The sequence below is a fragment of the Halopseudomonas salegens genome (genome assembly GCF_900105655.1).
GTDB lineage: Bacteria > Pseudomonadota > Gammaproteobacteria > Pseudomonadales > Pseudomonadaceae > Halopseudomonas > Halopseudomonas salegens.
Window position 1 is genome coordinate 115343 of sequence record NZ_LT629787.1, and the last position, 56777, is coordinate 172119.

Annotated in this window: 52 protein-coding genes, 1 rRNA gene and 1 riboswitch (2 of these 54 running past the window's edge); of the genes, 31 read left to right on the top strand and 22 right to left on the bottom strand. The window is 57.9% G+C overall.

The features are described 5' to 3' along the window. The 3 genes from BLU07_RS00505 to BLU07_RS00515 form a co-directional block, all read left to right on the top strand. Positions 1-385: the 3' end of a GGDEF domain-containing protein gene (locus tag BLU07_RS00505; protein ID WP_092383105.1), read on the top strand. Its footprint begins 680 nt before the window's first position; only the last 385 of its 1065 coding nucleotides appear in the window; its start codon lies off the left edge, out of view; the stop codon is at positions 383-385. 114 nt (positions 386-499) lie between these two features. Next, positions 500-1621, top strand: coding sequence for an alanine dehydrogenase (gene ald / locus BLU07_RS00510; RefSeq protein WP_092383107.1), 1122 nt, complete (start codon positions 500-502; stop codon positions 1619-1621). Positions 1622-1710: 89 nt separating this feature from the next. After that, positions 1711-2034, top strand: coding sequence for a TraR/DksA family transcriptional regulator (locus BLU07_RS00515; protein WP_092383109.1), 324 nt, complete (start codon positions 1711-1713; stop codon positions 2032-2034). Here the strand turns inward: BLU07_RS00515 and BLU07_RS00520 are convergent. Beyond that, positions 2019-2909: an acyltransferase gene (locus BLU07_RS00520; RefSeq protein ID WP_092383111.1), complete on the bottom strand. Its 891-nt coding sequence runs from the start codon at positions 2907-2909 to the stop codon at positions 2019-2021. The two genes, BLU07_RS00515 and BLU07_RS00520, sit on opposite strands and share 16 nt — an antisense overlap. A 190-nt stretch (positions 2910-3099) precedes the next feature. Here BLU07_RS00520 and lnt point away from each other — a divergent pair, with 190 nt between their 5' ends. Then, on the top strand, positions 3100-4740 hold the full coding sequence (lnt, locus tag BLU07_RS00525; RefSeq protein ID WP_157719026.1) for an apolipoprotein N-acyltransferase: 1641 nt from the start codon (positions 3100-3102) through the stop codon (positions 4738-4740). Between the two features lie 71 nt (positions 4741-4811). On the opposite strand, the gene BLU07_RS00530 is transcribed toward lnt, so the two are convergent. Both BLU07_RS00530 and dxs read right to left on the bottom strand, forming a co-directional pair. Then, a complete protein-coding gene (locus tag BLU07_RS00530; RefSeq protein ID WP_092383115.1) occupies positions 4812-6674 on the bottom strand; it encodes a TonB-dependent receptor domain-containing protein in 1863 nt (620 codons plus the stop codon). A 144-nt stretch (positions 6675-6818) separates the two neighbouring features. After that, positions 6819-7025, bottom strand: a riboswitch (cobalamin riboswitch). A gap of 44 nt (positions 7026-7069) precedes the next feature. Further along, positions 7070-8953: a 1-deoxy-D-xylulose-5-phosphate synthase gene (gene dxs, locus BLU07_RS00535; protein ID WP_092383118.1), complete on the bottom strand. Its 1884-nt coding sequence runs from the start codon at positions 8951-8953 to the stop codon at positions 7070-7072. A 326-nt stretch (positions 8954-9279) separates the two neighbouring features. Here dxs and BLU07_RS00540 point away from each other — a divergent pair, with 326 nt between their 5' ends. Continuing rightward, positions 9280-9507, top strand: a complete 228-nt coding sequence (locus tag BLU07_RS00540) for a hypothetical protein (RefSeq protein ID WP_092389474.1) — start codon at positions 9280-9282, stop codon at positions 9505-9507. Further along, complete coding sequence (locus BLU07_RS00545) at positions 9507-12011, top strand: heavy metal translocating P-type ATPase (RefSeq protein ID WP_092383120.1); 2505 nt, start codon at positions 9507-9509, stop codon at positions 12009-12011. The genes BLU07_RS00540 and BLU07_RS00545 overlap by 1 nt, the downstream gene beginning before the upstream one ends. Before the next feature lie 71 nt (positions 12012-12082). On the opposite strand, the gene BLU07_RS00550 is transcribed toward BLU07_RS00545, so the two are convergent. From BLU07_RS00550 to BLU07_RS00560, 3 genes are all read right to left on the bottom strand, one after another. Beyond that, a complete protein-coding gene (locus BLU07_RS00550) occupies positions 12083-13381 on the bottom strand; it encodes an ATP-grasp domain-containing protein (protein WP_092383122.1) in 1299 nt (432 codons plus the stop codon). An 83-nt stretch (positions 13382-13464) separates the two neighbouring features. Next, a complete protein-coding gene (locus BLU07_RS00555) occupies positions 13465-14853 on the bottom strand; it encodes a heavy metal sensor histidine kinase (RefSeq protein WP_092383124.1) in 1389 nt (462 codons plus the stop codon). Further along, positions 14841-15524: a heavy metal response regulator transcription factor gene (locus BLU07_RS00560; protein ID WP_092383126.1), complete on the bottom strand. Its 684-nt coding sequence runs from the start codon at positions 15522-15524 to the stop codon at positions 14841-14843. The genes BLU07_RS00555 and BLU07_RS00560 overlap by 13 nt, the downstream gene beginning before the upstream one ends. 184 nt (positions 15525-15708) lie before the next feature. Here BLU07_RS00560 and BLU07_RS00565 point away from each other — a divergent pair, with 184 nt between their 5' ends. The 9 genes from BLU07_RS00565 (at position 15709) to BLU07_RS00605 (ending at position 25940) form a co-directional block, all read left to right on the top strand. After that, on the top strand, positions 15709-16011 hold the full coding sequence (locus tag BLU07_RS00565) for a hypothetical protein (protein ID WP_231701663.1): 303 nt from the start codon (positions 15709-15711) through the stop codon (positions 16009-16011). Positions 16012-16023: 12 nt separating this feature from the next. Then, on the top strand, positions 16024-17433 hold the full coding sequence (locus BLU07_RS00570) for a TolC family protein (RefSeq protein WP_231701664.1): 1410 nt from the start codon (positions 16024-16026) through the stop codon (positions 17431-17433). Between the two features lie 2 nt (positions 17434-17435). Continuing rightward, complete coding sequence (locus tag BLU07_RS00575; RefSeq protein WP_092383128.1) at positions 17436-18824, top strand: multicopper oxidase family protein; 1389 nt, start codon at positions 17436-17438, stop codon at positions 18822-18824. 18 nt (positions 18825-18842) lie between these two features. Beyond that, positions 18843-19367: a cupredoxin domain-containing protein gene (locus tag BLU07_RS00580; protein WP_092383130.1), complete on the top strand. Its 525-nt coding sequence runs from the start codon at positions 18843-18845 to the stop codon at positions 19365-19367. Positions 19368-19378: 11 nt separating this feature from the next. Continuing rightward, entirely contained in the window at positions 19379-19675 is a 297-nt protein-coding gene (locus BLU07_RS00585) for a copper-binding protein (protein WP_092383132.1), read from the top strand. 14 nt (positions 19676-19689) lie between these two features. Next, positions 19690-20028 carry a hypothetical protein gene (locus tag BLU07_RS00590; protein WP_092383134.1) on the top strand — a complete coding sequence of 113 codons (339 nt, stop codon included), beginning with the start codon at positions 19690-19692 and terminating at the stop codon, positions 20026-20028. Between the two features lie 86 nt (positions 20029-20114). After that, positions 20115-21362, top strand: coding sequence for a TolC family protein (locus BLU07_RS00595; protein ID WP_092383136.1), 1248 nt, complete (start codon positions 20115-20117; stop codon positions 21360-21362). Position 21363: 1 nt separating this feature from the next. After that, a complete protein-coding gene (locus BLU07_RS00600) occupies positions 21364-22794 on the top strand; it encodes an efflux RND transporter periplasmic adaptor subunit (protein ID WP_092383138.1) in 1431 nt (476 codons plus the stop codon). Further along, positions 22791-25940 carry an efflux RND transporter permease subunit gene (locus BLU07_RS00605; RefSeq protein ID WP_092383140.1) on the top strand — a complete coding sequence of 1050 codons (3150 nt, stop codon included), beginning with the start codon at positions 22791-22793 and terminating at the stop codon, positions 25938-25940. The genes BLU07_RS00600 and BLU07_RS00605 overlap by 4 nt, the downstream gene beginning before the upstream one ends. On the opposite strand, the gene ispA is transcribed toward BLU07_RS00605, so the two are convergent. The 5 genes from ispA to BLU07_RS00630 are packed head-to-tail and all read right to left on the bottom strand — an operon-like array spanning position 25937 to position 29420. Then, complete coding sequence (gene ispA, locus BLU07_RS00610) at positions 25937-26824, bottom strand: (2E,6E)-farnesyl diphosphate synthase (protein WP_092383142.1); 888 nt, start codon at positions 26822-26824, stop codon at positions 25937-25939. The two genes, BLU07_RS00605 and ispA, sit on opposite strands and share 4 nt — an antisense overlap. Further along, positions 26817-27059 carry an exodeoxyribonuclease VII small subunit gene (locus tag BLU07_RS00615; RefSeq protein ID WP_092383144.1) on the bottom strand — a complete coding sequence of 81 codons (243 nt, stop codon included), beginning with the start codon at positions 27057-27059 and terminating at the stop codon, positions 26817-26819. Before BLU07_RS00615 ends, ispA begins: the two co-directional genes overlap by 8 nt. 59 nt (positions 27060-27118) lie before the next feature. After that, positions 27119-27904 (bottom strand): sulfite exporter TauE/SafE family protein, encoded by a 786-nt coding sequence (locus BLU07_RS00620; RefSeq protein WP_092383146.1) that lies wholly within the window; start codon positions 27902-27904, stop codon positions 27119-27121. Further along, positions 27901-28389: an arsenate reductase ArsC gene (locus tag BLU07_RS00625; RefSeq protein WP_092383148.1), complete on the bottom strand. Its 489-nt coding sequence runs from the start codon at positions 28387-28389 to the stop codon at positions 27901-27903. Before BLU07_RS00625 ends, BLU07_RS00620 begins: the two co-directional genes overlap by 4 nt. Continuing rightward, the gene (locus tag BLU07_RS00630; protein ID WP_092383150.1) at positions 28380-29420 is read right to left on the bottom strand and encodes a methyltransferase domain-containing protein; all 1041 of its coding nucleotides are present in this window, start codon (positions 29418-29420) and stop codon (positions 28380-28382) included. Before BLU07_RS00630 ends, BLU07_RS00625 begins: the two co-directional genes overlap by 10 nt. A gap of 180 nt (positions 29421-29600) precedes the next feature. Here BLU07_RS00630 and BLU07_RS00635 point away from each other — a divergent pair, with 180 nt between their 5' ends. Together BLU07_RS00635 and BLU07_RS00640 are read left to right on the top strand one after the other, a co-directional pair. Next, positions 29601-30161 carry a carboxymuconolactone decarboxylase family protein gene (locus BLU07_RS00635; protein ID WP_092383152.1) on the top strand — a complete coding sequence of 187 codons (561 nt, stop codon included), beginning with the start codon at positions 29601-29603 and terminating at the stop codon, positions 30159-30161. A 142-nt stretch (positions 30162-30303) separates the two neighbouring features. After that, entirely contained in the window at positions 30304-31941 is a 1638-nt protein-coding gene (locus BLU07_RS00640) for an acetolactate synthase large subunit (RefSeq protein WP_092383154.1), read from the top strand. A gap of 270 nt (positions 31942-32211) precedes the next feature. Here the strand turns inward: BLU07_RS00640 and BLU07_RS00645 are convergent, their stop codons facing one another. The 3 genes from BLU07_RS00645 to BLU07_RS17695 all read right to left on the bottom strand — a co-directional run bounded on the left by BLU07_RS00645 (position 32212) and on the right by BLU07_RS17695 (position 33869). After that, complete coding sequence (locus BLU07_RS00645; RefSeq protein WP_092383156.1) at positions 32212-32625, bottom strand: DoxX family membrane protein; 414 nt, start codon at positions 32623-32625, stop codon at positions 32212-32214. 20 nt (positions 32626-32645) lie between these two features. Continuing rightward, positions 32646-33245 (bottom strand): DUF6969 family protein, encoded by a 600-nt coding sequence (locus BLU07_RS00650; protein WP_157719027.1) that lies wholly within the window; start codon positions 33243-33245, stop codon positions 32646-32648. A gap of 159 nt (positions 33246-33404) precedes the next feature. After that, positions 33405-33869 carry a DUF1924 domain-containing protein gene (locus BLU07_RS17695; RefSeq protein ID WP_197675041.1) on the bottom strand — a complete coding sequence of 155 codons (465 nt, stop codon included), beginning with the start codon at positions 33867-33869 and terminating at the stop codon, positions 33405-33407. Positions 33870-34355: 486 nt separating this feature from the next. Here BLU07_RS17695 and BLU07_RS00660 point away from each other — a divergent pair, with 486 nt between their 5' ends. The 6 genes from BLU07_RS00660 to BLU07_RS00685 all read left to right on the top strand — a co-directional run bounded on the left by BLU07_RS00660 (position 34356) and on the right by BLU07_RS00685 (position 42218). Further along, the gene (locus BLU07_RS00660) at positions 34356-34961 is read left to right on the top strand and encodes an RNA polymerase sigma factor (RefSeq protein ID WP_157719028.1); all 606 of its coding nucleotides are present in this window, start codon (positions 34356-34358) and stop codon (positions 34959-34961) included. Next, complete coding sequence (locus BLU07_RS00665) at positions 34955-35173, top strand: hypothetical protein (protein WP_092383162.1); 219 nt, start codon at positions 34955-34957, stop codon at positions 35171-35173. Before BLU07_RS00660 ends, BLU07_RS00665 begins: the two co-directional genes overlap by 7 nt. A 234-nt stretch (positions 35174-35407) precedes the next feature. Next, the gene (locus tag BLU07_RS00670; RefSeq protein WP_157719030.1) at positions 35408-35701 is read left to right on the top strand and encodes a hypothetical protein; all 294 of its coding nucleotides are present in this window, start codon (positions 35408-35410) and stop codon (positions 35699-35701) included. Positions 35702-35912: 211 nt separating this feature from the next. Then, positions 35913-38123, top strand: a complete 2211-nt coding sequence (locus BLU07_RS00675; protein ID WP_092383166.1) for an EAL domain-containing protein — start codon at positions 35913-35915, stop codon at positions 38121-38123. A 240-nt stretch (positions 38124-38363) separates the two neighbouring features. Further along, positions 38364-40625: an EAL domain-containing protein gene (locus tag BLU07_RS00680; RefSeq protein WP_092383168.1), complete on the top strand. Its 2262-nt coding sequence runs from the start codon at positions 38364-38366 to the stop codon at positions 40623-40625. After that, complete coding sequence (locus BLU07_RS00685) at positions 40626-42218, top strand: methyl-accepting chemotaxis protein (protein WP_092383170.1); 1593 nt, start codon at positions 40626-40628, stop codon at positions 42216-42218. It begins immediately after the preceding gene. On the opposite strand, the gene BLU07_RS00690 is transcribed toward BLU07_RS00685, so the two are convergent. The 3 genes from BLU07_RS00690 to crp form a co-directional block, all read right to left on the bottom strand. Beyond that, the gene (locus BLU07_RS00690) at positions 42215-42937 is read right to left on the bottom strand and encodes a 16S rRNA (uracil(1498)-N(3))-methyltransferase (RefSeq protein ID WP_092383172.1); all 723 of its coding nucleotides are present in this window, start codon (positions 42935-42937) and stop codon (positions 42215-42217) included. The two genes, BLU07_RS00685 and BLU07_RS00690, sit on opposite strands and share 4 nt — an antisense overlap. 2 nt (positions 42938-42939) lie before the next feature. Then, positions 42940-44292, bottom strand: coding sequence for an adenosylmethionine--8-amino-7-oxononanoate transaminase (locus tag BLU07_RS00695; protein WP_092389480.1), 1353 nt, complete (start codon positions 44290-44292; stop codon positions 42940-42942). A gap of 63 nt (positions 44293-44355) precedes the next feature. Beyond that, positions 44356-45000: a cAMP-activated global transcriptional regulator CRP gene (gene crp, locus BLU07_RS00700; RefSeq protein ID WP_092383174.1), complete on the bottom strand. Its 645-nt coding sequence runs from the start codon at positions 44998-45000 to the stop codon at positions 44356-44358. Positions 45001-45176: 176 nt separating this feature from the next. Between crp and BLU07_RS00705 the strand changes: the two genes are divergently transcribed. Further along, entirely contained in the window at positions 45177-45599 is a 423-nt protein-coding gene (locus BLU07_RS00705; RefSeq protein WP_092383176.1) for an OsmC family protein, read from the top strand. A 43-nt stretch (positions 45600-45642) separates the two neighbouring features. On the opposite strand, the gene coq7 is transcribed toward BLU07_RS00705, so the two are convergent. After that, positions 45643-46290, bottom strand: coding sequence for a 2-polyprenyl-3-methyl-6-methoxy-1,4-benzoquinone monooxygenase (gene coq7, locus BLU07_RS00710; RefSeq protein ID WP_092383178.1), 648 nt, complete (start codon positions 46288-46290; stop codon positions 45643-45645). Positions 46291-46310: 20 nt separating this feature from the next. Next, positions 46311-46649, bottom strand: coding sequence for a histidine triad nucleotide-binding protein (locus tag BLU07_RS00715; RefSeq protein WP_092383180.1), 339 nt, complete (start codon positions 46647-46649; stop codon positions 46311-46313). An 87-nt stretch (positions 46650-46736) separates the two neighbouring features. On the opposite strand from BLU07_RS00715, the gene BLU07_RS00720 reads away from it, so the two are divergent. Next, a complete protein-coding gene (locus BLU07_RS00720; RefSeq protein WP_092383182.1) occupies positions 46737-48215 on the top strand; it encodes an AAA family ATPase in 1479 nt (492 codons plus the stop codon). A gap of 20 nt (positions 48216-48235) precedes the next feature. Here the strand turns inward: BLU07_RS00720 and hemJ are convergent, their stop codons facing one another. Then, complete coding sequence (gene hemJ, locus BLU07_RS00725; protein WP_092383184.1) at positions 48236-48658, bottom strand: protoporphyrinogen oxidase HemJ; 423 nt, start codon at positions 48656-48658, stop codon at positions 48236-48238. A 134-nt stretch (positions 48659-48792) separates the two neighbouring features. Here hemJ and argC point away from each other — a divergent pair, with 134 nt between their 5' ends. The 4 genes from argC to erpA all read left to right on the top strand — a co-directional run bounded on the left by argC (position 48793) and on the right by erpA (position 51425). Beyond that, a complete protein-coding gene (gene argC / locus BLU07_RS00730; protein ID WP_092383186.1) occupies positions 48793-49827 on the top strand; it encodes an N-acetyl-gamma-glutamyl-phosphate reductase in 1035 nt (344 codons plus the stop codon). Then, positions 49827-50585, top strand: a complete 759-nt coding sequence (locus tag BLU07_RS00735; RefSeq protein WP_092383188.1) for a DUF6776 family protein — start codon at positions 49827-49829, stop codon at positions 50583-50585. Before argC ends, BLU07_RS00735 begins: the two co-directional genes overlap by 1 nt. Beyond that, positions 50585-51004, top strand: coding sequence for a bactofilin family protein (locus tag BLU07_RS00740; RefSeq protein WP_092383190.1), 420 nt, complete (start codon positions 50585-50587; stop codon positions 51002-51004). The genes BLU07_RS00735 and BLU07_RS00740 overlap by 1 nt, the downstream gene beginning before the upstream one ends. Before the next feature lie 67 nt (positions 51005-51071). After that, positions 51072-51425, top strand: a complete 354-nt coding sequence (gene erpA, locus BLU07_RS00745; RefSeq protein ID WP_092383191.1) for an iron-sulfur cluster insertion protein ErpA — start codon at positions 51072-51074, stop codon at positions 51423-51425. A gap of 6 nt (positions 51426-51431) precedes the next feature. Here erpA and BLU07_RS00750 read toward each other — a convergent pair whose 3' ends face one another. Together BLU07_RS00750 and BLU07_RS00755 are read right to left on the bottom strand one after the other, a co-directional pair. Then, on the bottom strand, positions 51432-52511 hold the full coding sequence (locus BLU07_RS00750) for an anhydro-N-acetylmuramic acid kinase (protein ID WP_092389482.1): 1080 nt from the start codon (positions 52509-52511) through the stop codon (positions 51432-51434). A gap of 27 nt (positions 52512-52538) precedes the next feature. Further along, positions 52539-54014, bottom strand: a complete 1476-nt coding sequence (locus BLU07_RS00755; RefSeq protein WP_092383193.1) for a peptidoglycan DD-metalloendopeptidase family protein — start codon at positions 54012-54014, stop codon at positions 52539-52541. Positions 54015-54225: 211 nt separating this feature from the next. On the opposite strand from BLU07_RS00755, the gene tyrS reads away from it, so the two are divergent. Next, positions 54226-55425: a tyrosine--tRNA ligase gene (gene tyrS / locus BLU07_RS00760; protein WP_092383195.1), complete on the top strand. Its 1200-nt coding sequence runs from the start codon at positions 54226-54228 to the stop codon at positions 55423-55425. 563 nt (positions 55426-55988) lie between these two features. Next, positions 55989-56777 (top strand): 16S ribosomal RNA (locus tag BLU07_RS00765) (it continues 748 nt past the right edge of the window).

Genomic DNA, 56777 nt, shown 5'->3' on the forward strand with positions numbered 1-56777 from the left:
TGGTCATGCCGGCGGCGATCTTGCGCTATGCCATCTGGCGGACAACCTGCGTGAGCGGCTGCGTGACAGTGACCTGATTTGCCGACTGGGGGGTGAGGAATTCGCCCTGCTGTTACCGGACACCAATCTGGAACAGGCCGCGCGCCTGACCGACAAGCTGCGCCAGTGGCTGGCCGAGCGGCCGGTTCCGTTGCCGGGCGAAGAATACGTATTGACCTTCAGCGCCGGGGTCGCAACCCTGGGAGAGGATGCCGCTGATCTGGATAGCCTGTTGCTGGTTGCTGACCGGCGAATGTATGAAGCCAAGGCTGGAGGCCGCAATCAGGTCGTGGCGGCGGGGCAGCATTACCGGTTGTCGGCGGAGCCGCCAGCAGGCAGGTCATGAAGGCCACAGGCAAGGTGTATCTGTTTTTTATTTCGAACGGTGTGTGTGTTTATTTGAAATTCTTCTTCCGGCATCTACACTCAGTTCAGACAGTCTGTTCAGGAGTCCAGCAGCATGCTGATCGGGGTACCGCGAGAGATAAAAAACCATGAATACCGGGTTGGCCTGACACCGCAAGCGGTCGCGGAGCTGGTGCAGCACGGGCATTCGGTGTGGGTCGAAACTGCGGCCGGGGAAGCCATCGGTTTTGCTGACCAGGCTTACCGCGCCGCCGGGGCACAATTGACCGACGCGGGCTCGATTTTCGAGCAAGCGGACCTGATCATCAAGGTCAAGGAACCACAGGCTGGCGAGCGTAAACAACTACGGAGCGGGCAAACACTGTTTACCTATCTGCACCTGGCGCCGGACCCGGAGCAGACGACGGACTTGCTTGCCTCCAGGGCGACTTGTATTGCCTATGAAACCGTTACCGATGCCCAGGGAAGGCTACCGCTGCTGGCACCGATGTCGGAAGTGGCCGGGCGAATGGCGATTCAGGCCGGAGCCAGCTGTCTGGAAAAAGCCAGGGGTGGTCGCGGTGTTTTGCTGGGCGGAGTACCCGGTGTGCCGCGCGGCAGGGTGGTGATTCTCGGCGGTGGTGTGGTGGGCGCCAATGCGTTGGCCATGGCGGTCGGTATGGGAGCTGATGTGGTCGTACTGGACAAGAATCCACATGTGCTGCGGCAACTGGACGAACGCTATGGCAACCGCATTCAGACGCTGTTTTCTACCCAGGCTGAAGTTGCCACCCAGCTGCAGCAGGCTGACCTGGTCATCGGGGCAGTATTGATTCCCGGGGCGGCGGCACCCCGACTGATCAGCCGGAAGCTGCTTGCCGATATGCTCCCTGGCGCGGTGCTGGTGGATGTGGCCATTGACCAGGGTGGCTGTGCGGAAACGTCCCGTCCGACCACCCATGCCGACCCGACTTATGTGGTCGATGATGTCATCCATTACTGTGTAGCCAATATGCCAGGTGCTGTGGCGCGCACCTCGACCCAGGCGTTGAATAATGCCACCTTGCCCTTTGTTCTCGCCCTGGCCAACAAGGGCATAAAGAAGGCTCTGGCAGAAGACCGATATCTGTTGACCGGGCTTAACGTCGCCGCTGGTCAGTTGACCAATGCCGAGGTGGCCGATGCCTTGCAACGGGAGTGGATTCCCCCTCAGCAGGCCCTTGAGCAATTGACTTGACTGACATCAACTCAATTGCCTGGCCAATGGGCCATGCTTGCGCCAGATAACCGGGTGCACGTTGCACCAATCCGAACCGGGAGAGCCGTATGAGTAAAGTGACTCTGCAGCGATTGCAGGAACTGCATGATGAATATGCCAACCGCTGCGACAAATTGCAGCGTGATCTCAGCCAGGCTTACCCGAGTGACTCCGTCGAGCAGGCCCAGGCCCGAGAAAATGATGAGGTAATGGAAGCACTGCTGGCTGAAGCCAGTACATTGCTGACACAGGTGGATGCCGCGATTGAGCGACATCAGGAAGGTCGCTACGGGCTATGCACGCAATGCGGTGACGTCATCGATGATGCCCGCCTGCAGGCCTTGCCCACCGCGCAGGCCTGTATTGACTGTGCCGATCAGCTCAGCTCCTGACGAAGACTGGCGATCCGTTCATCCTTGGTCTGCCAGAGTACCTGTACCCAGGCCTGGAACTGCTGCCGGAAAGCCGGATCGTTGGCGTAATCGCCATGAAACAGCTCAAGCGGGACATCCCGGCCTCGAATGTCGACAATCACTTCGCTGACCTGACCGCTGACCCATTGCCAGAATCCCGGTGGCTGGTTGCCCGGGTAGACGATGGTGACATCCAGCAGTGATTTCATCTGCTCACCAAGAGCCGCCATGGCAAAGGCCATGCCGCCTGATTTCGGTTTCAGCAAATAGCGATAGGGTGAGGCCTGGGCGGCCTGTTTGGCGGGGGTAAAGCGGGTACCTTCAAGATAGTTGACTACGGTAACTGGAATACCATGGAATTTCTCGCAGGCACGGCGGGTAATGTCGAGGTCTTTGCCTTTGTCTTCGGGGTGCTTTTCCAGATGAGCCTTGCTGTAACGCTTCATGAACGGGTAATCCAGAGCCCAGAATGCGAGGCCTAGAAAGGGCACCCAGATCAGCTCCTTTTTCAGGAAAAACTTGTAATAGGGTACTTTGTAGTTCAACGCCTGCACCAACGCCGGAATATCCACCCAACTCTGATGGTTGCAGATGACCAGATAGGAGTGATCGCGGTATAAGGGTATGTCACAGCGGATATCCCAGCGAGTCGGCGTGAGCAGGGCAAAAATGCTTTTATTGAGTTCTGCCCATGTGTTGGCGATCCACATGATGGCGCGGGAGGTTTCGCGCCGCACCCAGGGGTGCGGAATCAAGGCTTTGATGATGCCGAGCAGCAGCATTGGCCCGATGCCGATCAGGGTATTGATCAGCACCAACAGACAAGTCAGGATTCCGGTTAGCCAATTGGGCATAGCAAGCATCTCATGGTCGTTTTGTTGCCAAGGATACCGATTTTTGCCGCTGACAGCCTAGTGTTCACCCGTTCAGGCGATGGGGGCAGGCAGAAGGCCAGTGCTAGGGTTGATGTCCAATAATCAAAAATATGGCTATCTGATTGCCTGCCAAACTGGCTGGTCGCTATCAGGTTTACAGGGGTAGATGATGTCCCGATTCAATCCGCTGCTCAGTCGACGAGACAGCTTTTCTCTGTTGGCAGCGGATGCCAGACCCGAACGCAGCTTCTTGTCTGCCGGCATCCTGGCGATAGTCAGCGGTATTCTCTGGTTCATTCCCTGGTTGGCCCCGGCTCTTTTTGTGACCGCGTGGCTGGCCCCCGTTCCTCTCCTGATGGCACTGCAGCGTGCCAATGCATTGCGTGCATTCCTGCTTGGCTGGTTAGCCGGTAGTGTCTGTTTTGCCGGCGCCGGATACTGGATGATTGATTTCGCCATCAACCTGCGTGGGGTCAGTTGGCCGACGAGTCTGGCTTTGGCGTCTCTGTTCTGGATCTATGCCGGATTGGCTCTGGGTGTTGGCTGTTTATTGGCCCAGTTTCTGCGCCGGGCGTTTCCTGCCTGGCAATTTGTCACTTTCCCCTTGGCCCTGGTCGTCAGCATGGGGGTATTCCCATTGCTGTTCGAGACCCGTTTTGCCGAAGCTCAGACCGGATTTTTGCTCGCCTTGCAGGGCGTTGATCTGGTCGGCGCTCAGGGTCTTGACTTCCTTATGCTGATGTTTGCCGTGCTGATCTTTCAATGCTTGAGCTGGCGTCACGATGCCGGGCGCTGGTTGCGCCACCCCAGCCTGCTGGGATGGGGGTTGCTGGTGGTCTGGTTTGCCTACAGCGGCAGCAGCTGGCTGTATTGGGAGCGTGAGGTGGCGGGGTGGTCGACCAAGCGGATTGGCCTGGTGCAACCCAATGATGCGCCGAGCATCGAAGTGCCGCCGCCGCCGCCCGGCTTTTCTCGCGAGAATCCACCGGAAATGCAGGCCAGCCAGCGGCTGGTGGATGCGGGAGCCGAATTGATTATCTGGCCAGAGGCGCGTTACAAAGGGTATTTCGAGCGCTATTCGGTGCGTCAGGCCTACGCTCGGCAGGTCGCCGAGTGGGGCGTACCGCTGGTCTTCCATGATGCGGAATCACAGTGGGTGGGTGGTGAGCAAGTGGGGTTCAATACAGTCAGTTTGCTGGATGCCCAGGGGCACGGCGGTGGCCACTATCGAAAGATGGAGAGAATGCCTTTTGGTGAATATCTACCGGCTTTTTTCAGCATGCCGGGCATTGACTGGTTGACCCAGCGTTTTCTCGGTGAGTTTCTTCGCCCGCTGGCAGCGGGTAGTCATCATGGGGTGTTCTTCCTGGATGATCTGCTTCTGGTACCGAAAATTTGCTATGAAACTGCGTTTCCGGCTTCGGTGGCGGCAGCCATCGGTGATGATGCGGCAGGCAAGGTGCTGCTTTTTGTCTCGCAGGACAACTGGTTCGGTGAAACCAGTCAGCCATTCCAGCATCGCGACATGTCCATTGTGCGCGGGATCGAAAACCGCGTCCCCATGATTCATGTGATCAACAACGGGCCTTCCGTGGTGGCCAGTCCCAGTGGTCGGGTTGTTGCCAGTACGCGGGCTTTCAGCCAGACAGAAATGGTTGCCGAGATGCCTTTCTCGGCAACCGCGGGCGGCAGTTTTTTCAGCCGAAACCCGCTGTTATTCAACACCTTCATCAATGTGCTGATGATGATCCTGCTGGCGCTGGGGATTGTGCGCTACGTCAGACGGATGCGTCGAAACCGGAAAGGCTGACAACCCGGTTCATCACAGCCTCGCCTGGACTGTTGGGCGACGCGGGCCTGGTTGGCAGGCCCGCGCTGCCATCACAGGTGTGGTGTCCAGGTAACTGCCAGCAGGGCAGTGCGGCCCGGTTGGGCATAGGGCAAAGTGAGTGATGGTGCGGGCCAGGGGCCAGTCGGGCGTGAATAGGTACCCAGTGCGTAATCACGGTCAAACAGGTTTTGTACTTTCAGCTCCCAGCGCAGGCTCTGACTGGCTTGCCAGCTACCGCGAAGATCCAGCGTGGCATAACCGGACAGGGTGCCGTCATTGCTCGGGTTACGGAAGCGTTGGCTGAAAGCCTGCCAGGTGGCACCAATGCCGATGTCGCCGAACTGGCGGTCCAGGTCCTGACTGATGCTGCGCTTGGCGCGCAGTTGCAGGGTATGCCCGGTGTCGCGATCACGCGGGTCGATCAGGGTAATGGCAGTACGGCTGTTCCAGCCAAGCAAGGTGGTATTGATGGCTGCTTCGGCACCCTGGATGCGGGCACGATTGATATTTTCCACTTGCGACGTGCTCGGATTCCAGGCAATCAGGTCATCAATCGTATTATGGAAAAGCGCGGCTTCAATGTCGGCCTGAGCCAGTTGGCCTCGCCATTGCAGTTCCCAGTTTTTCGAGGTTTCAGCGTTCAGGTTCGGGTTGCCACCCCAGCCAGGCGGGGCGTAGAGATCATTGAAGGTTGGCGCACGGAAGCCTTCGGAGTAACTCAGAATCCACTGCTGCCAGTCGCCGACCGGAATCGCCAGCGCCGCGTTGAAGCTGCTCTCGGTACCGAAATGCTGGTTATCGTCATGGCGCACACCAACCTCGGTAGAAAACTGGTCGGTGGTCCAGCGGTGCTGGGCAAATACCGCCCAGTTTTCCCGACTGGTCTTGCTGTAGGCATTGGTTGAAGACAGACGATCCTTGTGCCAGTCGCTGCCCAGAGTCAGGTCGTGTTCAGGGCTGAGTGTGAGCTGATTCAGCCAGCTGGCTGAATGCCGGGTGGTTTCGATCGAGCCATCATTCCACGGGCTGCCGGAGCCGACGGTCTTGTTGCGATCAAAACTGCGACCCAACTCCAGCCGGCTGCTCCATACCTGGCTAAGTTGGCCCTGCAGGTGGGCCTGATAGCTACTGACGCGGAACTGGTCTTCCGGGTTGCCGGGGACGAGATCAAAGGCATCATCAAATTCGTTCTTGCCGCGCTGGTCATTCAGGCTCAGGCCCGTCTGCCAGTCAGCGTTCAGGGCGTGGGTTACATTCAGGTACAGCGCCTTGTTGCGGCTAGCATCACGGTCACTGTCGTTGCCGACCTGATCAGTAGTGCGATCAAAGCCATGGGTTTCATCCAGGCTGGCACCGAGGGCAAAGCGGGTGTCCTGATTGCCACCCATCAGGCTGACACTGTGCTCCCGGGTATGTTCGGTGGCCATGCCCAGCCGCACTGTGGGCTGCAGCCCCGGCTCGGGCTGGCGGGTAAATATCTGGATCACACCGCCAATGGCGTCGGCGCCGAACACCGAAGAGCGTGGCCCGCGAATGACTTCAACCCGTTCGACATTGTCGATGTTCAGGTAATCGATACGGGCGATGCCGGCGGTGGTAGAGGCAATGCGCTGCCCGTCAACCAGTACCAGGGTCTGGTTGGTATTGGTACCCCGCAGGAAATAGGACGGAATACCGCCATTGCGGTTTTGCTGCAGGCCGGGTACGCGGCTGAGCAGCTCGGGTACGCTGCGTGCCTGCAAGCGCTCGATGTCACTGCGGGTAAACACGGTATTGGCCGCCAGCGCGGCGCTGCGTGGTTGTTCCACGCGTGAAGCGGTTACCAGGGTATCGGGTAGTTGATCGACCGGGGTGTTGGCCTGAGCAATACTGGTGGCCAACAGGGCCGGCAGCAGTAAAAAACGGGTTTTCATTCTGATTCCTCAAAAGTGATGCTTTTGAGGAGGGCGGGGAGTCAGTGAGCAGTGTCGCAACGAAACAGAGGGAGCGGGCTGCTGCGCCGACCGGTATCGCCCTCCGCGACACCTCAGCAATGCAGGCTCTGGCCGATAGCCACAAGCTCTGCTTCACACTGGGCCGGTCTCCGGGCTCGGGATACCAATGACATCGCCTTCCCGTGCAATGCACAGTGGCGTAAATGATGTCACCGACAGGCGGAGCCTGTGATCCCTTACCGTTGCGGGGGCAGCGTCGGACTTGCACCGACTTCCCGTTTCACCCGCCGGTCATTTTACCGGTCGGGCACCCAGTGTGACTGGAAGCGGGAAGGATTCTGGGCGCTTGTGATCGGGCGGTCAAGCCCGGCGTGTCATTGACCGGTCAGGCGGGCGCGTATCTGACGCTCAATGCCGGCAGCGTCGAGACCGCATTCAGCGAGCATTTCCGCCGGTTTGGCGTGTTCGGTATAGACGTCCGGCAGGCCGAGATTGAGCACGGGCGTGCGCAGGCCCTGCGCCTGCAGCCACTCATTGACCCCGCTGCCAGCGCCACCCATCACTGCATTTTCTTCGACGGTGACCAGCAGGTCGTGCCGGGCAGCCAATGCGTTGATCAGGTCGGTATCCAGGGGTTTTACGAAGCGCATATTGGCCACGCTGGCATTCAGCTGCTCGGCGGCCTGCAGTGCCGCCGTGTGCAGGGTGCCGAAACACAGTATGGCAACCTGCTGACCCTGACGGGTTTGCACGCCGCGGCCAATGGGCAGTGGGTTCAGTGCCGGTTCAACAGCAACACCAGGTCCGGTGCCACGGGGGTAGCGCACGGCCGCAGGGCCATTGTGCAGGTAGCCGGTGGTGAGCATCTGCCGGGTTTCATTCTCGTCGGCGGGCGCCATGATCAGCATATTGGGCAGGCAGCGCAGGTAAGACAGGTCGAAACTGCCGGCATGCGTCGGGCCGTCTTCACCCACCAGGCCGGCGCGGTCAATGGCAAAGAGTACGTCCAGGTTCTGTACCGCAACATCGTGAATCAGCTGATCATAGGCACGCTGCAGGAAGGTTGAATAGATGGCGACAACCGGCTTGGCACCCTCGCAGGCCATGCCGGCAGCCAGAGTGACTGCATGTTGCTCGGCAATGGCGACATCGAAGTAACGCTCCGGGAAGCGTTCGCTGAAAGCGACCAGGTCCGACCCTTCCTTCATCGCCGGGGTAATACCGATCAGGCGCTCATCACTGCTGGCCATATCGCACAGCCATTGACCGAAAACGCGGGAAAACTTGATCTTGTTGGCCGGTCGACTGGCAACCGGACTGGGTTCCAGCTTGGTGATCGCATGGTAGCCGATCGGGTCTTCTTCGGCGGGAGCAAATCCTTTGCCCTTGCGGGTGATTATGTGCAGAAACTGTGGCCCCTTGCGCCCACGCAGATTGCGCAATGTGGTCACCAGGGTTTCCAGGTCATGGCCATCGATCGGGCCAATGTAATTCCAGCCCAGTTCCTCGAACAGGGTACCGGGCACCAGCATGCCTTTGGCGTGTTCTTCCGTCTTGCGCGCCAACTCCCAGGCCTTGGGGATTCTTGACAGTACCTTCTTGCTGCCTTCGCGCATGTGCGCATAGGTCGAGCTGGAAAGAATCTTCGCCAGGTAATTCGACATGCCGCCCACGTTGCGCGAGATCGACATGTCGTTGTCGTTGAGTACCACCAGCATGTCGGCCTCGACATCGGCAGCGTGATTGAGTGCCTCGAAGGCCATGCCGGCGGTCAGCGCACCATCACCAATAACCGCTACGCTGTGACGTTCAACACCCTGCAGTCGCGCGGCGATAGCCATGCCCAGCGCGGCACTGATCGAGGTACTGGAGTGACCGACACCAAAGGTATCGTAGGGGCTTTCCGCGCGCCGCGGGAAGGCAGCCAGCCCACCTTTCTGCCGCAGTGTGCTCATCTGCTCACGGCGCCCGGTAAGGATCTTGTGCGGATAGGCTTGATGGCCGACATCCCAGACCAGGCGGTCCTCCGGCGTCTCATAAATATAGTGCAACGCGATGGTCAGCTCGATCACGCCCAACCCGGCACCAAAATGCCCACCGGTCTGACCCACGGTCCACAGCAGGTATGCGCGCAATTCGTCCGCCAGCGCGGGCAGCAGCTCGCTATCCAGTTCGCGCAGGGTAGCGGTGTCGTCAATGCTGTCCAGCAGCGGGGTGCTGGGCCGGGTGCGCGGAATATCGTGAAAAGTCGTGGGCATCAAACAGGGCCTTGGGTGCCGGGTGGCGGGGCAAAATCAAAACGGCAGTTTAACTGATTGGCAGGCATTGCCCAACTGTGTGACAACATGGCATGAGATATCCGTTGTAGCCCGGCTGATCTGTTTCAATGCTTATCCAGGTGGCGGGTACGCAGAGCCCAGGCTGATTGCCAGTCCTTGGTTACAAAAGTGTAATGTGTGGATCAGCCTGGTGACAGGCAGACAAACGGATCATGTGTGCTATGAATCATAAAACCGCGCAAGTAACCGAAGCGGCTGAAATGATTTCGTCGGGTCAGTTCGGGTCCCCGAAGGAGGGCAGCACTATGATGAACGAATACATGATGGGCCACAGCATGGGTGCAGGGCATTTTCTGTGGATGCTGGTGATTGCCATTGCCCTGGTGATACCGGCCTGGCGTCTGTGTCAGCGTATCGGCTATCCGGGCTGGATTGGGATTCTTGTTCTGATTCCCATCCTAAACCTCGCCCTGCTGTATTTCATTGCCTTCAGTCACTGGCCGGTCAATAAAAGTGGTGAGGACAAGCCCTGATGGATAATCCGAAGCAGCAGGGTTCCAGCGCCCAGCGCGATATTGAACTGATTGTACCGGGCATGGGTTCAGACCATTGCGCCGGCATCATCAGCAAGACCATTGGCCGTTTGGACGGCATTGATAGCGTGCAAACCAACATTGCCAGGCATCGGGTGAGTGTTCGCTCTCTCTCGTCCGGGCCTGATACGCAGGCGCTCAAGCAGGCAGTGGAGGGCGCTGGATACGATGTGACCTCAGCCCGGGAACTCGGTGCCCGTACTGTCAAGGTGACTGTTCCGGGGATGGGCTCCGATCATTGTGCGGGCATTATCAAGAATACTTTGGCACGTCACAGCGGTGTGCGGTCGACGTCTGCCAACATCGCCAACCACAGTGTGACAGTGGTGCTTGGTAAGGATGGGCCAAACGACAAAGCGCTGAAGAAGCTGATCGAGGGTGCCGGATACGACGTTGCCGCCATCGCAGAGGAGGGCGCGAGCGATCAGGATGACGGTGCGGCCAGTGAAGAGACCTACCTCAAGTCGGCCTGGCGTCGGCTGTGGATCGCGGCAGTACCGACAACACTGATCATGTTGCTGATGGTGCCGCACATGTTCTGGCAACCCATCCCGGGCTATCTGGCAATCGTTGCGCTGTTGGCCTTTCCGGCGGTGTTTCTGTATGGCGGTGCGGCGACCCACAAGGCTGCCTGGCGCTCGCTGAAGAACGGCACCTTCAACATGGATGTGCTGATCTCCATGGGTAGCTTACCGCCGTTTCTGATTGGTCTGGTTGGCTTCGTTTATCCGATGACATCCTTTATCGAGATGGCAGCCACCATCATGACATTCCACCTGGTTGGCCGCTTTCTGGAGGCCAAAGCCAAGGGCAAGGCCTCGGAGGCGATCCGGCGTTTACTTACCCTGGGGGCCAAGACGGCGCACGTGGAGCGCGACGGTGAGGAAGTCGAGATTCCGGTGAAGGCGTTGGTGGCTGGTGACATCATGCTGGTTAGGCCCGGCGACAAGGTGCCGACCGATGGTGAGGTTGTGGAGGGTGAGAGCCATCTGGACGAGTCCATCGCTACCGGCGAATCGGTCCCGGTGTATAAAAGTGTGGGCGACAAGGTCATTGGCGCAACCATCAATAAGGAAGGCCGTCTGCGGGTCAAGGCTACCCGGGTTGGCGGTGATACCTTCCTGGCGCAGGTGGTCAAGCTGATCGACGAGGCGCAGGGATCCAGAGTACCGATTCAGGAGTTTGCCGACCGCATGACCGGCCGTTTCGTCCCCCTGGTACTGATTATCGCGCTGGGCAGTCTGGTTACCTGGCTATTGGCAGCGGATTCGCTGCGTCCGGTTCTTGAATGGGGTGCCGGTTTCCTGCCCTGGGTTGACCCCGCGGCGGCCACCCCGGTACTGGCCATTCTGGCGGCGGTCGCCGTGCTGGTAATCGCTTGTCCTTGCGCACTCGGGTTGGCGACACCGACGGCTCTGATGGTGGGGTCGGGTATTGGTGCCGAGCGCGGCATTCTGATTCGCTCGGGTGAGGCCATCCAGACCTTCAAGGACATCAAGGTCATGGTGCTGGATAAAACCGGCACCATTACCCGCGGCGAGCCCAAATTGACGGACGTGGTAACTGCCGCAGGTATTGAGGAAACGGACCTGCTGCAACTGGCGGCCACGGTGGAACATGCCTCTGAGCACCCCATTGCCCGGGCCATTGTCGAGGGTGCCAGGGAGCGCGATATCAAGCCGGCAGAGGTGACTGACTTCCGCTCCACGGGCGCGCGAGGCGTATCAGGCAAGGTGGATGGCAAAACAGTCTTGATTGGTAACCGACGCTTGCTTGAAGAGGAGGGCGTTAGCGGACTGGAAGCCCTGGATGAGGTTTTGCACGATCTTGAGAGTCAGGGCAGAACAGCGGTCATTGTTGCCCGTGACAGTCAGGCCTGCGGCATTGTTGCGGTGGCTGACACGCTCAAGGAGGAATCGGTTGCAGCCATTCGGGCAATGCACGACGAAGGCCTGCATGTGGTGATGATCACCGGCGACAACGAGCGCGCAGCCAATGCGGTAGCCTGGGAGGTCGGCATTGATGAGGTGCGTGCGGGTGTATTGCCTGAGGGCAAAGTCGATGCCATTCGTGAATTGCAGAAAAAGTATGGCAACCACGTCGCCATGGTGGGTGATGGCATCAACGATGCGCCGGCCCTGAAGCAGGCGAATGTAGGTATCGCCATCGGCGCCGGCGCGGATGTGGCCATCGAAGCGGCAGACGTCACCCTGGTGCGGGGCGAGCTCTCCGGCGTGGTGGATGCCATGGTGTTGTCGCGCGCCAATTTCCGCAAAATCGTCCAGAACCTGCTGTGGGCCAGTGGCTACAACATCGCGGTCATCCCGGTAGCAGCAGTGGGATTGTTGCATCCGATGATCGGGGTGGTTGCCATGACCGCCAGCTCGCTGTCGGTTATCGGGAACTCGATGTTATTGCGACGGCGGTATGACCGGGAGCGTTAAGAGGGCATGGTCAGTCAAGACGACAAACTATTTGCGAGTAAACGACGGGTCAGGCAGCTTGCCAACGCAGGTCAGACCTGGAAGATAGGGGCAAAGCCGCCTCCGGGTGTGCGGAAGTTTGTGGTTTGCCCCTGGTAAATACGCGCAGCGGTAAGCAAGGTTTTGCCTGCGTAGGTGTACAGACGAATATCGACCTTTGCCGTCGTCACAACATCGTCGATTTTGAGGCTGCGCTCGCCGGCGGGAACCAGCTCCTGGGCAATATAATCGCCGGCCAGTATGTTATCGAAGACGCGCTTGGTCAGCTTGTCACCGCGATAGACGCCTTTGCTGCCATGACCGGCAACGGGCTTGAAGAACAGGCCGCGGCGATCACGCCATAAATCCGCGGCATCATCACGGGAAACCAGCCGGGTCTTGGGCACTACGCGTTCCAGCAGCTCAGCACCCTGGCTATCCAGGCCCCATTCCTGCAGCCTCTGTGCGGCGGATAACAGCGTCAGGTTGCGCTTGTCAGCCAACACAGCATGGGTTCGTGGATTAGGCGTGACGACAACCGCATCATCGAGATAAGCCTGTCTCAAAGCGCTGTGCTGTGGATCCTCCAGAGCAAAATCAACCAGTCGGTTATAGACCATATCAATTTGCTGGCCGCCGGCATTTAACGCGCCATTGGCATAGCTGAGTTCGCCAGGATCCAGAATCACAGCCTCTACACCACGGGATGTCAGTAGCCGTTGCGCCAACTGAAATTCAGCGAACAGAAACTGGCTTTCCGGAGCAGTGTCCAGAATAGCTATACGTTCTGGCATGGCCGTTGAGCGCTGATATTGCCATTCTCGGCTAAACATGGCGAACACGGCATCATCGAACCGGTCCAGCGTCGGGCTGGTCGTCGGCAATGCTTGGGCGGATGAACAGCACCGGCGCTGGGCACGGGCGAGAATCGCGTTCAGGAAAGCACCGCCGGCATTGGTGTTGATTTCGATCAGTCGCGGACCTTCAGGTCCCAAGTGAAAATCATAGCCCATAAAGGCGCCCTGGGGACCGAGGTCAACATGCGCGATGTCTGGTGCCCAGGACAAAACCTGCTGCAGATAGGCAGGCAGCTTGCTCGCTGTTTCGATGGCCTGAACAGCGCTTTCCATGGCAAGAACGTCAGCTCCAGGGACGAATACGACGGTATTGGAAAAGAATTGACTCAGTGCTGGCGTTTCTAGCGAAGGCAGTTCGATGCCGGCGCTCGAGAACTGCCCCTGAAGGCTGGCATCAAGCGCCTCCTGGTCAAGCGTGATGCAGTGACAGTGACGATTGAGTTGGTCGGCTGTCGAGGCGGTTGTTCGTTGGGTACTTTCAGTCATCTCGGGCATCGGAACACCATAATTGGGAAAGTGCCTGGCCAGCCAGACGCTATTCGAGGTTTGATGTCTGGCTCAGGCTTTTGCTGCCGTTATCAGCTTTCATGAATGGCCGGAAACGCCAGGTGAAAACAGGTCAGCCCCGCGGCTGAAGTACACCAGATACTGCCGTTGTGGGCTTTGACAATGGCTGCAGCGATGGCCAGGCCAAGTCCGGCGTTGTTCGGAGTGCCCTCGTGGCGAGCGCTGTCAGCTCGATAAAAACGATCAAACAGGCGACTCAGGTGTTGCGGCTCAATGGTTTCACCGGGGTTGGCAATCGTCAGTTGAACGGCCTTCGGGGTCTCGCTCAGGTTGATGAGAATGGTTTTCCCTGCCGGGGTGTAGCGCAGGGCGTTGGACAGCAGGTTGCTGATGACGCGGGCAATCAGCAGGGGATCGCCCTGGATGGCGCCTGTACCTGAGCGTTCAAAGTCAATTCCGCGATCCTCCGCCAGTATTTGATAATAATCGAGCTGCTTGGCAATCAGGCTGTGTAATTCCACTTGCTGTGGGCGAACCAGAGTCAGACCATTATCGGATTTGGCCAGAAACAGCATGTCGTCAATCATGCGTGACAGGTGTTTCAATTCTTCCAGGTTGGAGTGCAGGTTGTTGGCATAGGTCGCCATATCGCGTTCGCGTGTCAGCACCACTTCGGTCTGGGTCATCATATTGCTGACCGGAGTACGCATTTCGTGGGCGATATCGGCGGAAAAGTTCGATATGCGCGCAAACGCATCTTCGAGGCGTGCCAGCATGGCATTGAACGAACTGACCATGGGTATCAATTCGCGGGGCACGCCACTGACGTCAATGCGTTCACTCAGTGAACGGGCCGACATGGAGGCAACCCGGTGGGTAATCCGGCGCAGTGGCTGCAGGCCGCTGCGGGCAACCACCCAACCAAGGGCGGCGCTGGCCACGGCACAGAGCAACAAACCGGCCCACAGCCAGTGCAACAGGGAACGAAAGAACAGGGTGTGGGTGGTAATATCCAGCGTCAATACGACGGTAAGGGTTTCATCGGCGACCTCGGCACGGGTCATGGCGCCACGGTAATAGTGGCTGCCTTCCTGCCAGGTCCAGTGCTGCCCAGGGTCCGCCGGTGGATACCCGGGGGGCAGGTCGGTTCCCTGCGGTTCGGCAAAAAGAACCCGTTCATCAGCCCCGAGGATCACGGCTTGCAAGGTTTCATGGGCGCCGAGCATGGCGTGTAATTGTGGCCGCAGGTTTTCCAGCTCGGCAGACCCCGGATAGTACTCAAGCAAGCTGTGAATCGAGTGGATCTTTTCCTGCAGAGTGTGTTGGTCGAGCTCTTCGAAGTGGTATTGGCTGAGCAGATAAAAGCCGGTAGCGGTCAGGGAAATCACCGTCGTGGCCGCCAGCATGAAGATCAGGCCAATGCGCAGCGTCAATGACATTCGCGAGATCAGTCCGCGCATGGATCATCCAGCATATAACCCATGCCGCGGGCGGTCTGGATCAGTTTGACCTCAAAGTCGTCATCCACTTTGGCCCGCAGGCGACGGATGGCTACTTCAATCACATTGGTATCGCTGTCGAAATTCATATCCCATACCTGGGAGGCAATCAATGATTTGGAGAGGATTTCGCCCGGCCGCCTGAGGAAGAGCTCCAGCAGGGCAAATTCCTTGGCCGTCAGCTCAATACGCCTGCCACCCCGGCTGGCGCGGCGTTTCAGCAGGTCAATTTCCAGATCGGCAATCTGCAAGGTCGTTTGCATCGGTACGGCATTGCCCCGTCGCAGCAGGCTGCGCACGCGAGCGAGCAACTCGGAAAAGGCAAAAGGTTTTACCAGGTAGTCATCGGCCCCCAGCTCCAGGCCCTTGACCCGATCGGCCACGCTGTCACGGGCAGTGAGAAACAGCACAGGAACCTGTTGACCCGCGGCGCGCAGGGCAGCCAGTACGTCCCAGCCGTCCAGGCCGGGCAGCATGACGTCGAGAATCAGCACGTCATAGTGTGCGGTCAGGGCGCTGTGCAGCGCATCGGTGCCGTTGGTGGCCAGATCGGTATTGAAGCCGGCTTCGACCAGCCCCTGTTGCAGGTAGGCACCGGTTTTGGCTTCGTCTTCGGCCACCAGAATTTTCATTCAACAACCCTCTGTGCAATGGAGCGCTTCTCGGATCCTAGTTTACGCCGGTACGGGCAGCCAGATGTCCGTTCCAGGTCAAGCTTACAAAAATGTAATGTTGCGATCAGCAGGATGACAGGCAAACAAGTGGATCATGTCTGCCATGATCCTCACCCCACGTAAAGTCACTGAGGCCACCGGCATGAAAACAGCAATCCGCACCGTCTGGCCTGCCATCATGCTGATGAGCACGTTGCCGGCCATTGTTCTGGCCGCCGACCCTGCGGATGCCACAGCACCTGTCGCAGGCCAGGAATATCACTCGCCACTGGCGGATTATCAGCGCTGGCAGTACCCGTCCCCGGGTGACTGGCGTGCCGCGAATGACCGGGTAGCCGAGATTGGTGGCTGGCAAGCCTATGCTGCCGAAGTCTGGGAGGCATCGCAGCAGGCAGATGCCGCTGACGATGCGCCGGAACCTGCTGATCACCATGGCCATCATTAAGGAGCGTTAAGCATGCAGGTATCAGGGATGCGGCGGATGCTGGCGTTGGGCTGTCTGTCAGTGATTCTGGCCGGCTGTGCCAGCCTGGCACCGGAGCAGTCGCTCGAGCGGGTATCTCAGGCCAGCACAGACCTGACCGCTGGACACCGCTTGACACTGGCCGAGAGCGGCTCTGCACCAGCAGCCAGGGAGCATATCAACGCACTGCTGGCTGAGCCGCTGGCATTGGAAACCGCCGTTGAAATTGCCTTGCTGAACAACCCCGGGTTGCAGGCGAATCTGTTTGATCTGGGTATTGCCGACGCCGAGCGCGTGCAGGCCAGCCGCTTGCCCAATCCGGGGTTTTCCATCGGCCGCTACACCCAGGGTAACGAAGTGGAATGGGAGCGTGGTCTGCATCTGAATCTGGCGCGCCTGATCAGTCTGCCAATGACGCGACGTATCGCCGCCGGGCATTCCGAGCAAGTGGAGCGCGAAGTCAGCCTGGCGGTTATGCGCCTGGCAACAGAAGCCCGCATCGCCTGGTACCGCGCAGTTGCTGCTGAACAGAGCCTTGCCTACAGCAAACAGGTCATGCAGGCGGCGGATGCCGCTGCGAAACTGGCGCGCCGTATGGCCGGTGCCGGCAATTTCAATGCCTTGCAGCAAGCACACCAACAGAATTTCTATGCCGAGGCAGCACTGGGCCTGCTGCAGGCCGAACGTGAACGAACCGCCAGCCGTGAGGCGCTGATACGGACCCTGGGATTATGGGGTGATCAGCTCGAGTTTGCTTTGCCCGAACGCTTGCCCGACCTGCCGGAAGAAGCGCTGGCACAGCCGGATATCGAGCGCCAGGCGATGGCCACCCGTCTGGATGTGCAGGCGGCTCAATTGAACAGCACGCGAATGGCAGACTCATTACGTTTGGGTCGGGCTACTCGCTTTATCAATGTGCTGGAGCTGGGTCTGGAGCACAACAGTTCCAATGAGGGTGCTGTCAAACGCGGTGTTGAAATAAGTGTCGAGTTGCCGTTGTTTGACTGGAGTGGTGCACGCATGGCGCGCAATGAAGCGGTCTACATGCAATCAGTACAACGCACCGCAGAAATAGCGATCAATGCCCGTTCCCAGGTCCGTGAAAGTTATCAGGCCTATCGCAGCAGCTGGGATGTGGCTGCCCATTATCGCGACGAGATCGTACCCCTGCGTAAACGTATCAGTGAAGAGCAACAACTGCGCTACAACGCCATGTTCATCGGGGTGTTTGACCTGCTGGCTGATGCCCGTGAGCAGATAACCACCGTTAACAGTTATGTGCAGGCCCAGCGTGAGTTCTGGGTAGCCCAGGCTGAACTGGACTTGGTGCGCTATGGTCCGGTCAGTCCGAGTTCGGTCAATATTGTCGCTGCGCCGGCCAGCGCTCCAGCGGAAGGACATTGAAAATGGTCTCACGTCGTGATTTTTTTCTCGGAGCAGGAGCCATCACTGCTGCCGCCGCCAGTGCCTCGGTCAGCCGCGTTGCACTGTCCGGTTTGCCTGAGCCGGTTATCCAGACCAAACCGGATACCGCACCTCCGCTGGAGCCCCTCAATGGCCGACCTTATCGTCCGGTGGTTACCTTGAATGGCTGGACTTTGCCCTGGCGCATGAATAACGGCGTCAAGGAATTCCACTTGGTCGCCGAACCCGTCGTGCGGGAAATGGCACCGGGTATGCAAGCGCATCTGTGGGGGTATAACGGGCAGTCGCCCGGACCGACCATTGAAGTGGTGGAAGGCGACCGGGTACGCATTTTCGTCACCAACAAACTTCCCGAGCATACCAGTATCCATTGGCATGGCCAGCGTCTGCCCAATGGCATGGATGGCGTTGCCGGTTTGAACCAGCGAGCCATTCCGGTTGGCAAGACTTATGTGTATGAATTCGAGGCAAAGCGTCCGGGTACTTTTATGTATCACCCGCACGCGGATGAAATGGTGCAAATGGCAATGGGCATGATGGGTTTCTGGGTCACCCATCCTCGCCAGCCAGATCCGGACATCAACGAGGTCGATCGGGATTACTGCTTCTTGCTCAACGCATACGAGATTGAACCGGGCAGCTACACCCCCAAAGTCATGGAAATGCTCGATTTCAATCTGTGGACCTTCAACAGCCGGGTATTTCCCGGTATTGATCCACTGGTGGCACGGCGCAACGATCGGGTCAGGGTGCGCATTGGCAACCTGACCATGACCAATCACCCGATCCACTTGCACGGTCATGAGTTTGAAGTAACCGGAACGGATGGCGGCCCGGTACCACGTGCCGCCCGTTGGCCAGAAGTAACCACTGATATTGCCGTGGGTCAGATGCGTCAGATCGAGTTCATTGCAGACCAACCGGGTGATTGGGCTTTCCATTGTCACAAGAGCCACCATGTGATGAACCCCATGGGACATGAAGTACCGACCATGATAGGAGTGAGTCACCGCAAAGTAGTGACTCAGATCAGTCGCCTGATTCCGGATTACATGGTTATGGGTGAGCGTGGTATGGCTGACATGACCGAAATGGAAATGCCTCTGCCGGACAACACCCTGGCGATGATGACCGGCGATGGTCCCTTTGGCTCGGTGGAAATGGGCGGCATGTTTTCCATGGTCAAGGTACGCGATGACCTGGCGGCTGATGATTACAGTGACCCTGGCTGGTATCAACAACCAGCAGGCACACAGGCTTTCGAATGGACCGGCAGTCTGCCCGAACCCGAGCGGTTCAAGGCTGAGCGAGCGGCGGAACCAGGCGTGGACGTACAAGTCCGCAAGCCATCTGGACATACGGGCCATTGAATTCCCGGGAGTTACCCTATGAGTAAACATTTTGCGCTATCGCTGATTGCTGCCGCTGTTCTGGCTACGTCCAGTCTGACTGGGCATGCCCATGGCCCCTCCAGCGATAATGACCATTCGGCCAGCCCACCGGAACAGCAAGCCTGGGGCATCCTCGGCGATGAGTCAGCAGTGGACCGCGAGGTGGACATTCGCATGGATGACACTATGCGTTTTTACCCTGACCATCTGGATGTCGAAGAAGGTGAGACTCTGCGACTGGTGATTCACAACGACGGTCAGCTGTTACATGAGTTGGTTCTGGGTACGCCGGAAGAGCTCGCCGAACATGCTGCGCTCATGGCACGGTTTCCGAACATGGAGCATGACGATCCCTGGATGGTTCACGTTGATCCGGGGCAAGCGCAGGATTTGATCTGGACCTTTAACCGCGCTGGGCGTTTTGATTTTGCTTGCCTTTTGCCCGGACATTTTGAAGCCGGTATGCAAGGCAGTGTGACCATTGCAGCCGACGATGATAGCTCCCACGCAAGTCACCACTGAGGATATTGAATATGAGAACGCTCAAAATAGCGCTATTGGGTTTGAGCCTGCTAATGACACCCTTGCTGGCTGGTGCTGAAACCAGCGACATGAGCCAGGGTGAAGTACGTCGGATCGATTTGGATGGACAGCGGGTAACTTTGCGTCACGGTCCAATCAACAACCTGAAAATGCCGCCCATGACCATGATCTTCCGGGTGGATCAAAAGGAGCAGTTGGAGCAGCTGGCCCCGGGTGACCAGGTAAATTTCCGCGCTGAAGAACGTGATGGCAACTATGTCGTCGTTGATCTACACAAGCAGGATTGAACCAGTCTGACAATATGAAAAGATCCAAAGTGCTGCACATCCTGCTCTGCCTGTTGCTGCTGGGGTTTTCCACCCTGGCGGCGGCGCTGAGCGCGGTCGAGCATTGCGTGCCGCAGCCTCTGGAGCATGCCGATTGTGCCGGAATGGCAGAACAGCCAAATGATGCTGCTTTGCTGCATATAAGCGCCGAACTGCTCTGCCAGTTGGGGGGGAGTTGCCATGTCAGTGCTGCGACCCTGCAAAATGACGTGCTTGCCGACACCCCCTTGCCGAGCCCGGCACCGCTGGTTTTGCCACCCGCAGACCCTTTTGCGCTGGCCGCGCCTCCCTTCTGGCGACCTCCCCGCCATTGATCCCCCCTCTGACCTTCGCGCCTTGCCGCTGAGCGACAAGGCAAGTGCGTACCCCGAGTACGCTGATCCACTGGGGATCTACTGTGATGAAGAATTGTATTCCGTGTCAGCTAGCGCGCATGCTGCTGGCGCTTGCCTTGCTGCCGCTAACACCCCTGTCGGCGTTGACCCTGGAGCAAGCGCTGAGCCTGGCTGAGCAACAGGCGCCTTCGCTGCAATCCTGGCGTTTGCAACAACAGGCTGCTCGCAGCGAAGTGCAGGCGGCTGGACAACTACCTGACCCGCGCTTGAGTTTCGGTCTGCAGAATGTGCCGATTGAGGGTGACAACCCTGGTCGGCTGGATGCTGACAATATGAGTATGCAGTCACTGGGCTTGACGCAAGAGGTGCCCAATCGGGACCGGCGCTCGGCTCAGCGTGACCTGGCCGAGGCAGCCGAGTTGAGTGCCGGAGCGGACTATCAGGTTGAACGCCTCGAGGTTCGTCTGGGTATTGCCGAGGTGTGGTTGCGTTTGCATGGTCTGGAGCAACAATTGGCGCTGTTCGATGCCTTTTATCAACAGAATGACTTGTTGGCGACGGCAATCGCCGCGCGCTTGTCCGGCGGGCAAGGGACGTTGGCCGAGCAGCCCGTAGCCGCGATCGAGCGGGCCCAGCTGGAATACCGCCATGATCAACTCCGGTCACAGCGAGAAGGGCTGCAAGCCGCCAGTCGGCGCTGGCTGGGTGAACAGGCCATCAGCCAGACACAGGGCAACTGGCCGCAATGGCCGCTGGATGAATCTGGCTGGCGGCAGCGCCTGGAGCAACAGCAACTCCCTCAACTTGCCCGCTACCAACCACTGCAGCAGGAGAGTGCCGCTGCGCTACGCCTGGCCCAGGCAGACCTGCGGCCGGACTGGAGCTGGGGGCTGGCTTATCAACGCCGGGGTATGGGGTTGGATGACATGGTCAGTGTGCAGCTCAGTATTGACCTGCCGGTATTTCCCGGCCGCCGTCAACAACCGAGGATCGCCGCGCGTGAGCTGCAGTTGGCCGCAGTGCAGCAAGAGCAGGAAAGCTGGCAGCGGCGGTTGGCGGCAGAGCTGGCTGCCGAACTGAGCGAATACCACCGCCTGACAGCCGCCGTAGCGCGCAGCGCCGAACAAATGCTGCCGCTGGCCGAGCAGCGGGCTGATCTGGCAATGGCTGACTATCGAAGTGGTCGCGGCTCGCTGGATGCGCTGGCGGTTGCCCGCAGTGCACGGACGGAGGCGCAGCTGGCGCATGTGCAGTGGCAGACCGAGCGCGCGCTGAGTCATGCGCGATTGCAGCTGACCTGGGGAGACAATTGAGATGACTATTCACGCACTATTGGCAGCCATCTTGCTGCTGTTGGCGTTGCCGCTGGCCGCTGACCCACACGCTGGACATGGCCAGACCGAGGCGAGCGATGACGAGCGACGGATTCTGTACTGGTATGACCCGATGTATCCCCAGCAGCACTTTGATGAGCCGGGTCGCTCGCCATTCATGGATATGGACCTGGTCCCGCGCTATGCCGATGCCGACGATGATGGCACCAGCCTGCGTATCGACCCCAACCTGACCCGCAATCTGGGCATGCGACTGACCCGCGTGGAAACGGGGCAATTGACCGAGTCCATTGAGGTCAGTGCGTTGCTGGGGTATGACCAGCGGCGCCTGAACGTACTGCAAACCCGCACCCAGGTGTGGGTCGACAGTGTTGCCGCGCTGGCGCCGGAGGATGTGCTGGAAGCCGGCACGGTGCTGGCTGAATTGCTGGTACCTGACTGGGTCGCGGCGCAGGAGGAGTATCTGGCCTTGCGACGGCTGGGTGATGCGGAGCTGACCGCAGCCGCCTGGCAGCGCCTGCGTTTGAGCGGGATGCCGGAGGAGATGATGCAGCAGCTGCGCCAGAGCCATCGGGTACAAACCCATTGGTCATTGCGTAGTCCGGTCGATGGCGTGCTGCTTGAGCTGCCCTTGCGCGCCGGCATGAGTTTGCCAGCCGGCAGCACCCTGGCACGCATCAACGGTCTGGAACAGGTATGGCTGGAGCTGGCAGTGCCGCAGTCACAGGCCAGCATGGTGCAACCCGGCCTGGCCTTCGAATTTACCCTGCCAGGCATGCACGAGCAGTCACTGTCAGCGGTCATTGAGCGCTTGCTCCCGGAAGCTGACAGCGCCAGCCGTGTGGTCCGCGCCCGAGCGATACTGGATAACCCGGAGCAGCGTTTGCGCCCGGGTATGAGTGGCCGCGCACGCCTCACGCTGGAACGTGACGATGAGCAGTTGCTGGTGGCGGCCGATGCAGTTATCCGCACCGGCCGGCAAGATCTGGTAATGCTGGCCGAAGAGGGCGGGCGCTTTCGTCCGCAACAGGTACGCGTGGGTCGAGAGGGCGCCGAGCAGGTGGAAATCCTCGAAGGCCTGGAGGCGGGCGAGTTAGTGGTGAGTGGCGCTCAGTTCCTGATTGATTCCGAAGCCAGTTTGCGCGGCATTATGGCGCGCGCAGCAGAACCGCTCGACCAGGATATGCACAGTGCTGAAGGCGTCGTGTTGTACCGGGACGAAGATGGCCTGATGCTGGACCACGGGCCCTTTGGAAGCCTCGGCATGGCTGGCATGGCGATGCAGTTCGCGCTGGACCCGGGGCTGGATATGAGTGGTATCGAAGACGGTGACGCCGTGCGTGTCTGGGTCCGCGAAGAACCTGATGGCTTGCCGATTGTGCACATCGAGAAACTGGAGGCGCAACCATGATCGCCGCCATTATCCGTTGGTCGCTGGGCAATCGGCTGCTGGTCTTGCTGGCCACGCTGTTCTGCGTGGCCTGGGGTGTCTGGTCCATGCTGCGCATGCCGGTGGATGCCTTGCCGGATCTGTCGGATACCCAGGTGATTATCCGCACCAGCTGGCCCGGCCAGGCCCCCCAGATTGTCGACAACCAGATTACCTATCCACTGGCAACCACCATGATGTCAGTCCCCGGGGCCAGCACGGTGCGGGGGTTTTCATTCTTTGGTGATAGTTACCTGTATGTGCTGTTCGAGGATGGTACCGATCTGTACTGGGCGCGTTCGCGCGTGCTGGAGTATCTGAGTCAGGTGCAGGGTCGCTTGCCGGCCGGGGTAACGCCCGCGCTTGGGCCTGATGCCACGGGGGTCGGGTGGATCTATCAATACGCCCTGGTGGATCGCAGTGGCCAGCATAATCTGGCCGAATTGCGCAGCCTGCAGGACTGGTTTCTCAAGTACGAATTGCAAGCGATACCCGAGGTGGCTGAAGTGGCCACCGTCGGCGGGATGCGCAAGCAATACCAGATCGTGCTGGATCCGGTCAGCATGGCCAATCTGGGGGTTACCCAGCAGCAAGTCAGTGCGGCCATAGGGCGGGCCAATCAGGAGACCGGTGGCAGCGTACTCGAGCTGGCCGAAGCCGAATACATGGTACGCGCTTCTGGCTATCTGGAGACCCTGGAGGACTTCCGGCAGATACCCTTGCGAGTGGATTCGGCGGGCGTGCCGGTATTGCTGGGTGATGTGGCCCGCATCCAGCTGGGGCCGGAAATGCGCCGTGGTATCGCCGAGCTGGATGGTGAGGGCGAAGTGGTCGGTGGCGTGGTCGTGCTGCGCAGTGGCGGCAACGCACGGGTCGTGATCGAGCGTGTGCGTGAGCGTCTGGATGAGCTGGCTGACAGCCTGCCGGACGGTGTTGAGGTGGTCACTACGTATGACCGCGGCGAGTTGATCGACAGTGCCATCAGCAACCTGAGTCGCAAGTTGATTGAAGAGTTTCTGGTGGTCGCCCTGGTATGCCTGGCCTTTCTCTGGCATCTGCGTTCGTCGCTGGTGGCCATTGTCGCCTTGCCGATCGGCGTGCTGGTGTCCTTTATCATCATGCAGGCGCAGGGGATCAACGCCAACATCATGTCGCTTGGGGGGATCGCCATTGCCATTGGCGCCATGGTGGATGCGGCGGTGGTGATGATTGAAAACGCCCACAAGAAACTGGAGGCCTGGCAGCAGGCCAATCCGGACCGCCGCATGCTGCCGGCCGAACACCGTCAACTGATCCAGAATGCGGCTACGGAAGTTGGGCCGGCGCTGTTCTTCAGTCTGCTGATTATCACGCTGTCGTTTATTCCGGTGTTTACGCTGCAGGCGCAGGAAGGGCGGCTGTTTGGGCCACTGGCCTGGACCAAAACCTGGGCCATGGCGGCAGCCGCAGGCTTGTCGGTGACCCTGATTCCGGTGTTGATGCTGTATGCCGTGCGCGGGCGTATCCGCTCGGAACAGAGCAATCCGCTCAATCGTGCCATGATCTGGATCTACCGTCCCGGGCTGTCGGCTGTCATGCGTTGGCCGAAAACCACCCTGCTGATCGCCTTGCTGGTGTTTTTAACCAGCCTCTGGCCGATGCAACGCCTGGGCGGGGAGTTTTTGCCGCCACTGGATGAGGGTGATCTGTTGTATATGCCCACCGCGTTGCCGGGCTTGTCGGCCCAGCGCGCGGCTGAGCTTTTGCAACAGACCGACCGCATGATCATGAGTGTGCCGGAAGTCGAGCGGGTGTTCGGCAAGGCCGGGCGAGCGGATACGGCGACGGACCCGGCCCCGCTGGAAATGTTCGAAACCAGTATTCGCTTCAAGCCGCGCGATCAATGGCGCCCCGGGATGACACCGGAGAAGTTGATCGAGGAGCTGGACCAGGCCGTGCAAGTGCCGGGCCTGGCCAATTTGTGGATTCCGCCGATACGCAATCGTATCGACATGTTGGCGACCGGCATCAAGAGCCCGATAGGTATCAAGGTCAGTGGCAATGATCTTCGGCGTATCGATGCCCTGACCCAGGAGATCGAGCAGGTTGCACGCCAGGTGCCCGGCGTCCGTTCGGCGATCGCCGAACGGCTGGTTGGTGGGCGTTATCTGGATGTCGACATTGATCGTTTCGAAGCTGCTCGTCACGGTCTGAATATCGCTGATGTGCATGATCTGGTAGGGGGGGCAGTCGGTGGTATGAACATTGGCGAGACGGTTGAAGGGTTGGCGCGTTACCCGATCAATCTGCGCTATGCCCAGGACTGGCGGCATTCGCCACAGGCCTTGCGCGCGTTGCCGATCTTTACCCCCGGGGGCGCGCAAATCACTCTGGGCAGTGTCGCCGAGGTCAGTATCAGTGACGGCCCGCCGATGCTGCGCAGTGAGAATGCACGCCCGTCAGGCTGGGTCTACATCGATGGTCAGGGGCGCGACATGGCTGGCCTGGTGCAGTCACTGCGCGAGCGCATCAATGCTGATGTGGTGCTTGATGACGGCATGAGCCTGACCTATTCCGGTCAATTCGAGTTCATGCAACGCGCCAACCAGCGCTTGATGCTGGTGGTGCCGGCGACCCTGGTGATCATTTTCGTCCTGCTCTACATGACCTTTGGCCGGGTGGGCGAAGCCCTGTTGATCATGGCGACCTTGCCCTTTGCGCTGACGGGCGGGCTGTGGTTCATGTATCTGCTCGGCTATAACCTGTCCGTTGCCTCGGCGGTGGGGTTTATCGCGCTGGCTGGAGTGGCGGCCGAGTTTGGCGTCATCATGCTGCTGTATTTGCGCAATGCCTGGGTGCATCGCCAGCAACAGGGTGAGCAGGGGAGCAATGCGCTGATGGCAGCGATTCATGAAGGGGCTTTGCAGCGGGTGCGGCCCAAGGCGATGACGGTACTGGTGCTGGTGATTGGCTTGCTGCCCATTCTGCTCGGTTCCGGCACGGGGAGCGAGATCATGAGCCGGATTGTGGCACCGATGATTGGCGGCATGGTGACCGCGCCGCTGTTGTCCATGTTGGTGTTGCCACCCGCCTGGTGGCTACTTGAGCGCAGGCGTCACAAGAAAGAAAGGTTGCAGGCGCCGGCTTAAAAGCGGCGCTGGACGATGTAGTGCGCCAGTTGCCGTAATGGGTCGGCCTGGGCGGCAAAGCCGCTCAGGCTGTCCAGCGCCTGATCACACAGGGCGTTGGCCTTGGCGCGCGCGCCATCCAGCCCGAGCAACGCCGGGTAGGTGGGTTTGTTGCGGGCCATGTCAGCGCCTTGCTGTTTGCCCAGTACACTGGTGTCGCTTTCGATATCGAGAATATCGTCCTGCACCTGGAAGGCCAGGCCAATGCAGTCGGCATAGGTGTTCAGCGCCGCCAGGTCGCTGGTGCTGGCCTGCTCGCTGGCCAGTGCACCCAGTTGCACGCTGGCCCGAATCAGGGCGCCGGTCTTGTGCCGGTGCATATGTTCCAGGCTGGCCAGATCCAGTTGATTACCCACTGACGCCAGATCAATCGCCTGCCCGCCTGCCATGCCTCGGGGGCCGGCGGCGCGGGCCAGGGACTGGGTCATTTGCAGTCGGGTTGTCGGCTGCCAGTCACCCTGGCTGCTCAGCCAGTCAAAGGCCAATGCCTGCAAGGCATCGCCAGCCAGTATCGCCGTGGCTTCATCAAAGGCGCGGTGACAGGTCGGCTGGCCGCGGCGCAGGTCGTCATTGTCCATGGCCGGCAAGTCATCGTGAATCAACGAATAGGCGTGAATCAGTTCAACTGCTGCGGCAGCAAAGTCAGCTTGGGCTGGTTCACCGCCACAGGCCTGACAACTGGCGTAGGCCAATACCGGACGTATGCGCTTGCCACCCATGGTGACGCTGTAATGCATGGCGGCGTACAGCCGGTCCAGGCGCGGCTCCGGGCTTTGCAGTTGCTGGTCGAGCAACTGGTTGATACGCGCCTGGCAATCGGATAGATAGCGGGCCAGCTCAGTCATCGGCGGGCTCGTCAAAGGGCACGCTGGTGGCCTCGCCGTTCTGGCTCAGCAGTTGTTGGACTTTCTGTTCGGCCTGGGTCAGTGCCTGCTGGCAATCGCGGGTCAGCTTGACGCCCTGCTCGAAGGCGCCGAGCGAGTCTTCCAGGCTGAGTTCGCCACTTTCCAGTCGCTCGACCAGGGCCTGCAGGTCGGCCAGGGATTGCTCGAAATCGACGGCGGTTTTTTTGCGGCTCATGGGCTGTCTCGCTGGTTGACCGGGTGAGCGCTGAACATTACCCAAGGGGCGCGGAGTGGTCAATCGACATACACCTGCCAGAAGTAAAACAGGGTCAGCAACCAGCCGACCAGAATCACCAGAACGCGCAGGGCGCGGTTGCTTATGCGCCGAGCCAGCAGGCCGCCACAATAGCCACCCAGCAGGCTGCCGGGCAGCATGCAGAGCAGTGCCAGCCAGTGCACCGCGCCAGCGAGCATAAAGGTGATGGCGGCGACGCTGTAAATCACCGAGGACAGCAGGCTCTTGATTGCATTGATCTCCTGCATGCGCGTGTGACCGCTGATGGCCAGGCTGGCGATCATCAGAATACCCATGCCGGCGCCGAAAAAACCGCCATAGACCGACACCAGCCACTGCCCCAGCCAGCCGCGGCGACTCAGACGCTGCAAATCAGGCTGGCGCTGGCTCCAGCGTTGCAGCAGGTTGGCAATCCGGCCACTGGCGGTAAACAGCAGGGTCGCCAGCAACAACAGCCAGGGGATCAATTGATAAAAGGCCTGATCACTGATCAGCAACAACAGTACGCCGCCCAATAAACCGCCGCTGGCAGCAGCCAGCAACAGCGGGCGCAGATAGCGGCGCCAGTTCAGGCTGCGCAGGTTATGTCTCAAGGCCCAGGCAGTAGACAGGCTGGCCGGCCACAACGCCACAGCGTTGGTTGCATTGGCGCTGACCGGGCCGATGCCCGCCAGCAGCAGGGCGGGAAATGACAGGAAAGTCCCACCGCCGGCCAGGGCATTGAGCAGGCCGCCGGCAACGCCGCCGAGCAGAATCAGGCCGAGTTGCCATAGTTCGAGATTCACGCTGGCGTCAGCGCACGCATATGCTCGGCGAGCTGAGAGGCATCCTGCCAGTCCTGTTCTGCCAGGGTTGAAATGCGTGCATTAAGTTCCCGGTGGCAGTCTGCAAAGGCTTGCCACCGTTGGGCGGGATCTGCCACGGCCGCCGGGTCGGGAAGCCCCCAATGCAATCTGCTGGGATTGCCGGGGAAAACCGGGCAGCGCTGGTCAGCATTGCCACATACGGTCAGCACCAGATCAATCGGGGTGGCATCGGGATGACAGAACTCATCCCAGCTTTTGCTACGCCACTGCCCCTGAATGCCGAGGCTGTCGAGTAACTTGGCTGCCATCGGGTTGACCTTGCCGGTGGGTTGGCTACCGGCACTGAATGCCCGCACCCGGCTGGGCAACAGATGATTGAGCAGGGCCTCGGCAATGACGCTGCGCGCGGAATTGCCGGTGCACAGCACCAGCACGCTGATCGGTGATGGGTTGTTCAGCAGCATGCGCCTGGGGCCTCAGACGGGGTGGTTTCGGTATAGGGCAGAGCGCCGCCGCACCCGGGGAAGATGCCATAGTGCCGATCGAAATTGCCGATAAAATCGAAGTGTTCGGCAAAGCGGGTGTCCTGCAGCATGCGCCAGGTGTTGCCGCAGACCGGGAAGATACGACCGGTCTCGATCAGGTGATGCTTGTCGAGCAGAAGCTGGTGCGGTGCATCCGCAATGCTGCCTTTGTAGATCACGGCTTGCCCGTAGTCTTCACAGGCTGGCTCCAGCGCGTCGAGTTTGAACAGCCGATAGGTGGCGGAGAAAAAGCGTGCGGTACCGAGTTTGGCGGCAATTGCCGGGTCGGTTATCTCCAGTGGCCGGTCTTCCACCAGGCGTGGATCAAGAAAGCCATGGCGCCTGGCTAGGTTCTCGAAATCGTTCCAGTAGAGTGCGCCACCCAGGCATTCGCCGTAGATCACCTCGTCATTGCGCACGGCATCAGGCAGCCGGCGGTCGGCATAGATATCGGAAAAATACAGCTCACCACCGGGCTTGAGCAAACGGTAGGCTTCGCGCAGCACCGCGTCCTTGTCCGGTGACAGGTTGATCACGCAGTTGGAGACGATGATGTCGAAGTAATTGTCCGGCAGTCCCAGCTCATCGAGCTGTTCGATATAGCCCTGTTTGAAGCTGACGTTGGCAAAGCCGAACTGCTCGGCGTGGTAGCCCAGATGCCGGTTGGCTACGTCCAGCTGTTCTGGGGTCATATCAACGCCGATCACCTCGCCCTCGGCGCCCGCCAGCTGCGCGAGCACATAACAGTCACGGCCGGAGCCGCTGCCCAGATCGAGAATGTTGCAGCCCTTCAGCAAATGAGGCGCCACCAGGCCACAGCCGTAGTATTTCTCGGTCACTTCCGGGTGAATCTTTGCCAGCAGTGGTTTGAGCCAGTCCGGCATGCTGCTGATGTCGCAACAGGCGCTGGTTTTCAGGTCGCTGGAACTTTCCAGAATTTTCCCGTAGTAGTTTTGTACCGATTCGAGCATGCCATCCCCCTTGGGTGAACTAGATTGACTGTTAGAGTCACTGGTGGGCTAATTGTTACAGCAGTGTAATGCGTAGGCGTCAGTCAGTGGTGTGTAACACGAGCGCCCTGTACGCATCATAGAGAAACTTGCAGCCGGTCGGGCTGTGAGATGTTGCATTTTTTTAACAAGGAGATGCTGATGTCCGAGTTCACACTCTACACGCTGGAAACTGCGCCGAAAGACAGCAAGCCATTGCTTGAGGACGCGAAAAAGTCCATGGGCAGCATTCCCAATCTTTTCGCGGTTATGGCCGACGCCCCGAGCGTGTTGGAGGCCTATCTGACGCTGAACCGGCTCTTCACCCAGTCCAGCTTCAACGCCAACGAGCAGACCGTGCTCTGGCAGACCATCAATGCCGAGCATGAGTGTACCTATTGCGTGGCGGCGCATACCGCCATCGCCAAGCAGATGAAGGTGAGTGACGAGATCACCCAGGCGCTGCGAGACGGCAAGCCGCTGGCGGACAAGAAATTGCAGGTCCTGCGCGACTTTGCCCTGGAGGTTGTGCGCGAGCGCGGCTTCGTCAAGCCAGCCTCACTGCAGGCTTTCCTCGATGCCGGCTATAGCCACCAGCAAGTGCAGGAAGTGGTGCTCTGCCTGTCGCAAAAGGTCCTCAGCAACTACATCAACCATATGGCCGAAACACCGCTGGATGAAGGCTTTGCGGCCTTTGAATGGTCGCCGGGCGACAAGCAGTGACCAGCCCCTTGTTGAACACGATTTAACAGTTGCCTGGAGCAGGCGGTTGTTGACCGGGGGCCAATCACAACAAGGCGATGTGCCGGATTGGTGTTCGCGTCAACAAGGAGAGGTGGCGAATCTGCCGACTATCAGGAGATTTATGAAAGCATCCGATCTGTTGGTCAGAGCTCTGGAAAGCGAGGGGGTCGAGTATATATTTGCGATTCCGGGTGAGGAAAACCTGGACCTGCTCGAATCCCTGGCTGATTCCTCTATCAGGCTGATCCTGACACGCCATGAACAGGGTGCCGGCTTTATGGCCGCCACCTATGGTCGGCTGACCGGCAAGGCGGGCGTGTGCCTGGCGACCCTGGGTCCCGGCGCTACCAACCTGGTTACCCCTACCGCCTATGCCCAGCTCGGCGGCATGCCCATGGTCATCATTACCGGGCAGAAACCGATCAAACACAGCAAACAGGGCCAGTTCCAGATCATTGATGTGGTCGACATGCTGGGGCCCATCACCAAGTACACCCGCCAGATTGTCAGCGGCAGCAGTATTCCGGCGCATGTGCGTGAGGCTTTCCGTCAGGCCGAGGAAGAACGCCCAGGGGCCACCCACCTGGAGCTGCCTGAAGACATTGCCCGAGAGGATACCGATGCCATTCCGATCACGGCCAGCCTGTCGCGTCGCCCGGTCACCGAAGCCAAGGCAGTGGACTACGCTCTCAGCTTGCTGGCTGAGGCCAGGCACCCGGTGCTGGTGATCGGCTCTGCGGCCAATCGCAAGCGGACCGCCAACATGCTGCGCGCCTTTGTCGACAAGCAGGGCATCCCTTTCATCACGACCCAGATGGGAAAGGGGGTCATCGATGAAGCGCACCCACTGTATCTTGGCAATGCGGCAATGTCCGACGGGGACTTTCCGCACCGGGCGCTGGAGGCCGCTGACCTGATCCTGAATGTCGGCCATGATGTGGTGGAAAAGCCGCCTTTCGTGATGAACGGTGCCCACAAGGTTGTGCATATCAACTTTCAGCCAGCCCGGGTCGACCCGGTGTACTTTCCGCATGCTGACATGGTGGGGGATATTGCCAACAGCATCTGGCAGTTGAATGAGGGCATTGAGTCCCAGCCTCACTGGGATTTTGAGTTCATGCTCAAGGCGCGAGAAGCGATGCATCAGCATATGGACAAAGGCGCCGAGGGCGCTGCCTTTCCCGTGCTGCCTCAGCGGCTGGTACGCGCAGTGCGCCGGGTCATGCCGGAAGACGGCATTATTGCGCTGGATAATGGCATCTACAAAATCTGGTTTGCGCGCAATTACCCGGCCTACCAGCCGAATACCGTGCTGCTGGACAACGCGCTGGCCTCGATGGGTGCCGGTCTGCCTTCAGCCATGGCCGCCCGCCTGGTCTATCCCCAGCGCAAGGTCATGGCCATCTGCGGTGATGGCGGCTTCATGATGAACTCACAGGAAATAGAAACTGCGGTGCGACTGAAGATGGACCTGGTGGTGTTGATCCTCACGGATCGCGCCTACGGCATGATCAAATGGAAGCAGGAAAACATGGGGCTGAAGGACTTCGGCCTCGACTTTGCCAACCCCTGTGTTATTACCTATGCCTGTAGCTATGGTGCCAAGGGTCACCGGCTGGAACACACCGAGGAGCTTGAAGGGCTAATGCGGGACTGTCTGGACGCTGGCGGTGTGCACCTGATTGATGTGCCGGTCGACTACAGTCACAACGTAGCGCTTCTCAATGAAGAGATTCCGCGCCTGAGCAAGGGACTCTGAGATATTAGTCATGGGGTTCAGGTCAGCGGCGAGGGGTGAATGACGGTCAGGCCAGAGTTAGACATCGATCAGCAATTCCCGGCCATTTCCTTACCCGCACTGAGCGGCAAAACCCCGGGTCTTGGCAAGTCAGTCGAGGGTCAGTGGCAACTTGCAGAAGTCTCCAGTGCCCCGTTCCGCCGTCCTGGTCCTGGATGATCCGAACTTGTATCGACTGGCAATCAGTGAGCGGATCAGGCTGCCAGCCTGCCCACCCGTATATCTACAGATTTATGCCGGCTGGCGCAGCTTATCCAGTGCCAGCCTGTCCTCGTCGCGGAATCCCATCACCAGCAGGCTGGCTGCCAGGATGATCAGTGACGGATAAAACAGTGCGTTAGTGCCGTCGATAAACCATCCCCAAGGGTCGATGATCGATGTAGCCACCGCAACCAGAGATGCAGTGTTGAGGATTAATTGCACGGGATAAACCCAGCGTCGGAACAGCCCCAGTACAACAGCGAGCCCAAGCAATATCTGCCCTGCACCGGCAATGGGCAGCAGGGTTTCTGAAGCCAGGAAGCCGAAATAGAAGGTGTTGGCAACAGCAATCCCGTGCTCGACATTGAAAATCTTGTCAGCACCCCAGATGACCAGAAGCCAGCCAAGTGATATACGCAGAAAAAGCAGAGTCCAGTTTTTCATATCGTGTCGTCCTTTAGTATTCAGGGTAGTGGCAGGTAGCCGGTGATCTCAAGCTCACGGTTTTCCAATACATTCTGGTCCGGAAATCGCTTCTGCCAGGTTGAAACAACCTGATCGCGGTGCCTGAGCAATGTTTCTATCTGAGGGCGGTACACGCTGACCAGTGCTGTCAGCCATTGATTGGTTGGCCAGGAGGGGTAGGCATGGTCGATTTCGAAGCCATCCAGCATTGCTATTACCTGATCGGCCGAATACCAGGTTTCGCCAGTCACCCACCGATTGCAGGCGAAAAGGCCAAGCGGGAGGCCATTTTTGTCCATCGATACGGCGATCAGATGGGCGATGGCATCATCATCCTTGGGCCATGTGCTGCTATCGAAAACAGAGGTCTCTGGTTGGCTGCCGGCTGGCATACCGGCTTTGCGCATAAACAGATGGAAATGACCGTGCTCCAGATCGCTGCCGCGATGGGCATGATAATAATACTGGGCATGGGTGTCCCGGTCATAGACGTCAGTAAGCGGGTAGTGCTGCATCTCATAGAAGGTACCCTGGCCTTTGAGTACTTCGCCTACCAGATTTAATCCGCCTTTGCGTAACACGCGTATGCAATCTTGCATCAGTCTGGTGCCGGGGGTATCCGTTTGCTCAATACTCGCATTATGAATGTCAGATAATGGAATACTGGCGAGTGCAGAGAATGGCTGAGCCGGGTTCATAGTCTGATCCTGGAAAACGGGATAACCGATGATCAAGGTTACCCCGTGGGTTATGTGACCTCAAATAGCTGCACAAGGGGCACGTTTTGCAGCGCAAGGATTGCGAGCTGAGCAGGGGTTTTTGGCCGCACAAGGGTTGGCGGTGCATGGGTTGCTTGCAGCGCACGGGTTGGCTGCACAAGGGTTTGCGGCACAGGGATTGTTCGCAACGCAGGGGTTAGCAGCACAGGGATTGGGAGCATAACTGGCCTGCAGGCTACCAACATAGGCTGTTAATGCAGCCAGCTCCATGGATTCCCAGGGCAGCGGATTGCTGGCCATGGGAGCGACCATGCAGATCTGGATCATTTCATCGAGATAGACCTGATCCATTCCGAATTGATTGGTGGCCATGGCAACAGGGTGGGGGTAAGCCTGAGTAAAGGTGTGTTGAAACATACTCGGTTTGCTTTCATCGCCATGACAGCTGGCGCAGGAGAGGTTATTGGAGCTGAGTGTAGTATCGTTGTACAGCTGCTTTCCCATACGCATCAGTTCACTGGTATCGCCCTGATATGGAGCATAGTTCTCAGGGCGGCTGACCGCTTTGGCGGCACAGGGATTGGGTTTTGCGGCACAGGGATTCGCCGCACACGGGTTAGCTGAACACGGGTTGGCAGCACAGGGATTTTTAGCTGCGCAAGGATTGGCTGCACAGGGGTGTTGGCCTTTGGGTGCGCAACGAGCACCACAGGGCCGGCAGGGCGCTGCTTGCAGTATCGGGCTGCCCAGCATCAGCAGCATCATTCCCAGGGGAAACACGCTGCTGAATGCCCGTGTGGCAGGCTTCAGTGGTTGGCTATGCTTGTTCATATTGTTCTCCGTCATCAGGTGGTGAGCTAGATATCGGCATTTTCATTTTTCTTGCCGGCTTTCCTTGATTCACTGACGGCAAGATTGTTACAGCGAATTTTTTCTGTAACGCAGCGCCCGGTTCAGAGTCTGATGGTTGATAGCTTGAGGGGGTTGTTAATGGACGATGAGGCACAATTGCTGGTTGCACTGAAATCAGGAGCCGCCGATGCTGTCGATCAGGTGGTCAGGTTGCACCATGGCTTTCTGCTGGCGATGGTCAGACCTCTGGTGGGGGATGACGCGGCCAAGGACGTGGTGCAGGACACCTGGATCAAGGCGCTGGCAGCAATCAATGGCTTCGAGGGACGCAGCAAGTTGCGTACCTGGCTGGCGCGTATTGCGCTCAATGAAGCGCGCGGTTTGCTGCGCAAGCAAGGTCGTGAGGTGTCACTCCCCGGGTGGGGGCAGGATAGCGGTTCGCCGATTGCCGACCGTTTCAATGAGCAGGGGGCCTGGGATCAAGTCCCTACGGCCTGGCACCATGACAGCCCCGATGCCTTGCTGACCGAAAACGAACTGCACGAATGCATTGAAAAACACTTGCACAAGCTGCCGGATGATCAGCGCGGCGTTGTGGTTTTTCGCGAAATGGCCGGCCTGGACTTTACTGAAATTGCGCAACAACTCTGCTTGAGCGAGGGTAATGTGCGGGTTTTGCTGCACCGCGCGCGGCAACGCATGCATGCCATGCTCGATCATTTTGAACAGGAGGGCACATGCTGAACTGCAAACAAATGTCCGAGATGGGCTCCATTATCATCGACGGTCAGGTGCCCTGGCGCTTGAAGATGTCGGTGATGATGCATCTGAGTATGTGCCAGCGTTGCTCGCGCTATATGCAACAACTCAAGCTGACGTCAGAGGTGCTGCAGCAGTCCAGGCTGGAGGCTGACGAGGCGGAAATTGATCTCGCGATCAGCCATCTAAGGCGATAAAAGACGCTGAAAATGCTCAGTTATGACAGGCAGAGCACTGAATTACCCACTTGCTTCATGAGGTCTATGCCGATATACAGATACCCGTTACACTATCGTATAGTTGCTTTTTGACATTAGATGATTATCTCTTTGTCGGTAAGCATTTTTTTGACATCTCCCGATAGTGCATTGATCGCCTGTCGTAAATGTTGGGCAGTATGCCGGTGCTTAGGGGTAGGCTGGATGGGTAGAATGATAAGAGTGGTGTTGAACAGCGACGACGGGGCCGTGCTGGATCAGGTGCGGGAGGCTCTTCAAGGGTACGATCTTGAGCTTATCTGTGATCCCGCCGACTGTAGTCAGGCTCCGCTGTGCCGCTGGCTTGATCCAGAAGCGTTGAATGACAGCGGACAGCTCACTGCCGCGATTCAGGATGCCATCTTTACTCTCGAACAGACCCGACATGCATTCCGCTCCAAGCAATTGGGAGGCTTGCGTCGGCGGCTGGAAACCTTGCTGCAAGAGTTGCCGGATGCGGGAAGTTGAACTAAGTTAGAAAGAAATCAGTGTCAGTTGGAAATGGCTTTGCCGGTCAGGGTATGCAGACCTGAAAGACAAGGCGTTGACCAGACTCTTGCAAGGAGTCTGGTCAACGCCTTTTTTTATGCCTGCGATTCGGTCACTCCATAACCTGATAGCGGATGTGCGGTGGCTGGATTAGCAGTAGAGAACAAGAAGCAACAGCAGGATTGCAGACATGGAAGCAGCTGGAAACCTGGAACACCTGGTGGAGCGCCTGGGCTTGCGTAATGGGCCACTGCGCGAGCGCCTGGCCTTTTTGGACTGGAGCGATAGTGATGTCGAGCATTTGCTCGCTCTGGCCGAGGACGGCGGCTCGCTCAGTGCCATTTTTATTGATCAGTTGTACCAGCATCTAGGCGGCTTTACCGAGACCTCCGATATCTTGCGGGACAGCGAAACACGGGCTCGTCTCAAGCAGCAACAATTGCGCTATTACCAGCGTCTGTTCAGCAGTGAGATTGATGAGGCGTATGTGCGCGAACGTCTGCAAATCGGCCATGTGCACGAGGCAGTCGGAGTCCAGCTGAAATGGTATCTGGGTAGCTACCGGCTGTTTCTCAGTCATGTGCTGCGCCACCTCTTGCCTGCTGACGATGTGACGTTCACTCCGGCAGTGGCCCAATTCGATAGTTTGCTGAAACGGGTATTCTTCGACATGACGCTGGCGGCCGAGGCCTACGTGGATGCCAAGCAGAGTGCATTGCGGGCCAGTGAAGCGCGTTATGCCCACGCGCTTCGTGGCGCCAACGATGGTATCTGGGAGTGGGACCTGGAGACCGGCCGCTGGTATGCCTCGGAGCGTTGGGCAAGCATGTTGGAGCTTCGCGTACATGAAGTCGGTAAGCAGGTGGATGACTGGCTGGCTCGAGTTCATCCGGATGATCTGCCGGACGTGCAGCGTGCGCTTGACGGGCACATCAGCGGTCGGGTCCCCTGGCTGCAGCATGAATACCGCATTCGCCGTCGCAATGGCGATTTTCTCTGGGTGCTGATGCGCGGCGTGCTGGAAACCGATGAACAGGGCTGCAGACGCCTGGCAGGTTCGCAGACCGATATCAGTGAGCGTCAGCGTATCAAGCACAAACTTGAATATGCTGCCCGGCATGATGCGCTGACCGGTTTGCTAAACCGTGAACAGTTGAATCAGGTGTTGGCGCAAAGCGTTGCCCAGCTCCAGAGGCCCGGAGCGCGTCATTCAGCATTGCTGTTTATCGATCTGGATCGCTTCAAGGTAATCAATGACAGCCTCGGTCATGCGGTAGGCGACCAGGTGTTGGTTCGCATTGCCGAACGCCTGCGGGTGAGTATGCGTCAGGGCGACCAACTGGCACGCTTCGGTGGTGATGAATTTGTCATGGTACTGAATGACCTGGCCAGTCTAGATGACGCGGATCAGGTGGCCGAACGGGTATTGGCGCAGTTGCGGGAGCCTCTGTGCTTTGACGAGCGCTGTCTGGTGGTGAATGTCAGTATCGGTGTGGCACCGCTGCTCCCCGGACAGGGCTTGCAGGATGCTTTGCAGGCGGCAGATATCGCCTTGTACAACGCCAAGGAAGCCGGCAAGGCACGCTACAGTCGCTACGATGTCACTATGCAGCAGTTGGCCCACGAGCGCCTGAACATCGAAAGCAACGTTTTGCAGGCACTCCAGCGCAATGAATTCGAACTGGACTATCAGCCTGTATTTGATTTGTCTCCAGGCGTTAAACAGACGCCCGTGGCTTGCGAGGCCTTGTTGCGTTGGCGACATGGCGACCAGCGCATTGCGCCCGGTTCTTTCATCCATGTGCTGGAAGAGTCCGGTGAAATCATTCCGGTTGGTTATTGGGTACTGCAACAGGCCTGCCAGCAGGCGCGCAGCTGGCAACTGGCGGGGCAGACGGGCTTCAGCTGTTCGGTCAACTTGTCTGGAGTGCAGCTGCAGGAAGCTGATTTCTGTCAGCGATTACAGCAAGTGTTGCAGCAAACCGGGTTGCCGCCACGCACCCTGGTGTTGGAAATCACCGAAAGCGTTCTGCTGGATCAGGCAGGCCACACGCTGCCAAACCTGCGCGAAATCGCTGCCATGGGCGTCAAGCTGGCTCTGGATGACTTTGGCACCGGTTACTGCTCACTGGGTTACCTGAATCGTTTTCCGCTGGACATCGTCAAGCTTGACCGCAGCTTTCTCCAGGAGGCCCATCGCAATCCCCGCCAGGCCACGATTTGTCGCAGCATTATCGACCTCAGTCGCAACCTGGGGTTGCAGGTGGTGGCAGAAGGCATCGAAACCAGTGATCAGGTGGAATTTCTGCTGCAGGAGTCATGTTGCCTGGGGCAGGGTTTTTTATTGGGCCGGCCAATGGCAGCAAAAGAGTTGCAACGGCTATGGGCAATGGGCTTGTGAAACGCCAAGCGATGGCATTTTGCCCTGTTCGCACAGCATAAATGGCAGACTGCACAATTTCTTTTGCATATATTGTACATTTCTATCATAATGTATAGGTAATGTGGAGTTACAAGCTTTGCCGGTTGGGACGCACGGGCCCAAAAGACAGGGCGTGCAAGGTTGACGACAGTCAACCTGCGCGCCTTTTTTATTGCCTGATTTTCAGTCGTTGGTGGTTCTGGCGACAAGGATTCATAGATGCCGTTGCAAAACAGGGTGGGAGCCGTTATCGGAAATGATGAGCTGCATACTCGCCTGTCCTTTCTGGATTGGTCGCTGGCTGACACTCGTCAGTTGCAAGCTCTGCCCGAGCACCTGAAAGATGAAGCGGATGTTTTCGTGGATGAGCTTTATCGTCGTCTGGTCCGCTATCCGGAAGTTGCGACAATCCTGGGTAACCAGTCCACCGTACAACGACTGAAACAGAGTCAGCGTGGTTACTACAAGCGCTTGTTTGCCGGAGAGATCGATAGCAAATATGTCGAGGAGCGCTGGCGGATTGGCCAGGTTCACGAGCGCGTAGGCGTGGACCTGAAATGGTATCTCGGCGGTTATCGGCTGTTTCTTGCTTCCATGTTGCAGGCCTTCAGTGCGCACAAGCCTGCCAATGCGGCGGATGATCAATCCAGATGGGCTGCCTATCAAAGCCTGTTGAAAGTGGTTTTCTTTGATATCGCCCTGGCGGCTGAGGCCTATGTCGGTGCGCAGCACGCGGCTCTGCGAGCGAGCAAGCAACGCTACGCCCATGCCATGCGTGGTGCCAATGATGGCCTCTGGGACTGGAATCTTGATCAGGACAGCCTGTATGTCTCCGAACGCTGGGCGCAGATGCTGGGTCTGGATCTGAATGACGTTGGCCTGCGAATGCAGGACTGGCAGGCACGCATCCATCCGGATGATCTGTTTGCTTTTCGATCCACACTGAAGACCCACATTGAGGGCGAAGCAGAATTTTTTGTGCATGAATACCGTATTCGCCACCGTGATGGTCGCTACCTGTGGGTGCTCACTCGAGGTGTGCTGGAGGTGTCGGCATCCGGAACCCGGCGAATGGCCGGCTCGCAAACGGATATCAGTAATCAGCGGCATATTCAGGCGCAACTGGAATATGCCGCCTTGCATGATCCTCTGACCGGCCTGATCAATCGCAATCAACTGGACAATGTTGCCAGACAAGTCAGTCGTGAACTGGCGCGTCCGGGCAGTCGTGCGGCGGCATTGCTGTTCATTGATCTGGATCGTTTCAAGCTGATCAATGACAGCCTGGGACATGCCGTAGGCGACAGCGTGCTGGTTCAGGTAGCCCGTCGACTGCAAAGGTGTCTGCGCACGGGTGATGCTCTTGCCCGGTTTGGCGGCGATGAATTTGTCATGGTCTTGCGCGATCTGGCGGACATGTCTGATGCCGAAATGGTTGCCCAGCGAGTGTTGATTGCGTTGAAAGAGCCCTTGTGTTGTGGCGAGCACACCCTGGTGGTGAATGCCAGTATCGGACTGGCTTCAATCGAGCCTGAACAGAGCTTCGACGAAGCAATGCGAGCAGCCGATATTGCCCTTTACCAGGCCAAGGCAGCAGGGAAAGGACGGGTACAGCATTTCAATGAGGCCATGCTTGATCAGGCCCATGAACGTATGCAGTTGGAATCCAGTGTACTGCAGGCGCTGCAGCGCAATGAGTTCGACATTTATTATCAGCCGGTGCATCGACTGCCGCTTGCAGATAAAGCCAAACCGGTCGGAGTAGAAGCACTGCTGCGTTGGCGTCAGGGCAACCGCATGATCAGTCCGGCAGCCTTCATTCCGGTTCTTGAAGAGTCAGGCGAGATTGTTGCCGTGGGCTATTGGGTGTTGCAGCAGGCTTGCCGCCAGGTACGTCACTGGCAGCAGTCAGGTGCAGAAGAACTGAAGTGTTCAGTGAACCTTTCCGGTTTGCAGCTTGAACAGCAGGATTTTGCTCAGCAGGTTCAGCGTGTGCTGACTGACACTGGATTATCACCCGCCAGCCTGGTGCTGGAAATTACTGAAAGCCTGTTGATCGACCAATCTGGCAGCACGCTGGCCAATCTGCGGGAGCTGGCCCAACTGGGCGTGCGCATTGCACTGGATGATTTTGGCACCGGATTTTGTTCGCTGGGCTATCTCAATCGCTTTCCGCTGCACGTGCTCAAGCTGGACCGCAGTTTTCTCAATCAGGCCGACCAATGCAGCAAACAGCGCGCGATATGTCGGGCCATTATCCAGCTGGCGCGCACGCTGGAAATGGACGTAATTGCCGAAGGGGTTGAAACCCGGGAGCAAGTGGATTTTTTGCATCAGGAACGTTGTTATTTGGGTCAGGGGTTCTTGCTCGGATATCCGATGCCGGCGGCAGAGTTTCAGCAACATTTCGAGCAAACGCTCAGCACGAGTATTCCCGCATCGTCCCACATGTCAGCCCTTCCGGTTGGCGAGGAGTCTTGAATGAAAGTCAATCTACCCATAACCGAGCGTGAAGTCGCATTGAGCAGCGGTGACAACCTGCTGACCACAACTGACCTGAAAGGCGCGATTACCTATGCCAACCCGGCCTTCGAGCGCATCAGTGGCTACTCGCAAGAAGAAATGCTGGGGAAGAATCATAACCTGATTCGACACCCGCATATGCCACCACTGGCCTTCGAACAAATGTGGCGCACCATCAAATCGGGTAAAAGCTGGATGGGGCTGGTAAAAAACCGGTGTAAAAACGGCGATTTTTACTGGGTGAGTGCCTATGTGTCGCCGGTTATGCGTGATGGCAAGATCATCGAGTTCCAGTCAGTACGAACCAAGCCTGAAAAACAGCAGGTAGCTGCTGCCGAGAGCTGTTATGCCGATTTGATAAAAGATAATACGCCCTTGGCGCTGCGCTTGCCGGCCCTCAGCCTGACTGCCTGTTTGGGGTTGGCCACACTGCTGGTGTTCATTCTGGCCTGGTTGTTTGCGGTCTTTGCCACCAGCCTGAATTCTCTGGTTGCGGGATTGTTGTTGGCAGGTCTATGGGGTGGGGTTCAGTTGTGTATTTATGGCTTGCTGCGGCCACTCAGACAGCTTGCAGCCAAGGCCAGGAAAGTGGGCAACAATCCGCTTGGCCAGTATCTGTATACCGGTTGCAGAAACGAGATCGGGGCGATTCATTTTGCTCTGGATATGCAAAAGGCCGAATCCGCAGCCTTGGTCGGGCGCATGGCGGATGCGGCCAGCAAACTGCAGCGGGAAGCACAAGAACTGGTTGCTGCAGTCCGCGCGAGCAGTCAGGGGAATCAACGTCAGCAGCAGGAAACCGATCAGGTCGCGACGGCGGTGGAAGAAATGGCCGCGAGTATCCAGGAGGTTACCCGCAACGCGCATTCCTCTGCCCAGGCAGCCAACGCTGCGGATGCCGAAGTGCTGGATGGCCAGGCCGTGGTAGCCGCGTCCAGAGATATTACGCAGGCGCTGGAGAATAAAATCAACGAGGTGAGTACTGTGATCAGTAGCCTGGCGGATAAAAGCCAGGAAATCAGCATGGTCACTGAGGTTATCAACGGTATCGCCGAACAAACCAATCTGTTGGCCCTGAATGCGGCGATTGAAGCAGCGCGGGCCGGAGAGCAGGGCCGCGGTTTTGCCGTGGTAGCGGATGAAGTGCGTGGCCTGGCAGGCCGCACGCAGCAGTCTACCGCATCCATCGGTGACCTCATCAAAGGCTTTCAGGTGGATGCCCATGGCGCCGTCAGCGCCATGCAGGCCGGTTTGCAGCAAGTCGCAGCCAGTGTCGGCAAAGCCAAAGATGCCGCCGAGGCACTGAACGAGATCAACCGCAAAGTGGCTGCCATTACCGGCAGCAGTGCGCAGATCGCCACGGCGGTAGAGCAGCAAAGCGCTGTCAGTGAAGAAATCATGCGCTCGCTCGAGCGCATTCGCACCGTGACCAATGAAAATGCCGCTGCAGCGGTACAAAGCCAGACCAATGCCGAAGGTATGGCTGGCCTTGCCAATAACCTGGAAATGCTGGCCAATGACTTCTGGTCGTCACATGCCTCGAGAGCCTAGAAATCGCCCCACAACTGCTGCGCCAGACTCAGTGCCACTATCGGTGCCGTTTCCGTGCGCAGCACCCGCGGGCCCAGGCGCACCGGGCTAAAGCCGCTGGCTTCGGCGCGGCTGATTTCTTCGCTGCTGAGTCCGCCCTCGGGACCGATCAGCAGGCCCAGGCTGGCGGGCTTGGTCAGGCTGTTCAGTGGTTGTTCGGTACGGTGATGCAGGACCAGTTTCAGGTCGGCTTGCAGTTGTTCCAGCCAGCCATCCAGCGCCTGCGGGGGGTGAATCACCGGTATCTGGCTGCGGCCACATTGTTCGCAGGCGCTGATGGCTACCTGTTGCCAATGCGCCTGACGTTTTTCGGCTCGCTCGCCTTGCAGTTTGACCTCGCAGCGCTCGGTGAACAGCGGGGTGATGGTATTTACCCCGAGTTCAACCGCTTTCTGGATCGCCCAGTCCATGCGCTCGCCCCGGGACATGGCCTGGCCGAGATGGATGTGTAGCGGCGATTCAGGCTGGCCGGCAAAAGCAGGCTGTAGTGTCAGCGTCAGGCTACGCTTGCTGACGGCGATTACTTCGCCGGGCCATTCTTCACCGCTACCGTTGAAGGCTTGCACCTGATCACCCGGACGCAGACGCAGAACGCGACCCAGGTAATGCGCCGGGTCACCGTCCAGTTCCAGGTCACCGGCCTGCAAGGGCTGGTCGAGATAAAAGCGAACGACGCGCATGCTCAGTCCCGCGTTGCCAGTTGAATACCTTCCCAGGCGACACTGGCCAGGTGGTCGATCTGGTCCGGGGTGATCACGTAGGGCGGCATCATATAGACCACGCTCCCCAGTGGGCGCAGCATGGCTTCGTTTTTCAGCGCATGCTCATAGACGCGAATGCCGCGTCTTTCCTGCCAGGGGTAGGGCGTGCGATTGGCCTTGTTCTTGACCATCTCGATCGCCAGCACCATACCGGTCTGGCGCACGTCAGCGACATGCGGGTGATCGATAAAGTGCTCGGTGGCTTTGGCCATGTGGGCGGATAGTGCCAGATTGCGCTCGATCACCTGGTCCCGCTCGAACAGCTCCAGTGTGGCCAGCGCTGCCGCGCATGCCAGGGGGTTTCCGGTATAGCTGTGTGAATGCAGGAAGGCGCGCAGGGTGTCGTAATCGTCGTAGAACGCCTGGTAGATGGTGTCATTGGTCAGGCAGACGGCCATCGGCAGATAGCCTGCGGTCAGGGCCTTGGACAGGCAGAGAAAGTCCGGGCTGATATCGGCCTGGTCGCAGGCAAACATGCTGCCGGTGCGGCCAAAACCGACGGCGATTTCATCATGAATCAGGTGAACGCCGTAACGGTCACAGGCTTCGCGCAACAGCTTCAGGTAAACCGGGTGGTACATGCGCATGCCGCCGGCGCACTGGATCAGTGGCTCGACGATCACGGCGGCGACCTGTTCGTGGTTCTCGGCCAGCGCCCGCTCCATGTGTTCGAACATCAGGCGACTATGCGCTTCCCAGTCCATACCGGCTTCGCGTTCATAGCAGTCAGGCGAGGGTACGGTAATCACGTCCATCAGCAGCGGTTCATAGGTGCTCTTGTACAGGCTGACGTCCCCGACAGCGAGGGCAGCCAGGGTTTCGCCGTGATAACTGTTGCTCAGAGTAATAAAGCGCTTTTTCTCGGGCTTGCCGACGTTGAGCCAGTAATGGAAGCTCATTTTCAACGCGACTTCGATACAGGAGGAGCCATTGTCGGCATAGAAACAACGGGTCAGCGGTGCCGGGGTCATGGCCACCAGCTTTTCTGACAGCTCGATCACTGGCGGATGGCTGAAGCCGGCAAGAATGACGTGTTCCAGCTTGTCCAGCTGGTCCTTGATGCGCTGATTGATGTAGGGATTGGCGTGGCCGAAGATATTCACCCACCAGGAGCTGACGGCATCGATATAGCGATTGCCGTCAAAATCATATAGCCAGACGCCTTCACCGCGTTCGACAGGAATCAGCGGCATGCTCTCGTGATCTTTCATCTGGGTGCAGGGATGCCAGAGCACTGCCAGGTCGCGCTGCATCCATTGATCGTTCAAGCTCATGTGAACCTCGTTGGCCGGTGTTTGTTCGACCAATGATTGTACCTGAGCGAATGACTTCTGGGGCTAACGGCTGTTGTATACGACGATGGTTTTGCCATCGACGGTAATCAGGTTCTGATCTTCCAGATTTTTCAGCACCCTGCCGACCATTTCACGCGAACAGCCAACCAGACGGGCGACTTCCTGGCGGCTGACCTTGATTTGCATGCCGTCGGGGTGGCTCAGGGAGTCCGGTTGCTGGGTCAGTTCCAGCAGCGTCCGGGCGATACGTCCAGTGACGTCCAGATTGGCCAGGTCACAGGCCTTGCGGGTGGTTTTGCGCAAGCGTTCAGCCATTTGACGGCAGAGCGCGTAGAGCAATTCCGGATCTTCGTGTGTCAGCTCGTGGAATTGAGTGTAACTGATCTCGGCCAGCTCGCATTCAGTGCGAGTGCGTACGCGAGCGCTGCGATCCTGTTGCAGGTTGTCCAGGTCAAACAGCCCCATTTCACCAAAAAACTCTCCTTTATTCAGGTAGGTCACCACCATTTCATGGCCTTTGTCATCCTGAATCAGCACGCTGACCGAGCCGCGGACGATATAGAACAATGTGGTTGAGCTTTCCCCGGCGTAAATGATGGTGTTACGCGCTGACAGGCGACGAATGCGGCAGAGGCTAAGGAAATGCGCCAGTTTCTGTTGGTTGATTTTGCCGGGTGTATCGGCCATATAGCTGACATCCTGTTGTTGAGCCGGAGAGACTGAAGGCAGAGACTCATCCTGATACTTTTGTGAATTATGTCCAGTTTGTGCCGTGCTGGCCAGTGCTGTGTTCATCAATGCGAGGCAAGAAGAGGGTTGTGTTATTCTGCGCGGTTGTCAGCCCTTTGCTAAGTGAGAATCGCATGAAAGCACAAATCAAGTGGATAGACGGCGCCATGTTCCTCGGGGAGTCCGGAAGCGGGCATACCCTGGTAATGGACGGGCCGCCGGATGCGGGTGGACGCAACATGGGCGTCCGGCCAATGGAAACCGTGCTGATTGGTCTGGGCGGCTGCGCCAGTTACGACGTAGTAAGCATTCTGAAAAAATCCCGGCAGGACATTCGTGATGTGCACACCGAGCTCGAGGCCGAGCGCGCCGACAGTGAGCCCAAGGTGTTTACCCGCATTCATATACGTTTCGTGGTCAGTGGCAAGAATCTGAAGGAAGCGCATGTCAAGCGCGCGGTTGAGCTGTCAGCGGAAAAATACTGCTCGGCATCCATCATGCTGACTCGCGGCGGTGTTGAGATCAGTCATGATTATCAGATCATCGAGGTCGACTGAGCGGTACTGACCGGGGCCGCACGGGTGGCGGCCCCTTGCTGAGTCAGGCCTTGTAGGTGGCCTTGGTCATTACCCTGGACAGCAGGATCATCGCGCTTTTCACCGGCGGCGGGAAATCCATACCGCCAGCTTCCAGGGCCTGGTTGCCATGCTCGATTTCGTCTTCACGCATCTGTTCCAGAATGGCGCGTGACTTGATATCTTCCAGCGGCAACTGCATCAGATGATCATCCAGGTGACGCTCAACCAATTGCTCGGTGGCGGCAACAAAGCCGAGGCTGACGCGATCACTGACCAGCCCTGCCGCCGCCCCCATACCATATGACAGCCCGTAGAACAGCGGATTGAAGATACTCGTACGGCTGTCCAGTTCACGCAACCGTTGCTCACACCAGGCGAGGTGGTCGATTTCCTCGGCAGCGGCGTGCTCCATTTTTTCTCGCACCTGCGGCAGTTTGGCGGTCAGTGCCTGCCCTTGATACAAAGCCTGTGCGCACACCTCGCCAGTGTGATTGATGCGCATCAAGCCGGCAATATGGCGCTTTTCTTCGCTGTCCATGGGAACGTTGGCCAGATGGGCAGCCGGTGATGGTCGATTGGCCTGGGCGGCACCCGGCGCCAGAGTACGTAAAGCCTGATCGGCTTGACTGAGCAGGCGGTCGAAAAATGTGTACTGTCGGCTACTAGCCATGTGGAGCCTCCGTTAGGCGATCAACCCGGTGGCCAGACAAGTTGCCGCTGGCCGAGAACATGCAGATGGATATGGTACACCGTTTGCCCGCCCTGTTCGTTACAGTTGAAAACCGTGCGGAAACCCTCGGTACAGCCGAGTTCGTTAGCCAGGCGCTGGCCGGTGTAGACCATATGACCGACCAGGGCGCTATCGTCAGCAGTCAGGTCATTCAGGGTGGCGATATGCCGCTTGGGTATCACCAGAAAATGTACCGGTGCCTGGGGGTTGATGTCATGAAAGGCCAGTACCTGGTCATCTTCGTAAATTTTCTTCGCCGGAATCTGACCCTCGACGACCTTGCAAAAAAGACAATCCACAGCAAGCTCCTGATAAAGTAATAATTCTCAAGTCAAGTGTACTCTTGCAGGGCTTCGGTTTGCCAATAACGACACAAGGAGAAATAGGTGAGAAATGATATCAAGGATCTCGATCTGGTACTGGCCTCTCGGGTACGCCTGATTGTTATCGAATCCTGGGAAGAGCGCCGGGTGCTGGAGTTGATTGCCGGACTGGCAGTCAAGCGGACCATGACCTGGCACACCTGGAACCAGATTGATGGATTGACCCGTCTGGGATTCGGCACGGCCGTCGACGAGCAGGATCCCTTGTGTGATCCCGAGAAACTGCTTGAACATATCCGCCGATGTGGCGTGCATGACCTCTATGTACTGTGCGATATGCACCCCTTTCTCGAATCTTCACGAGTGGTGCGCTTGCTCAAGTGTATGGCAATGAACTGTGAAGAAGATGGCCCGGTGATTATTCTGGTCAGTCACACTCTGACGCTGCCGCCCGAGCTGCGCAGGCTGGCAGTAAGCTTCAGACTGAGCATGCCTTCGGATGAGCAACTGACAACTATCGTCAGAGAAGAAGCCGCACGCTGGAGTAGCCAGAATCAGGGCCGGCGAGTACGTACCGATAATCGTACCCTGCAGCAGGTGGTACGCAACCTGCGCGGCACGACGCATGCCGAGGCGCGGCGGCTGGCGCGCAACCTGATTGCTGATGATGGAGCCATCAGTCAGGAGGATTTGCCGCAACTGAATCAGGCCAAGTTCGAGATGCTGGACATGGAGGGTGTGCTGAGTTTCGAGCAGGATACCGCGCGCTTTGCCGAAGTGGGCGGTTTGCTCAACTTCAAACAATGGTTGCGTCAGCGCCAGTCAGCGTTCTGCGAGCAGCCGCTCGCGGATGCGCCCAAGGGTGTGATGTTGGTGGGCGTACAGGGTTCCGGCAAGAGTCTGGCGGCCAAAGCGGTGGCTGGCCTCTGGGGGCTGCCGTTGCTGCGTTTGGATTTCGCCAGCCTGTACAACAAATACATTGGCGAAACCGAAAAGAATCTGCGCGAGGCACTGGCCATGGCCGATGCCATGGAGCCCTGTGTATTGTGGATCGACGAAATAGAAAAAGGCCTGGCGCCGGATGGGTCGGATCAGGGCGTCGGGCGGCGCATGCTGGGTACGTTGTTGACCTGGATGGCCGAACGCAAGACGCGGGTCTTCATGGTCGCCACCTCGAATGATGTCAGTCAGTTACCCCCGGAGCTGATCCGCAAGGGGCGTCTGGATGAGATGTTCTTCGTCGATTTGCCACGCCCCGAGATCCGGGAAGAAATTTTCCGCATTCATCTGATGCGTCGCGAGCTGAACCCGGAACGCTTTGACCTGCCATTGTTGGCAGCGGCGAGTGAGGGCTTTTCCGGTGCGGAAATCGAGCAGGCTGTAGTGGCCGCAGTTTATGCCGCAGTTGCCCGGGATGACGAAATGGCCGATCAGGATGTGGTGGAAGCCTTGGGAGCCACCTCGCCCTTGTCTGTCGTCATGGCGGAAAAGCTGCATGCGTTGCGTGAGTGGGCCGAAGGGCGGGCAGTGATGGCCGACTGAGTCGGCCATTCAGACAGGGCTCAGAAGGGTTTGACTACGACCAGAATCACGGCCCCCAGCAACACCAGTACCGGCGCCTCATTGAACCAGCGGTAAAATACATGACCGCGCCGGTTGGTATCGGCAGCAAACTGGCGCAGCAAGTGGCCGCAGGCAAAGTGGTAAACAACCAGTAACAGCACCAGAGCCAATTTGGCGTGCAGCCAGCCGGCCTGCAGCCACGCGGGCGACAGTTTCAGCAGCCAGAGACCCAGCAGTACGGTAACGACCATCGAAGGCCACATGATGCCGCGATACAGCTTGCGTTCCATGATCTTGAAGCGTTCGCGGCTGGTCTGATCTTCAGCCATGGCGTGGTATACAAACAGCCGCGGCAAATAGAACAGCCCTGCAAACCAGGTCACCACTGCAATAATATGAAAGGCCTTGATCCACAAATACATGCTTGATCCTTCGGGAGTAAATCAGTTTTTGTCGTCAAAACAAGATATTGGCAGTCCAGGCATTGGACATGCCGGCTGGCTACCTTATGATAAACGATTAACAGACAGTCATTCGCAGAATAACAGGACAAATCATGATCAAGATTGGCATTGTCGGCGGCACCGGCTATACCGGCGTCGAGTTGTTACGCTTGCTGGCGCAGCACCCCGAAGCGCATGTGGAGGTTATTACTTCCCGCTCCGAGGCAGGGCAGCGAGTGGTCGACATGTATCCCAACCTGCGCGGTCATTACGATGCCCTGACGTTCAGTGTGCCTGACGCGAAAACCCTGGGTGCCTGTGATGTGGTGTTCTTTGCTACGCCGCATGGCGTCGCACATTCACTGGCTGCTGAGCTGCTGGATGCGGGAACCCGGATCATCGACCTGTCGGCTGATTTCCGCCTGCAGGATGCGCAAGAGTGGGCTCGCTGGTACGGTCAGCCGCATGGCGCGCCTGACCTGTTGCCACAGGCAGTCTACGGCCTGCCGGAAGTCAATCGGGAAGCAATGCGTGATGCACGACTGATTGCAGTGCCCGGTTGTTACCCGACCGCCGTCCAGCTGGGGCTTGTTCCCTTGCTGGAACAGGGACTGGCGGATCCAGGTCAGATCATTGCCGATTGCAAGTCCGGAGTCAGTGGTGCCGGCCGTGGCGCCAATGTCGGTTCGTTGTTCTGTGAGGCGGGAGAAAGCATGAAAGCCTACGGCGTGCCGGGGCATCGTCATTTGCCCGAGATTCGCCAGGGTTTGCAGCGCGCCGCCGGAGAAGTCGTCGGGCTGACTTTCGTCCCTCACCTGACACCCATGGTGCGGGGTATACATGCAACCCTGTATGCCCGTGTCGCTGATCGCAGTGTCGATTTGCAGGCTCTGTTCGAGCAACGCTATGCGGCTGAGCCCTGTGTCGATGTCATGCCCGCCGGCAGCACGCCGGAAACGCGCAGTGTGCGTGGTGCCAACATGTGCCGGATGGCTGTTCACCGGCCGCAGGACGGTGATTTGGTGGTCGTGCTTTCGGTGATTGATAATCTGGTCAAGGGGGCATCGGGTCAGGCTGTTCAAGGAATGAACATAGCCTTCGGCATGGAAGAAACTCTGGGTATTGCGCATCCGGCGCTATTGCCCTGATGGGTCGGCGCAGTTACGCCTCCCTGCGCGATCACAGCGTCGTACTGATGCCGCGCAACACCCCCTTTGTGAAGGGCTTGAAGCGCTTGTTGCTGTTGGCGTTGGTGCTGGCTGTTCCCGCAGCGGCCTGGCTGGGATGGCAGGCGGGGCAGAAGTCCCAGATTGAAGTGACGGTGCAACGGGATATCCTGCTGGCAAACGAACAACGGCTCCAGACCGAGCTGTTGGAACAGCGTCAGCGCTTGCAACAAATGGATGTCGATGTGATGTTGGCCAATCAGTCCTATGCTGAATCGCAGCAACTGGTGCGCACTATGGAGCAACAGTTATTCCGCCTGCAGCAAGATCTGGCCCAATACCAGGGTGCACTGGATTCCGATGCAGCCACACCGGGTTTGCGCATTCAGTATTTTGATCTGCAGCCGGCCGACGTGCCCAATACCTACCGGTTTCGGGTTATGGTCAGTCGGGTTGGTACCGAATCAGAGAACGTCACCGCGACGCTGGACATGCAAGTACATGGCGAACAGAGTGGTGAAACGGTCAGTTTGTCCCTGTCGGATATGAATGCTGCAAGTAGCGATAGCCTGCCTCTGGATTTTCGTTATTTCCAGGTAGTGCCGGAAGAGCCTGAGCTGGCCTTGCTGACCTTGCCTGTGGACTTTATACCGAAAACGGTAGAATTGAGAGCCAAAAACAACGGAGAAACCCTGGTCGAACACCGTTTTGACTGGACAACTACAGGAGTCAGACCCTGATGTGGGGAGCAGACAAGCGCAAGAAGCTGGACATCAACCAATACAGCGGCAAAACCACCATTATTGCTCTGGACGCTGATTTTCAGGGCAATATCCAGTTTACCGGTGCTCTGCAAATCGACGGCCGGGTTGAAGGCAATATCGTTGCCGACAAGGGGCTGGTGCGGGTCAGTGAGCACGGCATCGTCGAGGGCACCATAAAGGCCCCCAGTGTATTGATCAACGGCCAGGTGGTTGGCGACGTTGAGGCCAGTGAGCATCTTGAACTGGACAGCAAAGCCCGGATTCAGGGCGATCTTCATTACCGTTTCATGGAAATGGTCATGGGTGCCCAGATCAGTGGTGCCTTGCATTATCTGGATGATGCCGCGCCGACCTTGCCTGGCATTGATGCGGAGTCGGATAACGACAATAGTTGACCAAAAGAGTCGGGAAAACGGATAATAGCGCCATTGTCGTATTTGGGCGCCTGGCGCCGGAGGTTGTATGTCCACTGCTGAAGTCTTTACCCCGAGTGCGTTACTGTTTACCGACAGTGCCGTGACCAAGGTGCGCACCTTGATCGAAGAAGAGGGTAACGATCGTCTGAGTCTGCGCGTATTTGTGACGGGTGGTGGCTGCTCTGGCTTTCAGTATGGATTCACCTTTGATGATGAGCTGGCCGAGGATGACACTATTGTTGAGCGTGAGGGTGTACGCTTGGTGGTCGACCCGATGAGCTTTCAGTATCTGGCCGGGTCCGAAGTGGATTATCAGGAAGGGCTCGAAGGGTCGCGCTTTGTTATCAATAATCCGAACGCCACGACAACCTGTGGCTGTGGCTCATCCTTCTCGATCTGATCCGTATCAGCCTGGATAGACGGCGCCGAGCACCCGGGGACCGGCTGCACCGGTAACCGTTGGCAGGTTTCCACTCTGACCCTGCAGGCAACGCCAGGCCAGCCAGGCAAAGGCCATTGCTTCCATCCACTCGGGATCGACCCCAACCGCTGCAGTGGTATGCACCTGCAGCGGCGAGAGTAATTCCTTCAGTCGCTGCAGCAGGTGTGTATTGGCGGCGCCCCCACCGCAGATGTGCACGCTTTTGCAGTCACTTACCTGTCCAGTTACCGCATTGGCAATGCTGTGAGCAGTCAGTTCCAGCAGGCAAGCCTGGACGTCGGCAGCTGGCAGGGGCTGACCAAAGTTTTTTAGCTGACGCTCCAGCCAGAGGCTGTTGAAATACTCTCGGCCAGTGCTTTTCGGTGCCGCCCGGCTGAAATAGGGATCAGCCAGAAGTTGGGCAACCAGGCCGGAATGGACGGTACCGCTGGCTGCCCAGCAACCCTCGGCATCATAAGCCCGGTCCTGGTGTTGCTGAATCCAGGCGTCCAGCAGGATATTCCCCGGCCCGCTGTCAAACCCGGTTACAGCGTGACCGGGGCGTAGCAGCGTCAGGTTGGCAAACCCACCAATATTGATGACGGCCCGGGCCTGTTCCGGATCTGCCAGCAGCCATTGGTGAAAGGCGGGGACCAGCGGGGCGCCTTCCCCTCCGGCGGCCAGATCGCGGCTGCGGAAGTCACTTACCACCTGGATGCGACAGCGCTCGGCCAGCAAGGCTGGCGCACCAATTTGTACGCTGAAACCGAGTTCGGGGTGATGGCGGATGGTTTGCCCGTGGCTGCCAATTGCCAGAATCTGTTCGGATTTGAGCTGGTGGCGGGCCAGCAAGGCATGAATGCCCTTGGCTGTCAGCTCCGCCCAGGCCTGCCCGGCAAGACCGGCGCGGCGAATCTCGTCATTACCCGGCTCGCAGAGTGCTTGCAGTTCATTGCGTAATTCAGGGGGAAAGGGCAGGCAGTCGGCACCAACCAGATCGATACCATGCTCTGGGTGAAGACGGGTCAGCGCGAGATCAATACCATCAAGGCTGGTGCCTGACATGACGCCAATCAGCCACCAGCTCACGGGTTATTGATCCAGCATTGCAAGTTGAGTGGTCCGGTGCTGGTCCAGGCTGGCCATGACCTGTTTGCTCTGCTCCATAAAACGCTCACGCTCGTTGTCAGGTACCGGGTCGGCTACCGGCAGATCAACCCGCAGAGGGTCCACATGGCGCCCGCTGCGCAGAAATTCGTAATGCAGGTGCGGGCCTGTAGCCAGCCCGGTCATGCCAACATAGCCGATGACCTGACCCTGGGTTACGTGACTGCCGTTTGACAGGCCGCGTGCATAGCCGTTCATGTGCGCATACAGCGTCTGATACTGCTGGCCATGGCGAATAACGATGGTGTTGCCGTAACCGCCCTTGCGACCCAGATGAATGATGCGACCATCGCCGGTGGCCTTGATCGGTGTGCCGGTTGGCGCAGCATAATCAACGCCATTGTGTGCGCGAATGGTATTCAGAATCGGGTGGCGACGGTTGGGGTTGAAGCGTGAGCTGATGCGAGCAAATTCAACCGGTGTACGGATGAAGGCTCGGCGCATGCTGGTGCCATCGGCGCGGTAGTAGCTGGCCTGCCCCTGGCGGTCGACATAGCGCACGGCAGTGTATTCGCGGCCACGGTTGACGAAGCGGGCAGCCAGAATGTTACCGGTCCCCACGCGCTTGCCATCCAGATGTTTTTCTTCGAATAACACCTCGAAGTTATCACCTTGGCGAATCTCGCGGGCGAAGTCGATGTCATAGCCGAAAATATTGGCCATCTGCATGGTCAGGTTGTGCGGCATCTCGGCGCGTTGCGCAGCAAGAAACAGTGAGCTGTTGATCTGGCCCTGTGCGAAACGGTTCCGGACTTCGGGTTCAAGCAACTCTTTATTGAACACAAAGCCATCGCCGTTGCGGCTGATCTCAATGGTTTCCAGGTCATTCAGTTTGCTGCGCAGGGCGAGCAGGTCACCGCCGTCATCCAGCTTGAACTCCAGGATCTGGCCTATCCGCAACCGGGTGAAGCGCTTGGCTTCATTGCTGCTGTCGAGCACGGAGTACAAGGTACTGGTCGGAATGCCTACCCGATCGAACACGGTCGACAGGGTGTTGCCGCTTTCAACGGTCAAGCGGGTCCAGTGATCGGTAGTGCCGAGAGAGTCATGGTTGTCGGCATGCATCTCGTTATTTAATGGCGGCGGCTCTTGATTGGCCATCAGCAGCTGATCAATGAGGTCACCATCAGCAGGATGGATTGCCTGGGTCAGAGCGCCAAAATCACCATCTTTCAATGGAATGATCACGTTGTCGTTCAACAGGCTGGTGACTCTTTCACTCAAGGCCGATGTGGATTGCGTTTCCGGGTTGCTCAGATCCAGAGGAATAAAAGTCTTGTGCGCTTCGACGTCGGTAGAGGGGATTACCAGCAGGAAAAAGCTTAATGCGGCAGCAATGCCGCTAGCTGCAAGAATATGGCTTTTTGGGTATAGCGTGGTCTTGTTGGTTGGAGAACCCATAAGCGCTCTTCTGGTTATTTGTGAGGTAGATTTACTAACTTGCTAAATTATAACTGTTATTCCATTAATACAAGCGCTCATGGATGCCGTCCGTCATTTTTCCAGCTCATGCCGGTGCCAGTCCTCCGGCAGTTTTTCACGCTTGTAATTGGTCAGCATTATTGTATTTTGGTTCACCTTTTGCGTAGCCCTTTGACAGAGCAGGTTGTGTATGAAGTCCGTAGACGAGCAAATGGCGCTGATTCAGCGCGGTACTGATGAGATTCTGGTAGAGGACGAGTTGCGCGCCAAGCTCGAGCGCGGCCAGCCGCTGAGGATCAAGGCCGGGTTCGACCCGACGGCCCCGGATCTGCATTTGGGGCATACGGTCCTGATCAACAAGTTGCGCCAGTTTCAGGACCTGGGTCATCAGGTCATGTTTCTGATCGGTGACTTTACCGGGATGATCGGCGATCCCTCTGGCAAGAATGTGACTCGCCAGCCGTTGACCAAAGAGCAGGTCAAGGCCAATGCGGAAACCTATAAAGAGCAGGTATTCAAGATTCTTGATCCGGCCAGGACGCAAGTGGTGTTCAATTCGGAATGGATGGACCGGCTGAGCGCCGCCGACATGATTCAGCTGGCCGGTAAATATACCGTTGCCCGCATGCTTGAACGCGATGATTTCGACAAGCGCTACAAGAGTGGCCAGTCGATTGCCATCCATGAATTCCTCTATCCTTTGGTGCAAGGCTATGACTCGGTCGCCATGCAGGCAGATATCGAGCTGGGTGGTACCGACCAGAAATTCAATCTGTTGATGGGGCGTGAGCTGCAACGCCAGTACGGCCAGGAAGCGCAAGTCATCATTACCATGCCGATCCTTGAGGGTCTGGATGGCGTGAAGAAGATGTCCAAGTCATTGGGCAACTATATAGGCATCAATGATCGTCCCGGCGAAATGTACAACAAGATCGTTTCCATGCCGGACAGCCTGATGTGGCGCTACTTCGAACTGCTCAGCTTCCGAAGTCTTGATGAGATTGCCGGTTATCGGGCCGAAATCGAAGCGGGTGCCAACCCGCGGGATATAAAGATCAGGTTGGCCGAAGAGCTGGTCGCGCGCTTCCACGGCGAGGAGGTGGCAGCCACTGCGCACAAATCGGCGGGTAATCGCCTGAAAGAAGGTGAGTTGCCCGATGACCTGCCAGAGATCGACCTGGAGTCGGATGCCGACATGCCGATTTCAGCGGTACTGAATCGTGCCGGCCTGACCAAGAATGCCGCGGCTGCGCGTGACCTGTTGAATGCCGGCTCGGTAAAGGTTGATGGGGCGGCTGTAGATCGCGATTTTGTCTTTGTGTTGGGCGCCGAGCATGTGTGTCAGGCGGGCAAGAAGAAGTTTGCACGCGTGCGCTTGAAAAAAGCTTGACGGCAAACCTGAGCGGCCTATAATGCGCGTCTTGCTGAGCGGGGCTGTTTTGTAAAAGCTCTTTTTTATCAACAGGTTATCTCTTCTTTCGGGTTGCAATAACAGTTGACAGCAAGGTGCGGCGCAGTAGAATACGCCGCTCGTAACCACCTCTGCGGAGGTTGCCGGAGTGCTTCTGGTTGAAGCGTCTCCAGGCAGTAAAAAAGGTTGCAAAGAGGTGTTGACGAGCAGGGTTTCTGCTGTAGAATACGCCTCCCTGACACGCACAAGGCCTTGGCCTGGCGGGTCGGACAAGCCGGATTTGAAGTTCAGTTGCTCGCAACGAAATGTTCAAAAAAAGCTTGACGAATTAGAGGCTTAGCGTAGAATGCGCGGCCTGGTCCAGCGGAAACGCAGACCGAATCGCTCTTTAAAAAATTGGAATCAAGTAATTCGTGTGGGTGCTTGCTCAGGGTCTTGATGATCGACAGATTATCAGCCAAGCAAGTTACTCTGTGAATTCATGAGTTTATTTGTAAAGGCTGAGCCAAGTTTAGGATTTTTTCAAAATCCGAATTGATTTAAAACTGAAGAGTTTGATCATGGCTCAGATTGAACGCTGGCGGCAGGCCTAACACATGCAAGTCGAGCGATTGAAGGGAGCTTGCTCCCTGATTTAGCGGCGGACGGGTGAGTAATGCCTAGGAATCTGCCTGGTAGTGGGGGACAACTCGGGGAAACCCGAGCTAATACCGCATACGTCCTACGGGAGAAAGTGGGGGATCTTCGGACCTCACGCTATCAGATGAGCCTAGGTCGGATTAGCTTGTTGGTGAGGTAACGGCTCACCAAGGCAGCGATCCGTAACTGGTCTGAGAGGATGATCAGTCACACTGGAACTGAGACACGGTCCAGACTCCTACGGGAGGCAGCAGTGGGGAATATTGGACAATGGGGGCAACCCTGATCCAGCCATGCCGCGTGTGTGAAGAAGGTCTTCGGATTGTAAAGCACTTTAAGTTGGGAGGAAGGGTTGTACGTTAATAGCGTGCAATTTTGACGTTACCAACAGAATAAGCACCGGCTAACTCTGTGCCAGCAGCCGCGGTAATACAGAGGGTGCAAGCGTTAATCGGAATTACTGGGCGTAAAGCGCGCGTAGGCGGTCAAGTAAGATGGGTGTGAAATCCCCGGGCTCAACCTGGGAACTGCATCCATAACTGCTTGACTAGAGTACAGTAGAGGGTGGTGGAATTTCCTGTGTAGCGGTGAAATGCGTAGATATAGGAAGGAACACCAGTGGCGAAGGCGACCACCTGGACTGATACTGACGCTGAGGTGCGAAAGCGTGGGGAGCAAACAGGATTAGATAC

Excerpts from the sequence above, each read along its gene's own strand:
- BLU07_RS00545 (WP_092383120.1), top strand. The coding sequence starts at position 9,507 with ATGGATAATCCGAAGCAGCAGGGTTCCAGCGCCCAGCGCGATATTGAA.
- BLU07_RS00585 (WP_092383132.1), top strand. The coding sequence starts at position 19,379 with ATGAGAACGCTCAAAATAGCGCTATTGGGTTTGAGCCTGCTAATGACA.
- BLU07_RS00670 (WP_157719030.1), top strand. The coding sequence starts at position 35,408 with ATGATAAGAGTGGTGTTGAACAGCGACGACGGGGCCGTGCTGGATCAG.
- ald (WP_092383107.1), top strand. The coding sequence starts at position 500 with ATGCTGATCGGGGTACCGCGAGAGATAAAAAACCATGAATACCGGGTT.
- crp (WP_092383174.1), bottom strand. The coding sequence starts at position 45,000 with ATGGCCGATACACCCGGCAAAATCAACCAACAGAAACTGGCGCATTTC.
- BLU07_RS00680 (WP_092383168.1), top strand. The coding sequence starts at position 38,364 with ATGCCGTTGCAAAACAGGGTGGGAGCCGTTATCGGAAATGATGAGCTG.
- BLU07_RS00515 (WP_092383109.1), top strand. The coding sequence starts at position 1,711 with ATGAGTAAAGTGACTCTGCAGCGATTGCAGGAACTGCATGATGAATAT.
- BLU07_RS00740 (WP_092383190.1), top strand. The coding sequence starts at position 50,585 with ATGTGGGGAGCAGACAAGCGCAAGAAGCTGGACATCAACCAATACAGC.
- BLU07_RS00675 (WP_092383166.1), top strand. The coding sequence starts at position 35,913 with ATGGAAGCAGCTGGAAACCTGGAACACCTGGTGGAGCGCCTGGGCTTG.
- BLU07_RS00595 (WP_092383136.1), top strand. The coding sequence starts at position 20,115 with ATGAAGAATTGTATTCCGTGTCAGCTAGCGCGCATGCTGCTGGCGCTT.
- hemJ (WP_092383184.1), bottom strand. The coding sequence starts at position 48,658 with ATGTATTTGTGGATCAAGGCCTTTCATATTATTGCAGTGGTGACCTGG.
- BLU07_RS00705 (WP_092383176.1), top strand. The coding sequence starts at position 45,177 with ATGAAAGCACAAATCAAGTGGATAGACGGCGCCATGTTCCTCGGGGAG.
- BLU07_RS00735 (WP_092383188.1), top strand. The coding sequence starts at position 49,827 with ATGGGTCGGCGCAGTTACGCCTCCCTGCGCGATCACAGCGTCGTACTG.
- BLU07_RS00665 (WP_092383162.1), top strand. The coding sequence starts at position 34,955 with ATGCTGAACTGCAAACAAATGTCCGAGATGGGCTCCATTATCATCGAC.
- BLU07_RS00590 (WP_092383134.1), top strand. The coding sequence starts at position 19,690 with ATGAAAAGATCCAAAGTGCTGCACATCCTGCTCTGCCTGTTGCTGCTG.
- BLU07_RS00640 (WP_092383154.1), top strand. The coding sequence starts at position 30,304 with ATGAAAGCATCCGATCTGTTGGTCAGAGCTCTGGAAAGCGAGGGGGTC.
- BLU07_RS00540 (WP_092389474.1), top strand. The coding sequence starts at position 9,280 with ATGATGAACGAATACATGATGGGCCACAGCATGGGTGCAGGGCATTTT.
- BLU07_RS00600 (WP_092383138.1), top strand. The coding sequence starts at position 21,364 with ATGACTATTCACGCACTATTGGCAGCCATCTTGCTGCTGTTGGCGTTG.
- argC (WP_092383186.1), top strand. The coding sequence starts at position 48,793 with ATGATCAAGATTGGCATTGTCGGCGGCACCGGCTATACCGGCGTCGAG.
- BLU07_RS00520 (WP_092383111.1), bottom strand. The coding sequence starts at position 2,909 with ATGCCCAATTGGCTAACCGGAATCCTGACTTGTCTGTTGGTGCTGATC.
- BLU07_RS00755 (WP_092383193.1), bottom strand. The coding sequence starts at position 54,014 with ATGGGTTCTCCAACCAACAAGACCACGCTATACCCAAAAAGCCATATT.
- BLU07_RS00685 (WP_092383170.1), top strand. The coding sequence starts at position 40,626 with ATGAAAGTCAATCTACCCATAACCGAGCGTGAAGTCGCATTGAGCAGC.
- dxs (WP_092383118.1), bottom strand. The coding sequence starts at position 8,953 with ATGCCCACGACTTTTCACGATATTCCGCGCACCCGGCCCAGCACCCCG.
- BLU07_RS00695 (WP_092389480.1), bottom strand. The coding sequence starts at position 44,292 with ATGAGCTTGAACGATCAATGGATGCAGCGCGACCTGGCAGTGCTCTGG.
- BLU07_RS00625 (WP_092383148.1), bottom strand. The coding sequence starts at position 28,389 with ATGCTGCTGAACAACCCATCACCGATCAGCGTGCTGGTGCTGTGCACC.
- BLU07_RS00650 (WP_157719027.1), bottom strand. The coding sequence starts at position 33,245 with ATGCAAGATTGCATACGCGTGTTACGCAAAGGCGGATTAAATCTGGTA.
- BLU07_RS00550 (WP_092383122.1), bottom strand. The coding sequence starts at position 13,381 with ATGCCCGAGATGACTGAAAGTACCCAACGAACAACCGCCTCGACAGCC.
- BLU07_RS00560 (WP_092383126.1), bottom strand. The coding sequence starts at position 15,524 with ATGAAAATTCTGGTGGCCGAAGACGAAGCCAAAACCGGTGCCTACCTG.
- BLU07_RS00750 (WP_092389482.1), bottom strand. The coding sequence starts at position 52,511 with ATGTCAGGCACCAGCCTTGATGGTATTGATCTCGCGCTGACCCGTCTT.
- BLU07_RS00660 (WP_157719028.1), top strand. The coding sequence starts at position 34,356 with ATGGACGATGAGGCACAATTGCTGGTTGCACTGAAATCAGGAGCCGCC.
- BLU07_RS00645 (WP_092383156.1), bottom strand. The coding sequence starts at position 32,625 with ATGAAAAACTGGACTCTGCTTTTTCTGCGTATATCACTTGGCTGGCTT.
- ispA (WP_092383142.1), bottom strand. The coding sequence starts at position 26,824 with ATGACTGAGCTGGCCCGCTATCTATCCGATTGCCAGGCGCGTATCAAC.
- BLU07_RS00575 (WP_092383128.1), top strand. The coding sequence starts at position 17,436 with ATGGTCTCACGTCGTGATTTTTTTCTCGGAGCAGGAGCCATCACTGCT.
- BLU07_RS00635 (WP_092383152.1), top strand. The coding sequence starts at position 29,601 with ATGTCCGAGTTCACACTCTACACGCTGGAAACTGCGCCGAAAGACAGC.
- lnt (WP_157719026.1), top strand. The coding sequence starts at position 3,100 with ATGTCCCGATTCAATCCGCTGCTCAGTCGACGAGACAGCTTTTCTCTG.
- BLU07_RS00555 (WP_092383124.1), bottom strand. The coding sequence starts at position 14,853 with ATGCGCGGACTGATCTCGCGAATGTCATTGACGCTGCGCATTGGCCTG.
- BLU07_RS00530 (WP_092383115.1), bottom strand. The coding sequence starts at position 6,674 with ATGAAAACCCGTTTTTTACTGCTGCCGGCCCTGTTGGCCACCAGTATT.
- BLU07_RS17695 (WP_197675041.1), bottom strand. The coding sequence starts at position 33,869 with ATGGGAAAGCAGCTGTACAACGATACTACACTCAGCTCCAATAACCTC.
- BLU07_RS00615 (WP_092383144.1), bottom strand. The coding sequence starts at position 27,059 with ATGAGCCGCAAAAAAACCGCCGTCGATTTCGAGCAATCCCTGGCCGAC.
- BLU07_RS00690 (WP_092383172.1), bottom strand. The coding sequence starts at position 42,937 with ATGCGCGTCGTTCGCTTTTATCTCGACCAGCCCTTGCAGGCCGGTGAC.
- erpA (WP_092383191.1), top strand. The coding sequence starts at position 51,072 with ATGTCCACTGCTGAAGTCTTTACCCCGAGTGCGTTACTGTTTACCGAC.
- BLU07_RS00605 (WP_092383140.1), top strand. The coding sequence starts at position 22,791 with ATGATCGCCGCCATTATCCGTTGGTCGCTGGGCAATCGGCTGCTGGTC.
- BLU07_RS00570 (WP_231701664.1), top strand. The coding sequence starts at position 16,024 with ATGCAGGTATCAGGGATGCGGCGGATGCTGGCGTTGGGCTGTCTGTCA.
- BLU07_RS00580 (WP_092383130.1), top strand. The coding sequence starts at position 18,843 with ATGAGTAAACATTTTGCGCTATCGCTGATTGCTGCCGCTGTTCTGGCT.
- tyrS (WP_092383195.1), top strand. The coding sequence starts at position 54,226 with ATGAAGTCCGTAGACGAGCAAATGGCGCTGATTCAGCGCGGTACTGAT.
- BLU07_RS00565 (WP_231701663.1), top strand. The coding sequence starts at position 15,709 with ATGAAAACAGCAATCCGCACCGTCTGGCCTGCCATCATGCTGATGAGC.
- coq7 (WP_092383178.1), bottom strand. The coding sequence starts at position 46,290 with ATGGCTAGTAGCCGACAGTACACATTTTTCGACCGCCTGCTCAGTCAA.
- BLU07_RS00630 (WP_092383150.1), bottom strand. The coding sequence starts at position 29,420 with ATGCTCGAATCGGTACAAAACTACTACGGGAAAATTCTGGAAAGTTCC.